Origin of the sequence: Streptomyces sp. NPDC051105 (assembly GCF_040682795.1) — a bacterium.
Taxonomy (GTDB): domain Bacteria; phylum Actinomycetota; class Actinomycetes; order Streptomycetales; family Streptomycetaceae; genus Streptomyces.
Map to the genome: position 1 here is coordinate 56,673 of NZ_JBFBBR010000019.1, position 56,756 is coordinate 113,428.

The window sequence follows — 56,756 nt, forward strand, 5'->3', positions numbered from 1 at the left end:
GACTGAGTCAGGGCACCGACTGAGTCAGGGCACCGGGTGGGTCGGGCACCGGCTGGGTCTGGGCACCGGTGGGTATGACCGCCGCCCCGCCCGGGCAGTGACCGGGCGGGGCGGCGGGGGGTACGAGGAGAGGGGCAGCGGGGACTTGGCCCTTCTCCTCGAGCTGGGGGCCTCGTGACGAGGGTCAGCCCATCTCCTCCAGGGACTTGCCCTTCGTCTCCTTGACGTACTTGAGGACGAACGGGATGGAGAGGGCCGCGAAGACCGTGTAGATCACGTAGGTCGCGGAGAGGTTCCAGTCGGCCAGCGACGGGAAGCTCGCGGTGATGGCCCAGTTGGCGATCCACTGCGCGGAGGCGGCCACGCCCAGCGCGGCGGCACGGATCTTGTTCGGGAACATCTCGCCGAGGAAGACCCAGACGACCACGCCCCAGGACAGGGCGAAGAAGAGGACGAAGATGTGCGCGGCGATCAGCGCGGTCCAGCCCTGCGCGGCGGGGAGCTTGCCGTCGACCAGGTGGTAGGAGAAGGCCCAGGCCTCCAGGGCGAGGCCGACGACCATGCCGACCGAGCCGATGAGGGCCAGCGGCTTGCGGCCGATCCGGTCCACGAAGATCATCGCGATCACGGTGCCGACGATGTTGATGATCGACGTCGTGAAGGAGTAGAAGAACGATTCCGTCGGGTCGACACCGACCGACTGCCACAGCGTCGAGGAGTAGTAGAACGCGACGTTGATGCCGACGAACTGCTGGAAGACCGAGAGACCGATACCGACCCAGACGATCGGCTTGAAGAAGAAGGAACCGCCGAGCAGGTCCTTGAACGTCGACTTGTGCTCGCTCTTCATCGCGTGCTCGATCTCGGCGACGCGGGCGTCCAGGTCGATCTTGTCGCCCTCGACCTCTTCGAGGATCTCGCGGGCACGGTCGTGCTTGCCGACCGAGATCAGGAAGCGCGGGGACTCGGGGATGGCGAAGGAGAGCAGGCCGTACAGGACGGCGGGGATCACCATGACGCCCAGCATGACCTGCCAGGCCTCCAGGCCCATCAGCTTGCCGCGCTGGTCGCCCCCGGCGGCGTTGAGCAGACCCCAGTTGACCAGCTGCGAGATGGCGATGCCGACGACGATCGCGGCCTGCTGGAAGGAACCGAGGCGGCCTCGGTAGGCGGGCGGGGCGACCTCGGCGATGTACGCGGGGCCGATCACGGAGGCCATACCGATGGCGAAACCACCGATGATGCGCCAGAAGGCGAGGTCCCACAGGGCGAAGGGCAGCGCCGAACCGACGGCACTGATGGTGAACAGCACGGCGGCGATCTGCATACAGCGGATACGGCCGATCCGGTCGGCTATCCGGCCGGCGGTCGCGGCGCCGATGGCGCAGCCGATCAGGGCGATGGCGATGACCTGGGCCAGGGCGGCGGACCCGATGTCATAGCGGCTTCGGATGGCCTCGACGGCGCCGTTGATGACGGAGCTGTCGTAGCCGAAGAGGAAACCGCCCATCGCGGCGGCCGCCGCGATGAAGATGACATGCCCGAGATGTTCGGGGTGAGCCGTCCCGGCTCCTGAATGGGGTGCCTGCGCAGTGCTGGTCACAAGAAACTCCTCGGGCCACCCGGCAGCGCTGCCGGGGGTGGGGGTGAGCCCTCCCAGGGACAAGTGGCGCACAACATGACGCCACTCACACCTGAAGGTAAAAGCAACGTTGCAGAGACTATGCCTTCAAGTTTCGAAGTCAATAGGGGGAGGGGTGTGAAGTTGCAGATACCACGCAAGGGAAATGCGTTCACTTCTTGAAGATGGCGGGGAGATGATCTACCGGGGGACGCGGGCTGCGTCGAGTGCGGTTCCGCCGCCGGGGGCGACCAGGCACGACGCATCCGCAGCGGAACGCCGGGCAGGACCCAGCCTCAGCGCAGCCGCTGGCTGATGACCTTCGACACACCGTCGCCCTGCATGGAGACGCCGTAGAGCGCGTCGGCGACCTCCATCGTGCGCTTCTGGTGCGTGATCACGATCAGCTGCGACGACTCCTGGAGCTCCTGCATGATGCGGATCAGCCGCTGGAGGTTGGTGTCGTCCAGGGCCGCCTCGACCTCGTCCATGACGTAGAACGGACTGGGCCGCGCCTTGAAGATCGACACCAGCATCGCCACGGCGGTCAGCGAGCGTTCGCCGCCCGACAGCAGGGAGAGCCGCTTCACCTTCTTGCCCGGCGGCCGGGCCTCGACGTCCACGCCCGTGGTGAGCATGTTGCCGGGGTCGGTGAGGATCAGCCGTCCCTCGCCGCCCGGGAACAGCCGGCTGAAGACGCCCTCGAACTCCCTCGCCGTGTCCCAGAACGCCTCCGTGAAGACCTGTTCGACGCGTTCGTCGACCTCCTTCACCACTTGAAGCAGGTCGGCGCGGGTCTTCTTCAGGTCCTCCAGTTGCTCGCTGAGGAACTTGTGCCGTTCCTCAAGGGCCGCGAACTCCTCCAGGGCGAGCGGGTTGACCTTGCCCAGCTGCTGGTAGGCCCGCTCGGCCGCCTTGAGCCGCCGTTCCTGTTCGGCCCGGTGGAAGTGCTTGGGCTGGTTGCGCGGATGCTCGGGGTCCTCCGGCAGCACCTCGCCCTCGGCGGGGGGCGAGGGCGGCACCAGCTGGTGCGGGCCGTACTCCTCGACGAGTCCTGCCGGTTCGACACCGAGCTCCTCCAGCGCCTTGGTCTCCAGCTGCTCGATCCGCAGCCGTTTCTCGGCGCCGAGTACCTCACCCCGGTGAACTGAATCCGTGAGTTTGTCGAGTTCCGCCTTGAGGTCACGGCCGGTGGTGCGGGCGGCGGTCAGCTCCTGCTCGCGCCGGGCCTTCGCGGCCTCGGCGGCGCCCCGCTCCCGGTCGGCCCGGCCGACCGAGACCTCGACATGCGCGAGCAGCTGCCGGGCGCCGGAGGCGACGGCCTCCGCGACCGCGGCCTCGTGGCGCAGCCGGGCCCGGCGCTGTTCCGCACGCGCGCGTGCCTCGCGTTCCGCGCGGGCGGCGCGGTCGAGGGAGTCGGCGCGGCCGGCGAGGCCCTTGACCCGCTCCTCGTGGGTACGGACCTGGAGGCGGGCCTCCATCTCGGTCTGGCGGGCGTTGGCACCGTCGGCGGCCAGCCGGTCCCGCACCGAGGTGTCCGGTTCCTCCTCGACCGGCATCTCCTCGGCCACGGCGAGCCGCTCGGCGAGAACCTCGACCTCTTCCAGGGCCTTGTCGAGGGACTCCTGGGCGCGGGCCGCGGCGGCCGTGGAACGTTCCGCCTCGCCGGCCGCGCCGCGCGCCTGTCCGGCGAGCCGGCCGAGCTGCTGGGCGACGGCCGACTTCTCCCGGTCGGCGGCGCGGCGGCGTTCCGCCAGCTCCTCGACCTGGGCGGTGCACGCCTTGCGGTGTTCCTGGGCCGTCTGCTGGGCCTCGGTCAGCGCCTCGCAGCGGACCGCCAGCTCTTCCAGTTCGGCGGCGGCCTCGTCGACGGAGGCCTGTACTTCGAGGAGGCTGGGGGCGCCCGCGGAGCCGCCGTGCGCGAAGTGCGCGCCGAGGAGGTCGCCTTCGGCGGTGACGGCGGTGAGGTGGGGGTGGCGGTAGACGAGTTCCTCGGCGGCTTCGAGGGTGTCGACCACGACGATGCCGTGCAGGAGGCGGCGGACGGCGGGCATCAGCTCGGAGGGGCCCCGGACCAGGTCGGCTGCGAGGTTCCCGGAGGGGGGTGCCGTGAAAGGTCGCCGGTCGGCCGCGGGTGCGCCATGGCTGGTCGCGCCGTTCCCCCCGCCCCTTCGGGGCGCTTCTGATGGGGGCGTCTCATCATCGGGGGTTCCCGCCAGCAGCAACGCGGCTCGGCCGCCGTCCTGCTTGCGCAGCAGCCGGATCGCGTCGGCCGCCGAAGCCGGGGTCGTCACCGCGATCGCGTCTGCCGCCGTACCGAAGGCCGCCGCCAAGGCCACCTCGTGGCCCGGGGTCACCGTCAGCAGTTCTGCCGCCGGGCCCAGGACTCCGGTGAGGCGGTCCCGGGCGCCGAGCAGTATGCCGGTGCCGTCCTTGCGGCGCAGGCCCAGCGCCAGCGCCTCGTGGCGGGCCTGGGTCGCGGCGCGGCTGCGTTCCGCCGCGGTGCTCGCCTCACGGGCCGCCGTCAGAGCCGCCTCCGCCTCGGCGAGCCGCAGCCTGGCCTGCTCGTGCTGTTCGGCCAGTTCCTCGTCACCGGCGTCGAGGCCGTCGACCTCCGCCTTCAGCGCCTCGTACTCCTCCTGCGCCGACACCGCCCGCTCCTGGGCCTCGTCACGGGCGGCGGCCAGGCGGTCGATCTCGGCCTGGGCCGAGCCGGCACGCGAACGGGCCGCGTTGACCTGGCCGTTCAGCCGGGCCAGGCTCTCCCGCCGGTCGGCGATGGAGCGGGCCACGTCCTTCAGGCGCCGTTCCTCCTGGGCCAGTTCCCGCTCCAGTTCGGCGCGGTGCGCGACGGTGTCGTCGAGGGCGTGCTGGGCCGCCTCCAGGGCCGCTTCCAGCTCGGCCTCCTGCTCACGGACGCGATGGGCCTCGCGCTCCATGTCCTCGGGGTCGCGGCCGCGCCGCTCCTCGGGCGGAGTGGAGGTGGCGCTCTTCACCCGGGCGTCGGCCAGCGAGATGGTGCCGCGCACCCGCTCGGCCAGCTGGGACAGCTCGTACCAGGTCTGCTGGGCGCGCTGGAGGCGCGGGGTGAGCCGGCGTACCTCGTCTTCCAGGAGCGCCTCGCGCTGGAGGGCCTTCTTCAGTTCCTGCTCGGCGGCTTCCTTGCGCTCCTTGAGGGCGGCCTCGTCGGCGATCTCGGTCTGCAGCGCCTGGCGCAGTCGTACGAGGTCGTCGGCGAGCAGGCGCAGCCGGGCGTCGCGCAGGTCCGCCTGGATGACGGCGGCCCTGCGAGCCACCGCCGCCTGGCGGCCGAGGGGCTTGAGCTGGCGGCGGAGTTCGTCGGTGAGGTCCTGCACGCGCGCGAGGTTGGCCTGCATCGCGTCCAGCTTGCGGAGGGCCTTCTCCTTGCGCTTGCGGTGCTTGAGGACGCCGGCCGCCTCTTCGATGAAGGCCCTGCGGCCCATCGGGTCGGCGTGCAGGACGGAGTCGAGCTGGCCCTGGCCGACGATGACATGCATCTCGCGGCCGATGCCGGAGTCGGAGAGCAGTTCCTGGATGTCGAGGAGGCGGCAGGTGTCGCCGTTGATCTGGTACTCGCTGCCGCCGTTGCGGAACATGATCCGCGTGATGGTGACCTCGGCGTACTCGATGGGCAGCGCGCCGTCGGAGTTGTCGATGGTCAGGGACACCTCGGCGCGGCCCAGCGGCGGGCGCCCCGTGGTGCCGGCGAAGATGACGTCCTCCATCTTGCCGCCGCGCAGCGACTTGGCGCTGTGCTCACCCATGACCCACGTGAGCGCGTCCACGACGTTGGACTTGCCCGAGCCGTTCGGACCGACGACACACGTGATCCCCGGCTCGAACCGGAGCGTGGTCGCCGAGGCGAACGACTTGAACCCGCGAAGGGTCAGGGCCTTGAGATGCACGCCGTCGGACTTTACCCGGCGGCGCTACCGCACTCCACGAAGCCTCGCAACCTTGCGGTTTCGCGCATGAACACGCAGGGCACACCAGACGTTAAGAGAGTGAAAGGATGCGCGGGGCTGGAAGGGCCGGGCGCATGGGTGCGGGGGGCGGGCCAGAGGACGGCAAAGAAAGAAAAGAAGGGACGCCGGGGCGTCCCTTGCAGATCTTGACTACTTAGCGGTTGAAAGGGCTGCCCGACCGCCGCATGTGCTGTTGTGGAGCGATGCAGCGATCAGGTGAGCGCAGGCTCCGCCTGGTTTGCGTCGATGCTCTCCATGATCCTGTCGGGAGAAGCGGCAGCCGTCAGCGCGTCGTTCTCGGCCTGAATCCGTACCAGCTCGGATTCGAGGTCCTGGACACGCTGCTGGAGCCGTCGCATCTCGGCGAGGAGTCGCGGGTCGGAGCCGCCGACGTAACCGAGAAGCGCCTTTGCCATGATGGATGGTCCTCCACACTGAGTGACCGACCGAAGCGGTGTGGGTCGTGAGGGATCGCACCCGCGGTGCTTGACACATTCGAGTGTTACTCGCTTGTTGCTCCATGCCAAACAGCTAAGGTGCGCGGGGCTTTCAGCGTCTCACCAAAAAGTTTGACGGTCAACACGATCACGCCCTGTATTGGCGGGCGAACCCGGGCGCGCGCGACTCAGGACCGGCGGCGCTGCGACTCCTGCGGGGCCCTCAGGACGTGGCGATCAGCTTTATCTGCGGAGCCTGCCACGACAAGCGATTCTTGGCAACCACCAGGTCATTTCTGTTCTGGGCACATGCCGGTGGCATTGCACTCCGCTTCCACCTGCGGGGCTTCACGGAGCGGGGTCAGCGGATGGCGAAGCCCTCGTAGCCGCCGCGGGGTGTGTCCCAGATCTCGGTGACACCCTCGACCCGCCCGGGCGTGTCATCGCCCTGGAGCCAGGCGAGCAGCTCTTCGCAGCCCCTCGGGGAACCTTCCGCTACCACCTGGACGCGACCGTCGCCCAAATTGAGAGCAAAACCACTCAGGCCGCCGATCTCCAGTGCCTTGGCCCGCGTGAACCAGCGGAATCCCACGCCCTGCACGCGTCCACGGACCCAGGCGACCAGTCGTACATCCTCGCTCATGGGTGCAACCTAACCGGCCAATGTCACTCGGAACACTTCCGCCTTCACCGCCATGCGGTACCGTCCCCACCCAATGAATCTCATCTGAAACTCACTCGATCGGGTGAGTCTGGTTGACCAGAAGGAGTCATTGGCCACACCGGCTCCTGGGTCGACCCGGACCGCGAGGACGAGGGAAGAAGGCAAGGACATGGGACGCCACCGACGCTCCGCCGCCGGCCGCGCCGCCACGGGCCGCGCCACGGGGGTCACGGAGAACGACGGCCCGTACACAGGCGGCCACGACCCGCAGGACTCGTACGCGGGCCTCCGCTTCGGGACCGGCACCGCGGCCTACCTGCACCAGGAGGAGTACGCCGACGCCAACGCGCGCAGCTCCGCCTATCTGTACGCCACCGGTAACGACTACGCCCGGGCCGACGACACGGCCGTCTTCTCCACCGAGGAGTTCGCCCCGGTCATCGGCGGCGCCCCGGCGGGCGGCAGCGGGCACCGGCGCAGGAAGAAGGCCGGGCGGCCCGTGCGCACGGGTCTGCTCGGAGTCTCGGCCGCCGTCGCCATCGGCACCGTCGCGGTGGCCACCGGCGTGGTGCCGGGCCTGGAGAACTACAAGCTCGGTGGGAACACCAGCACCACCGGCGGCGACCGGGTGCAGGCCGACGGGGCGCCCAGCAACACGGCCGCCGAGCAGGGCGGCACCTCCGGCAGCGCAGAGAGCCGGAACACCGGCTCCTCGACCAGCCGCGACACCCAGCGCTCCGGCTCGCCCACGGAGACGGCCTCCCCGTCCGCGTCCGCGTCCGCCTCCGCTTCCACGTCCCCCACACCCACGAAGACGACTTCCGAGAAGCCGACGCCCAGCGCCACGCCGTCCAAGAAGGCGACGCCCAAGCCGACCAGGACGGCCACCAAGGCGCCGGTGAAGACCGCCGCACCGATCACCTCCTCCGAGGAGGCCGTCGTCGAGGCCGAGGTGCTGAAGCTGGTGAACGAGGAGCGGGCCAAGGTCGGCTGCAGCGCGCTGTCCGCGAACTCCTCACTGACCACGCTGGCCGAAACGTTCAGTGAGGACATGGCCGCGCGGGACTTCTTCGACCACACCGACCCGGACGGCAAGACGCCGTGGGACCGTGCCGCGGCCGCCGGCATAGCCAACCTGGGCGGCGAGAACATAGCCCGGGGCCAGGCCACCGCCCAGGCCGTCATGGACGCCTGGATGAACAGCGAGGGCCACCGCGCCAACATACTGAACTGTGACTTCAAGACCCTCGGGGTCGGGGTGCACTTCGGTTCCGGCGGCCCCTGGTGGACGCAGGACTTCGGGTACTGAGCCGTACCGACCACTCCCGGATGCGCTAACCAACAGTTAGCGCACCCTGTTGGTTAGCGCTGTGCTCGCTTACGCTTGACACATGACCATCAGCACCCAGGACCGTCCCGGGGAGGCGCATCCCCCGTACGACGCCTTCGCCCGGGCCTGCCCCTCGCGCACCACGCTGGAACATGTCATGGGCCGCTGGGGCGGGCTGACCCTGAGCGCCCTGTACGAGGGGTCGTTCCGGTTCAACGAGCTGCGCCGTCGCGTGGACGGCGTCAGCGAGAAGATGCTCTCGCAGACCCTCCAGGCGTTGGAGCGCGACGGCCTGGTGCACCGCGAGGCCCAGCCGACCAACCCGCCGCGAGTCGACTACGAACTCACCCCGCTCGGCCGCGAGATCGCCGAACGCCTGCTGTCCGTCGTCCACTTCGTGGAGAGCCGGATGGACGAGGTACTGGCCGCCCGCGCACGTTACGACGAGACGCGCGGCGCCCGCTGACACTTCGGGCAGAAGTAGCTGGACCGGTTCATCCAGGGCCGCCTGCGCATCGGCGTACCGCACCGCCGGCAGGGCAGCCCCTCCCTGCCGTAGGCGTCCAGCGAGCGGTCGAAGTACCCCGACTCGCCGTTGACGTTGACGTAGAGGCTGTCGAAGCTGGTGCCGCCGACGGCCAGGGCCGCGTTCATCACATCCCGTACATGGCCGAGGAGTTCGGCGGTGCGCGGGCGGGTGAAGCCGGCGGTCGGTCGCTCGTAGTGGAGACGGGCCCGCCAAAGGGCCTCGTCGGCGTAGATGTTGCCGACTCCGCTGATCAACGACTGGTCGAGCAGCGCCCTTTTGATGGTGGATCGCTTCCGGCGCAGCGCCTGGTGGAAGGCCTCGTCGTCGAACAGCGGGTCGAGGGGGTCGCGGGCGATGTGCGCGATGACGTCCGGCAGCCCGTCGAGGGTGTTGTCGTGCAACGACAGTCCGCCGAAGGTGCGTTGGTCGACGAAGCGGAGTTCGGTGCCAAGGCCGTCGGCGAACCTCACGCGGATTCTGAGGTGCTTCTCGTCCGGTGTCTCGTGCGGCTGGACCAGCAGCTGACCGCTCATGCCGAGGTGGGCGAGGATCGACTGGTTGGTGTCCTCCAGCGGCAGCCACAGGTACTTGCCGCGCCGGCTCGGGGTGCCGACGCGATGGCCCTTGAGCCGGTGCGTGAAATCGTCGGCGCCGGCGAGGTGCCGTCGTACGGCACGCGGGTGCAGCACTTCGGTCTCGGCCACGACACGATGGGCGACCCACCGCTCCAGGCCGCGCCGTACGACCTCGACCTCGGGCAATTCGGGCATCACGTCTCCCGTGCAGGACCCTGGACGATGCGAGCGCCCGGCCCTGGGAAGGGACCGGGCGCTCGCGTCGTCGCGCTGTTCTTCAGGCGGAGGCGGCGGACGACGAGTCGTCGTCCTTTTCGGCCGCGGCGGCCTGCTCGGCTGCCGCGGCCGCCTTGGCTGCCTTGGCTGCCTTGGCCCGCTCGTCCGCCGCGGCGCGGATGGCGCGCCAGGCGGACTCGGCGGCCTGCTGTTCCGCCTCCTTCTTGCTGCGGCCGGTGCCGGTGCCGTACGAGACGCCTCCGACGCGGGCGGCAGCAGTGAAGGTCTTCTCGTGATCGGGGCCGGTCTCCGTGACCAGGTACTCGGGCACGCCGAGGCCCTCCGTCGCGGTGAGCTCCTGGAGACTGGTCTTCCAGTCCAGGCCGGCTCCGAGGTTCGAGGACTTCTCGATCAGCGGGTCGAAGAGCCGGTGCACCAGCTCGGACGCCGAGTCGAGGCCCTGGTCGAGATAGACCGCGCCGATCACCGCTTCCAGGGTGTCGGCGAGGATGGACGCCTTGTCCCGGCCGCCCGTGCCCTCTTCACCGCGGCCGAGCCGGATGAAGGAACCCAGGTCGAGTCCGCGGCCCACCTCCGCGAGCGCACGAGAATTCACCACCGCTGCCCGGAGCTTGGCCAGCTGGCCCTCGGGCAGGTCCGGATGGGTCTTGTACAGCGTGTCCGTGACGACGAGGCCGAGGACGGAGTCACCGAGGAACTCCAGCCGCTCGTTCGTCGGCAGGCCGCCGTTCTCGTACGCGTAGGAACGGTGGGTCAACGCACGCACCAGAAGGGCGGACTCGAGCTGGTAGCCGAGCCGCCCTTCCAGAAGCGTGTGGGACGAGGCCGTGTTGTCCGTTTTCTTCTTGGCGGTTGAATCCGCCTTGGCGTCATCCGCCTTCTTGGGACTGGACACAGTGCCTCTCACCTGGCCGCTCAGACTTCGAGGACCTGGCGCTTGTTGTAGGTGCCGCAAGACGGGCACGCGATGTGCTGCTGCTTGGGCTCGTGGCAGCGCTCGCACGCAACCAGGGTGGGGACCGCAGCCTTCCACTGCGACCGGCGGTGGCGCGTGTTGCTGCGCGACATCTTCCGCTTCGGAACAGCCACGGCTACTTCTCCTGCTTCTCGTCGACGCCCGCTTCCGCGTCAGCGCCGCTCATCTCGTCCTTCTCGCCGTCCTTCGTGGAACCGGCGAGTCCCTGCAAAGCCGCCCAACGGATGTCGACGGCGTCATGGTGGTGGTCCGGGTCGTCCGCGAGGCGGGCTCCGCACTCGGAGCACAGTCCTGCACAGTCGTCCTGGCACACCGGCTGCATCGGCAGTGCGAGCACCACCGCATCACGCAGCACGGGTTCGAGGTCGAACAAGCCGTCCTCGATGAAGTACCTGTCCTCGTCGTCCTCGGCGTCGTCGCCCGGTTCCGCGATCACGCGGCCCCGGTCGTCGGCGTCAGGGTACGAGAACAGTTCCTGGAAGTCCGCTTCGAGCTCCTGCTCGACCGGCTCCAGACACCTTACGCACTCCCCCTCGGCCTGTGCACGGGCGGTGCCTGTGACGAGCACCCCTTCCATGACCGACTCGAGCCGGAGGTCCAGCTCCACCGGGGCGCCTTCCGGCACTCCGATGACCCCCTTGATACCGAAGTCCTCGGGAGCGTCGATCGTGCGGGTCAGGCGCTGCAGCGCGCCAGGACGCCGCCCCAGCTCGTGCGTGTCGAACACGAACGGGTTGCGGTGGTCTAGGCGTGCGTGAGGAGCCATTCCTGCTTTCGATCTACGAGTTCAGAGGGACGCCGTCCGGAAGATTCCTCCGGGCAGCGTTGATCGCGTACGCAGACGCGACCGAAGAGCCAGGATACTGGACCTTTCGCTGTCGGCCCAATCCGCTGGCCTTCGGCCCGTTGGCTACAGGCCCCGGCCCTGCTCGTACGCCCTCAGCTGCTCCGGCGTGATCATGCCGGTGTCGAAGAGACTGGTCTCGTCGAGGTCGTACGACTGGTGCTGGACCGGCTGCTGCTGGGCCGGCTGCTGCTGGGGGTCGTAGACAGGCTGCTGACCGGTGTCGTAGCCCTGGTAGGCGTAGGGGTCGGCCTGCTGGTAGCCGTAGGGGTCCTGCTGGGCGTAGGCGGGCTGCTGCTGCGGGTAGCCGCCGTAGGGGTCCTGCTGCTGGGGGTAGCCGTACGGATCCTGCGCCACGGGCTGCTGCATCGGCTGCTGGTCGTAGTGCGGCTGCTGCGGGGTGGCGGCGGGCTGCTGCTCGGCCTGCGCCGCCTGGGCCGCCTGGGCGTCCTGGTCGGCGAGGGCCGCGAGGTCGGCGAGGTAGTCGGCGTCGCTGGAGTGCTGGAAGGTCGTGTTGTCGTCGGCCAGGGCGCCGAGGGCGTCGGAGGCGATCCGGCCGTGCAGCTTGGCTCGGCCCTTGCCGACGGCCTCCAGGGTCTTGGCGAGGACCGCCTCGAAGGCGCCGAGCTTGACGTCGACGTAGGCGTCGGCGTCCCGGCGCAGGGTCTCGGGGTCGTGGCTGCGCTCGGGGGCGTCCTCGTCCTCGTAGCCCTGCTCGTCCAGGCCCGGGCCGGTGCCGAGGAGCTTCTCGCGGCCGCGGCCGACCGAGCCGAGGGTCTTGGTGAGGACGACCTCGAAGTTGGCGAGCTTGGAGTCGACGTAGTCGTCGGCCTCGGCGCGGACCTCCTCGGCCTCCCTGCGGGCCTCGCCGAGGATCCGGTCGGCCTCCGCCTGGGAGCGGCGGGCCACCTCGGTGTCGGAGATCAGCGAGCCGCGCTCGGCGTGCGCGGTCTCGATGATCCGCTCGGCCTCCATACGCGCCTGCTCGACCAGCTGCTCGCGGTCGCCGATCAGCTCCTGGGCCTGGGCGAGGGAGCCGGGCAGCGCCTGGCGCAGGTCTTCGAGCAGCGCGAGCAGGTCGGCGCGGTTGACCACGCACGACGCCGACATGGGCATGGCCCGGGCACCGGAGACCATGGCCACGATCTCGTCGAGCTTCTTCTGTACGTCCACCCTGCGCTCGCCACTCTCTACAGCTGTGTTGGAGACGGACGGGACGACTGTAGCCCCATCAGTCCCTGTGAATACGCTTGTTGAGGGCCTCGAAAACGGCCTCCGGAACCAGGTGGGATACGTCCCCGCCCCACTGGGCGACCTCCTTGACCAGGGAGGACGAGAGGAAGCTGTAGGTGGGGTTGGTCGGCACGAAGAGTGTCTCCACGCCCGACAGGCCGATGTTCATCTGGGCCATCTGCAGCTCGTAGTCGAAGTCGCTGACGGCTCGCAGGCCCTTGACGATGGCGGGGATCTCGCGCTGCTTGCAGAAGTCGACGAGGAGGCCGTGGAACGCCTCGACGCGGACGTTCCCGTAGTCGGCGGTGACCTGGCGGATCAGGTCGATCCGCTCGTCGATCTCGAACAGGCCCTTCTTGGACTTGTTGATCATCACAGCGACGTAGACCTCGTCGTAGAGGCGGGACGCACGGGCAATGATGTCGAGGTGTCCGTTGGTGATCGGGTCGAACGACCCGGGACAGACGGCGCGGCGCACTTGTGATCCCTCGCTCTCCGGTCCGGTCATCGTGCGTCTTCGCACGTAGAGGCGGCGCGACCGTACCAAAACGTTCCCTCGCCGTAGCGACGGGACCGGAGGGCCTCGAAGCCGGTCGGCCAGTGGAAGTCGCCGCCTCTGGTGCTGCGCTCCACGGTGACGAGCGCCTCCGGCGCTAGCCAGCCCCTCGAGTGGAGTGTGAGGAGAATCTCCCGAAGATCGTCGTCCGAGACGGCGTACGGGGGGTCGAGGAAGACCAGGTCGTACGGCTGCGCGGGGGTCGGCGACTGGACGATCTGTTCCGCTTTGCCCGCCCTCACCTCGGCGCCGGGCAGGCCCAGGTTCCTGACGTTCTCCCGTACGACGCGGGCGGCTCTGGCGTCGGCTTCGACGAGGAGGGTGTGGGAGGCACCCCGGGAGAGGGCCTCCAGGCCTACGGCTCCTGAACCGGCGTAGAGGTCGAGGACTCGTTCGCCGTCCAGGGGGCCGCCGAGGAGGGACTGCCAGGTGGAGAACAGGCCCTCGCGTGCGCGGTCGGATGTGGGCCGGGTGCCTGTGCCGGGCGGCACCGTCAGCCGACGTCCGCCGGCTGCGCCGGCGATCACGCGGGTCATTCGAGGTCCTTCGTCGTGGACGGCTTTACGGTTCAGTCTGGCAGGCCTACTGGGGTGGGGCCTGGTCCGGGACAGCGGCTGCGGGTCCACCGTGGCTTGTCGCGCAGTTCCCCGCGCCCCTTGCGGGGCGCTGCAGCTTCAGCCCTTTTCCAGGAACTGCTCCCTCTCCTCGTCCAAGAGGGCGTCCAGGGCCGTTCGTAGCCCCGGGAGCTCGGCAAGCTCCGGGTCCTTCGCCACCAGGGCCGTCGCCTCCTCCCGCGCCTCCGCGATGATCTCCTCGTCCTCGATGACCGCCAGGACGCGGAGGCTGGAGCGGGCTCCGGACTGGGCCTGGCCCAGAACGTCGCCCTCTCTGCGCTGTTCGAGGTCGATGCGGGAGAGCTCGAAGCCGTCCAGGGTCGAGGCGACCGCCGTCAGGCGCTGGCGGGCCGGGCTCGCCTCGGGCATCTCCGTGACCAGGAGGCAGAGGCCGGCGGCGGAACCCCGGCCCACTCGGCCGCGCAGCTGGTGGAGCTGGGAGACGCCGAAGCGGTCGGCGTCCATGATCACCATGGCGGTGGCGTTGGGGACGTTCACGCCGACCTCGATCACCGTGGTGGCGACCAGGACGTCCGTGTCGCCGGCGGCGAAGCGGCGCATCACCGCGTCCTTGTCGTCGGGGTGCATACGGCCGTGCAGGACCTCCACGCGGAGTCCGTGCAGCGGGCCCTTCGCCAGGTGGTCGGCCACGTCCAGGACGGCGAGCGGGGGGCGCTTCTCCGCCTCGTCCTCGGCGGACTTCTTCGCCTTCTTGGGGTCGTCCTCCTCGTCGCCGATGCGGGGGCAGACGACGTAGGCCTGATGGCCGTTCCCGACTTCCTCTCTGACCCGTTCCCAGGCGCGGGCCAGGAAGTGGGGTTTGTCGGCGGCGGGGACGACATGTGTGGCGATCGGGGAGCGGCCGGCCGGGAGCTGGTCCAGGACCGAGGTCTCCAGGTCGCCGAAGACCGTCATCGCGACCGTACGCGGGATGGGGGTCGCGGTCATGACGAGGAGGTGGGGTGGTTGTCGGCCCTTGCCGCGCAGGGCGTCCCGCTGTTCCACGCCGAAGCGGTGCTGTTCGTCCACCACCACCAGGCCCAGATCGTGGAACTGGACCTTGTCCTCGATCAGGGCGTGGGTGCCGATCACCAGGCCGGCGTCCCCGGTGACGAGGTCGAGCATCGCCTGGCGGCGGGCGGCCGTGCCCATCGACCCGGTGAGCAGGACGACCTTGGTGGCGTGCTCGGCGCCGCCCAGCATGCCGCCTTCCGCCAACTCCCCCATCATCTCGGTGATCGAGCGGTGGTGCTGCTGGGCCAGCACCTCGGTGGGCGCGAGCATGGCCGCCTGGCCGCCGGCGTCGACCACCGCGAGCATGGCGCGCAGGGCGACCAGGGTCTTCCCGCTGCCGACCTCGCCCTGGAGGAGGCGGTGCATCGGATGCTCCGTCGCCAGGTCGTCGAAGATCTCCTTCGAGACCTTCTGCTGGCCGTCCGTGAGGGTGAACGGGAGACGGTCGTCGAAGGCCGTGAGGAGGCCGTCGGGGCTGGGCCGGCGGGCCACCGCCGGGAGCAGGGCGTCGGTGTGACGACGGCGGGCCAGGGCGACCTGGAGGACGAAGGCCTCGTCCCACTTGAGGCGGGCGCGGGCGTCCTCGACGTCCGTCTTGGTGTGCGGGCGGTGGATCTTGAGGAGGGCCTCGGGGAGGGAGACCAGACCACGGCCCTCACGGAGGGTCGGCGGAAGCGGGTCCAGGGCCTCCTGGACGCTCGGCAGGACCGTCTGGATCGCCTTGCCGATCTTCCAGGACTCCAGCTTGGCGGTGGCCGGGTAGAGCGGGATGAGGGTTCCGGCCCAGGTCTCCACGGATTCGGCCGGGTCGTCGCCACGGAGCAGTTCGTAGGCCGGGTGGGCCAGTTGGAGGCGGCGGTTGAAGACCGAGACCTTGCCGGCGAACATCGCGCGCGTGCCCGGCAGGAGTTCCTTGTGGGGCTTGTGCACGCCGTTGCCGAAGAAGACCAGTTGGAGCCGGCCGCTGCCGTCGGTGATCGTGACCTCCAGCCGCTGTCCCTTGCCGCGGGGTGCCTTGGCGGAGGCGAACGTGTGCAGCCGGGCGTCGGCCACCATGGCGACCACGGTGACGTGTTCGTCCATGGGCAGGTCGGCGAGGTGGGTGAGCTGGCCGCGCTCCTCGTATCTGCGGGGGTAGTGGTGCAGGAGATCGCCGACCGTGTGCAGGCCGAGATGCTCGGCCATCACCTTCGCGGTGGCTGGGCCGAGCACCTTCTTCAGTGGTTCTTCCAGTGCGGGCACGAGATCCATTGCACACCACGCCACTGACAATGCCGTATATGTCTCGGGAAACCCCTGGTCAGACGGCCGTTTTGAGTCATAGGATGGCGCGCTCCGGCCATCCTTCCGCGGTCACCACCCCACCCGGGACCGCCCGACCCCGCGCCGACCCACGTCTTCCCCCCTCCGGCGCAGCGACGATGGACTCCCAGACCTCACAGCCATCCCAGGCATCACAGTCACCTCATACGTTCCAGGTCGACCTGCGTGGTCTGGTGGACCTGCTCTCCCATCATCTGTACTCCAGCCCCAAGGTCTACCTGCGCGAGCTGTTGCAGAACGCGGTGGACGCCATCACCGCCAGACGGGCCGAACAGCCCGACGCCCCGGCGCGGGTGCGGCTGTACGCCGACGGCAGTGCTCTTCGGGTGGAGGACAGCGGCGTCGGGCTCACCGAGTCGGACGTGCACAGTCTGCTCGCGACCATCGGGCGCAGCTCCAAGCGGGCGGACGGGCTGCAAGAGGCCCGCTCCGACTTCCTGGGCCAGTTCGGCATCGGGCTGCTGGCCTGTTTCGTGGTCGCCGAGCGGATCCGGGTGATCAGCCGCAGCGCCCGCACGCCGGACGCGCCGCCCGTGGAGTGGACGGCCCGCGACGACGGGTCGTACACCGTCAGGACGTTGGCGCCCGAGGCCCGGCCCGAGCCCGGCACCACCGTGCATCTGGTGGCGCGGGCGGGGGCGGCGGAGTGGCTGGACGAGCGGCGGGTGCTCGCGCTGGCGCGGGACTTCGGTTCGCTGCTGCCCTACGACGTCCGGGTGGGCGACGAGGCGGTCACCGATCTGCCCGCGCCCTGGGACCGGCCGTACCCCTCCCCCAGCACCCGCCGGGTGGCGCTGGCCCGGCACTGTCAGGAGCTGTTCGGGTTCGCACCGCTGGACTCGATCGCGCTGGACGTGCCGCTGGCCGGGATCCGGGGGGTGGCGTACGTGCTGCCGTCGGCGGTCAGTCCCGCCCAGCGGGCCACCCATCGCGTGCACCTCAAGGGCATGCTGCTCACCGAGCGGGCCGAACAGCTGCTGCCGGACTGGGCCTTCTTCGTGCGCTGTGTCCTGGACACGGACAGTCTGCGGCCGACCGCCTCGCGCGAGTCGTTGTACGAGGACGAGACGCTGGCCGCCGTACGGGAGGCGCTCGGCGAAAGGATTCGGTCCTGGCTGACCGGCCTGGCCGCCGGCGATCCGGAACGGCTCTCGGCGTTCCTGTCCGTGCACCACCTGGGTGTGAAGTCGCTGGCCCGGCACGACCAGGAGATGCTGCGCACCATGCTGCCGTGGCTCCCCTTCGAGACCACGGACGGGCAGCTGTCCCTGGAGGAGTTCGCGCAGCGGCACCCGGTGGTGCACTTCACCCGGACGGTCGAGGAGTACCGGCAGGTCGCGCCGATCGCCTCCGCGCAGGGCGTCGGGGTGATCAACGGCGGTTACACGTACGACAGCGAGCTGGTCGAGGCACTGCCGTCGGTGCGGCCCGGGACGGTCGTCGCGGAGCTGGACGCCGACACCGTGACCGCGCATCTGGACACGGTGGATCCCGCGGAGGAGCTGGCGCTGGCGGGCTTCCTCGCGGCCGCGCGGGCGAAGCTGGACCCGCTGGGCTGTGATGTCGTCCTGCGCGCCTTCCACCCCCTCTCCGTGCCCGCGCTGCACCTGGACGACCGGGCGGCCCGGCACGAGCAGGCCCGCGCGGAGGCCGAGGAGCAGGCCGACGACCTGTGGGCGGGCATCCTGGGCTCGCTGCGCGGCAGCGCGCCCCGGGCGCGTCTGGTGCTCAACCATCTCAACCCGCTGATCCGGCGGATCAGTTCCCTGACGGATCCGGAGCTGATCGGCACCGCGAGCGAATCGCTCTACGGACAGGCGCTGCTGATGGCCCAGCGCCCGCTGCGGCCCGCCGACTCCGCGCTGATCAACCGCTCGTTCATCGGCCTCCTGGAGTGGGCCACTCATGGGGAGGGTGACCGCTGATGGCCGAAACCGGCGGGATCGCGGACTTCGACTCGCTGCGCCGCGCGCTGGCCGAGAACTCCGAGGAGCCGGAGGGGCCCGCCCGCAACGCGCGTGCGGAGCAGCTGCTGCTGGAGGCAGAGAAGCTGAACATCCCGCTCGCCGTGATCGAGGCGCTCGGGCATCAGCTGAAGGTCTACAACTACAGCTCCGAGAAGGACAAGATGTTCGTCCCCTTCGCGCGGCTGCTGCGGATGTGGGACGAGCGGCCCGGGGACTTCGACGAGTACGAGACGCATTCCCTGCACTGGGTCTTCAAGTGGATGTCGGCCGGCATGCTCGACCAGCCGCACATCCCGCTCGCCTCGATCGAGAAGTGGCTCGGCGAGATGGAGCACCGCTACCGGCTCGCCGGGCACTCCGAGCGGGCGGTGCGCAGCGCCGAGTTCAGCGTCGCCGGGCACATCGGTGACTTCACGCGCGCGGAGCGGGCGTACGCGGCCTGGCTGGCGGCGGACCGGGACCGGATGGCCGACTGCCACGCGTGCGAGCTGCACGGGCAGGGCAGCTGGCAGCTGCGGAACGGCCGGGACGCGGCGGCCCTGGAGCTGTGGCGGCCGGTGCTGGAGGGCGAGTACAGCTGCGCCCACGAGCCGCACACGGTCCTCGCCTCCTCCTTGGCGCCGCTGCTGCGCCTTGGCCGGGTCGACGAGGCCCGCGCCCACCACCTGCGCGGTTTCCGGCTGGTCCGCCCCATGGAGAGCATGCGGGGCGCGTACGCGGACCATGTGGAGTTCTGCGCGCTGACCGGCAACGAGGCGCGCGGCCTCGAGCTGCTCGCGGAACGTCCCGCCTACTTCACGGACGCCGGGCAGCCGCGCAGCCGGCTGGACTTCATGGCGGTGGTGACGCTGCTGATGGAGCGGCTGACCGAGCTGGGCCTCGCCGACCAGCGGGTGCCGGGGCCCGCCGGACGGGTGTGGAGCGCCGGGGAACTCGCCGTCCACGCGCGCACGGAGGCTCTGGAGCTGGCCGCGCGGTTCGACGCCCGCAACGGCACCTCGTACGTCGGCGACCAGGTGCGCGAGCGTATGGCCCAGCGGCCGCTGGTGGACCGGCTGCCGCTGGGCGTGCGCGCGGTACGGACGGCGCCCGCCGGACCGGTCGCGCCGGTGGTGCGGGTGCCCGCGCCGGAGCGACCGTCGCTGCCCGCGCTGCTCGCCGAGGCGCGTCGGCTGTCGGACACGCTCCAGCCGCACGCCCTGGACGCCTGGGCGGCGGTCGCGGAGGCCGCCGAGAGCGCCGAGGTGGACACCTATGTCCGCGCGGAGATCGCCGACCATACGGCGATGGGCCGCGGCCCGGAGGGCGTCGAGCTGTTCGAGCGGGCGGCGGAGCTGTACGCGGAGGCCGGCGACGAGGGCGAGGCGATCGCGGCACGCGCGCGTGCGGCCTACGTCCGCGCGCTGTCCGGGGAGCTGGACGAGGCCACGGCCGCGATCGGCGAGCCGTACGACCGGATCCTCGCGTTGTACGCCGACGACGCCACCGGCGTGCGGCAGACGGCGTCCGTGCTGATGAGCCGGGCGCGGATCCTGATGCGGTGGGTGCACGAGCGGTCCGAGGGCGCCACCGACGCCGAGCGGGCCGTGCGGGAACTGCTGGCGCTCGTCGGCGGGCGCGGTGGTTCCGACCTCCGGCTGGTGTCCCGGGCGGCCGAGGGGCGCGCGATGCTCGCCGAACTGGCCGAGCACGCCGGCGACGGGGAGCGGGCGGCCGAGTTGTTCCGGCAGGCGTCGGCCCAGTTCGTCGGCGCGGAGCTGCCGTGGTTCGCGGTGGAGTACGAGGTGCGGGTGGCCGCGCTCGCCCATGAGCAGGGCGACATGGCCGAGGCGGAGCGGGCGCTGCGCGCGGCCCTGGAGCACGGCGGGCCGCATGTGGAGCCGGTCGGGCGGGCCCAGCTGCATCTCCAGCTCGCCGAGGTCCTCGGCGGCCGGGGCGGGGCCGAGGAGGCCGCCGAGCACGCCCTGGAGGCCGCGCACTGGGCCGACGAGGCCGGGGAGAGCGGCACCCTGGGTGCCTGGGCACGGCACCAGCTGGGCGGCTTCCTGCTGCGGCAGGGGCGGTTCGCGGAGGCCGCCGAGGTGCTGGAGTCGGCGCTGGCCGACCTGAGCGCCGAGACACACGGCGACGGCGCGGTCGTCCAGACCCAGTGGTGGCTCGGGGACTGTCTGAGCGAGCTCGGCGAGCACCACGCGGCGGCCGAACGGCGGCTCCAGGCGGCCGAGATCGCCCGGCACTGGCCCGAGCAGCACGACCACGCCACCCTGGCACACCTGGCCGCCGAGTCGCTGGGCAACGCGGGACTGCCCGCCGAGGCGGATCAGGCGTACACGCGCGCGGGCGAGTTGTGGCGGGCCATGGGCAATGTGCACTTCCTGGTCCGCTCGCTGCGGGCGCGCGCCTGGCTGGCGCTGCGCACGGAGGCGGGCGCGGAGGGCGCGCGGCGGCTGATGGCGGCCGCGGTGGCGGAGTGCGAGACGGCCCTGGCGGCGCTTCCCACGCCCGCCGACCCGGCGGCCCGGGAGCGGCTCACCGGTGAACTCGGGCACACCCGCCGGCAGTTCGGTGATCTGCTGGCCCGGTCGGTGCCCGAGGAGGCGGAGGACTCGGCGATCCAGGACGCGTTCGAGGCGGCGCTGGCCGAGATGACGGCGGCGATCGCGGTCTTCGCCGAGCTGGGCGAGGACGGGCTGCACAGCCGTACCGGCGCCGAACTCGCGGCGGGCTGGCTGGAGGCCGACCTGAGCCGGCCGGCGGACGCGGCGGCACGCGCGCGTGCGGTGCTGGACGCCTACGACGGCGCCGACCCGGACGACGACACGGTCCGGGCCCGGCGGGCGGAGGCACGGCAGCTGCTGGAGCCCACGGAGGCGTGAAGGGGCGTGCGAGGGCGGCTCACTCGACGCCGATGAGGAGCGGGGCCCCCTGCCGGCCGCCGTTGTAGACCACCGTGTCGACGGCGAGGTACGCCTCACGCACGCGTGCCTCCAGGCGTTCGGCGACGCCCTCGGGCGCCTCGTCGCCGAGGACGAGGGTGACCAGCTCGCCGCCGGCCTGGAGCATGCGGTCGAGGACGGTCTCGGCGGTGGCCGTCACGTCCGAGCCGATCACCGCCACGTCACCGTCGACCAGGCCCAGCACGTCGCCGGCCTGGCAGATGCCGGCCGTGGTCCAGGACTGCCGTTCCGCGACCACGACCTCGGCGTAGCGGGTGGCGCCGGCCGCCGAGGTCATCTGGACGACGTCCTCGTCGAAGCGGCGGTCCGGCTGGTGCACCGCGAGCGCGGCGATGCCCTGGACCGCCGAGCGGGTCGGGATGAGGGCGACCCGGATGCCCTCCGCGCGGACCTGCTCGGCGGCCGCGGCCGCCGTGTGCCGCAGGTCGGCGTCGTTGGGCAGCAGCACCACCTCGCGCGCGTGGGCACGTCGGACGGCGGCCACCAGTTCCCCGCTGGCGGGCGGCTCCCCGGGGCGCGCGAGCACGGTGGTCGCGCCGGACTCGGTGTACAGCCCGACCAGCCCCTCCCCCGGCACCACGGCCACCACGGCGCGCTGTACCCGCTCGCGCGGCGGCTCCCCGCCGGTGTGCACGTCCCCCGCGCCGAAGTGCGTGATCCGGATCCGGTACGGCCGTCCCGCCTCGACTCCCGCCTCCACGGCGGCGCCGGCGTCGTCGACGTGCACATGGACGTTCCACAGGCCGTCGCCGCCGACCACGACCAGGGAGTCGCCCAGGGTGTCGAGCCGGGTGCGCAGCCGGTCCACGGCGGCGTCCTCGGCCTCCAGGAGGTAGATGACCTCGAAGGCGGGGCCCCCGGCCGACTCGGCGCAGGCGTCGGCCCGGGCGTCGGAAATGGTGTCCACGCGCGCGTGGACGACCGGTACCGCCCCGTACGCGTACGCGTCGAAAGGCGTCGGGCTCTCCCCCGTGAACGCCTCCACCAGCGCCCCGAGCACCGTGACCAGGCCCCGCCCGCCGGCGTCCACCACCCCGGCCCGCTCCAGGGCGGCCAGCTGTCCCGGGGTCTGCGCGAGCGCCTTGCACGCGCCCTCGTAGGCGACCCGCGCGATCGTCCCGCAGTCGCCCTCGGCCCCGTCGGCGCCCTCGGCCGCGTCGGCCGCAGCGGCGGCGACCGACAGCACCGTGCCCTCGACGGGGTGGGCCACGGCCTCGCGGGCGGCGTCGGCGGCGTGGCGCAGGGCGAGCCGCAGCCTCTCGCCGTCGATGTGAGCCGCTTCACCCTCGGTGAGGACATGGGCCATGCCGCGCAGCAGCTGCGCCAGGATCGTGCCGGAGTTGCCGCGCGCGCCTATCAGGGCCCCGTGTGCCATCGCGCGGATCGCGTCGGCCAGGGTGGGGACCTCTTCGCCCAGCTCGTAACCGGCGAAGACGGCCTCCACGGCCCCGGTGGCCGACTCGACCGTCAGATAGAGGTTCGTGCCCGTGTCGCCGTCGGCCACCGGGTACACGTTGATCGCGTCGATCTCCTCGCGCGCCCGGCCGATCGCCCCGAGCGCGAGAGCGCACCAGGTGCGTACCGCGAGAGCATCGAAGAATGTCTGCGGCACCTGCGCCACCTGCGCCTCCTTGAGCTGGCCCGACGTGGTCGCAGCGTAGACCCCGGGAGGGTGTCCACCGGAAGTGGGCGGGGAGCCGACCCCCGAGCTGCCATGCTAGTTTCGTCTAACCGACGCGGCCGTTGTATGCTGCTCCGGTTGCCCGATCCGATCGGGCCATTACCCCTGGCAATGCCACTCAAGATCTCAGATCCCTGGATCTCGATCCCGGCACGCCGGGATTCAACCGTAAGTGCATCTGAAGTCTTTGGAGTGACCCGTGGCTGCCAACTGCGACGTCTGCGGCAAGGGGCCGGGCTTCGGCAACAACATCTCGCACTCGCACCGCCGTACGTCCCGTCGCTGGAACCCGAACATCCAGCGTGTGCGTACCGTGGTCGGCGGGACGCCGAAGCGCGTGAACGCCTGCACCTCGTGCATCAAGGCCGGCAAGGTCTCGCGCTGACGCACTGCTGCTAGCGCGCGGCCACAGCCGGTTCGCCGCACTGAGCCGGTCCACCTGAGGGTGGACCGGCTTTTTGCCGTGCCCGAAGGCCGTCCCGATCAGCCCTGCCCGGAAATCGGAACCCTGGTAAACCGGGCCCTGCCAAGCTGGGCGCATGCGCTTCGGCATCCTCGGCCCCCTGGACATACGCACCGACGACGGCACCCCCGTCGACCCCGGCGGCCCCCGCCCCCGCGCGCTGCTCACCCTGCTGCTCCTGGACGCCGGCCGCGCGGTCTCCGCGCAGCGTCTCGCCGAGGGCCTGTACGGCACCGAGCCGCCCGCCGGAGCCGCCAACGCGCTCCAGTCCCAGATCTCCAGGCTGCGCCGGCGGCTGGCGCCGCACGCCGGGATCGAGGCCACCGCCACCGGTTACCGCGTCGCCGTCACCCCCGACACCGTTGACATACACCAGTTCGAAACCTGGTCCGCGGCCGGCCGCGCCGCCCTCGCCGCCGGCGACCACCGGAACGCGGCGGCCCGGCTCCGGGAGGCGCTCGCCCTGTGGCGCGGCCCCGCACTGCCCGACCTCCCGGACGCGCACGCCGAGGCCGCACGGCTCGAGGAGCTGCGGCTGGCCGCCGTACAGGACCGGATCGAGGCCGATCTGGCGCTCGGCGAGGGTTCCGGGCTGGTCGCGGAGGTGCGGGCGCTGGTGGCCGCCCATCCGCTGAGCGAGCGACTGTACGGGCAGCTGATGCGGGCCCTGCACGCGAGCGGGCGGCCCGCCGAGGCGCTCACGGTGTTCGAGGAGGCCCGTCGTGCCCTCGCCGACCAGCTGGGCGCCGATCCGTCGCCGGAGCTGTCCGCGCTGCACCTGGAGCTGCTCAGAGGCACGGAGCCCGAGCGGCCCGGGCTCCCGGGCCAGCTCACCCGGTTCGTGGGCCGCGAGCCCGAGCTGGCCCGGATCGCCGACCTCCTGGCCGGTTCCCGCCTGGTCACGCTCACCGGACCCGGCGGTGCGGGCAAGACCCGGCTGGCGGTCGAGGCGGCGAACAGGATGGAGGCCGCGCGCACGGGCGACGGCGTCTGTTTCGTCGAGCTGGCGCCACTGGCCGACGGCTCCCAGATCCCGTACGCCGTCCTCACCGGCCTCGGCGTCCGCGAGGGTCTGCGCAGCCCCGCCGCCGACACCACGGATCGGCTGCTGGCCGCCCTGGAGGAGCGCGAGCTGCTGCTCGTCCTCGACAACTGCGAGCACCTGGTCGAGGCCGCGGCAAGGATCGCCGCCCTGCTCCTCGCCTCCTGCCCGGGCGTGCGGGTCCTGGCCACCAGCCGGGAGTCCCTGAACATCACCGGCGAGGTCCTGGTCCCGGTGCCCCCGCTGCCGCCGGAACCGGCGGAGCGGCTCTTCCTGGACCGGGCCCGCGCGGTGCGCCCCGATTTCGGCGGCCACGCGCGCGTGCCGCACATCTGCGCCGCCCTCGACGGACTGCCGCTGGCCATCGAACTGGCGGCGGCCCGGCTGCGCACCCTGACCCCCGACGAACTCGCCGACCGCCTGGACGACCGCTTCCGGCTCCTCTCGCGCGGCGACCGCTCCAAGGCACCCCGGCACCGCACCCTGCGCGCGGTCGTCGAGTGGAGCTGGGATCTGCTGGACGAGGAGGAGCGGGACCTGGCGCGCCGGCTGACGGTGTTCTCCGGGGGCGCGACGCTGGCGGCCGTCGAGGCGGTGTGCGGGCTGCCGTATCCGGAGGACCTGCTGGCCTCGCTGGTGGAGAAGTCGTTTTTGGAGGTGTCCGAGGGCCGCTACCGGATGCTGGAGACGATCCGCGCGTTCGCCGCCGAGGACCTGCCCGACCCGGGTGGCCTGCGGGACGCCCACGCCGGGTACTTCCTGCGGCTGGCCGAGGAGGCCGAGCCGAAACTGCGTGGCGGCGGGCAGCTGCCCTGGCTGGAACGGCTGTCCGCCGAGCACGGCAACCTGGACGCGGCGCTGCGCCATCTCGTGCGCCACGGCCCGGAGGACGCCCTGCGCCTGATGGCCGTCCTGTCCTGTTTCTGGCGGCTGCGCGGGCTGCACGGTGAACAGGTGACGTCGGCACGCGAACTGCTGGCCGTGGTGGGGGACGCGCCGCCGCCGGGGCTGACGGAGGAGTACGTGCTGTGCGCCATCAACGTGCTCCTGGGCGACGGCGACCACGCGGCCGGCGGTGCGGCGGGCGGCGACGAAGGGCTCGTCGCGCGCGTGGACGCTCTGATGGCCGGGTGCGAAGGCCCCTTGCGGCTGCCGTACATCCTCATGCTGTGGTCGATCGCGGCCGGCCCCCGGCCGGCGACCGACGAGCGGGCCCTCGCCCTGGCCGGCGACGACCCCTGGGCGCGTGCGCTGCTCGATGTGGGTCTGGGTTTCCGGGACCTGCTCGCGGGCCGGCCACGGGAGGCGGAGGAGCGCTTCGTCCGCGGGCTGGACGGATTCCGGGCGACGGGTGACCGCTGGGGGATGGCCAACTGCCTCGACCCGCTCGGCATGTCCGCCCACGCGCGCGGGGAGTCGCGCCGCGCCCTGGAGCTGCTCGACGAGGGGCTGGCGTACATGCGCGAGCTGGCGGCGCCCGAGGAGACCGCCGACCTGCTGCGCGCCCGGGGCACCGTGCTGCTGCACCAGGGCGACACGGCGGGCGCCGAGGCCCACTTCGAGCAGGCGCTGACCCTCGCCCGTGGTGCCGGGCTCCCCGACAAGGTGGCGGGCGCCCGGCGCGGTCTCGGCGACGCCGCCCGGCTCTCCGGGGACACGGCACGCGCGCGCGTGCACTACGAGAACGCCCTCAGGGAGTGTGCCGCCAACTGGTTCAGCGTCGGCGAGACGGTCCGGATCCTCATCGGGCTCGGCCGCACGGCCGCTGCCGAGGGGGACACCGAGGCGGCCCACGACTGGTTCCGACAGGCCGCCGAACTCGCCGTCGACGGCCCGGGCACCCTCGAACTCGCCGACGCGGCGGAGGCGTTGGCGTCGGTCGCCGACTCGGCCGAGCGGGCCGCCGTACTGCTCGGCGCGGCGACGGCCCTGCGGGGCGCCCGCGCCGAGGCCGACCCGGACGTCGTACGCGTCGAGCGGGAGGTACGCGCGAAGCTGTCGGCCGAAGCCTACGACCAGGCCTTCGACCAGGGCCTACGGCAGCGGTCAGCCGCGGTCAGCGAACGGTAGGAGGACGGTCAGCGGCACCGCCGAAGCTCGTCGCATGACCCAGAACCGCACACCGAAGAACCCCACGCCGAAGAACCCCACGCCGAAGAACCCCACGCCGGAGAACCCCGCGCCGAAGAACCTCGGCCACCTCGACGTACTGATCTCCGGCGCCAGCGTCGCCGGCCCCGCCCTCGCCCTGAACCTCGTCCGGCTCGGCGCCCGCGTCACCGTCGTCGAGAAGGCCCCGGAACTGCGCGGCGGCGGCTTCGCGGTCGACTTCCGCGGCCATGTTCACCGCACCGTCCTGACCTCCATGGGCATCTGGGACGAGATCCACGCCCGTCAGACCCACATGGGCCGCCAGACCGTCGTGGCCGCCGACGGCAGCCCGCGCGTGGACCTGCCCGCCGAGCTGATGAGCGGGGACGTGGAGATCTTCCGCGGCGACCTCGCACAGCTGATGTTCGAGCGCACCGAGGCCGACGTCGAGTACGTCTTCGGCGACTCGATCGCCTCCCTCACCCAGGACGCCGACGGTGTCGACGTCACCTTCGAGCAGGGCGCTCCCCGCCGCTTCGACCTGGTCATCGGCGCGGACGGCCTGCACTCCCACACCCGCCGGCTCGTCTTCGGCGACGAGTCCCGCTACCTGCGGTTCTTCGACCACTACGTGGCCGGCTTCGACATCCCCAACCACCTCGGCCTGGACCGCACCGGCCGGGTCCACAGCGAGCCCGGCCGCGCGGCCGTCATCGGCAACTACGACGGCGACCCGCACCGCGCGGGTGCGCTGCTGGTCTTCCGGTCCGAGGAGCTGTCGTACGACCGCCGGGACGTCACGGCGCAGAAGCGGATCGTCGCGGAACGTTTCGCCGGCTTCGGCTGGGAGGGCCCGGCCCTGCTCAAGGCCCTCGAAGAGGCCGACGATCTGTATTTCGACGCGATCGCCCAGGTCCACGTCGACCGCCTGGTCAAGGGACGGGTGGCGCTGCTCGGGGACGCCGGGTACGGGGCGACCATGGGCGGGATGGGCACGGGTGTGGCGGTCGTCGGCGCCTATGTCCTCGCCGGTGAACTCGCCCTCGCGGGCGGTGACCACCGCACCGCGTTCGCCGAGTACGAGACCCGGATCCGGGATTTCGCCAAGGGCTGCCAGAAGATCTCCGGGAACGCGGGCCCGTTCCTCGCCCCGCCGACCGAGCGCCGCATCCGCAACCGGGACCGCATGTACCGGATCCTCGGCTCGCGCCCGCTGGCCCGCTTCTTCAAGAAGATGACGGAGAAGGCGGCCACCGGCATCGAACTGCGGGAGTACCCCTACTGAGGGCCCCTGCCCAGGGCCCAGCCGTGGTCCACCGGCCCGATCCCGGCGCCGAGTGCGAACCCGGCGGCGATCGCCCCGGTGACGTACTCCTTGGCCGCCGCCACCGCCTCCGGCACGGACCGCCCCTTCGCGAGCTGCGACGCGATCGCGGACGCGAGGGTGCAGCCCGTGCCGTGCGTGTGCCGGTTGTCGTGCCGGGGGGCGCGCAGCCGGAACTCGTCCGTGCCGTCCGTGAGCAGGTCGACGGCCTCGCCGGGCAGGTGCCCGCCCTTGATCAGCACCCACTTCGGCCCGTACGACAGCACGGCCGCCGCGGCCCGGCGCAGCTCCGTCTCCGACCCGACCCGCACGCCGGTGAGTTGGGCCACTTCGTCGAGGTTGGGGGTGGCCACGGTGGCCAGCGGGAGGAGCTTGGTGCGGACCGAGTCGAGAGCGGAGTCGGCGAGCAGGGAGTCGCCGTGCTTGGAGACGCCCACCGGGTCGACGACCACGGGCGCGTCGGTCCCGGCGATCAACTCCGCGACCGTCTCGACGAGTTCGGCCGAGGCGAGCATCCCGGTCTTCACCGCGTCCACACCGATGTCGTCGACCACGCTCCGGTACTGGGCCCGCACCGCCGCCACCGGCAGCTCCCAAGCGCCCTGCACGCCCACGGAGTTCTGCGCGGTCACCGCCGTGATCACGCTCATGCCGTGCACGCCCAGCGCCAGCATCGTCTTCAGGTCGGCCTGGATCCCGGCCCCGCCACCGGAGTCGGAGCCCGCGACCGTCAGCACCCGCGGGAGGCTCATGACTCGATGTCCCCGAAGTGGTCCCAGCCGCCCTTGCTGGTCCAGGGCGCCCCGTCGACGGTCACCTGCGGCAGCGCGGACGGGTTGAGGACCTCGCCGATGACCTTCCAGCGGGCGGGCAGCTTCACGTCCGGCGGGAAGGTCGCCACGATCGCGTGGTCCTCGCCACCGGTCAGCACCCACTGGATCGGGTCGACGCCGACGGCCTGCCCGATGTCGTTCATCTGGGAGGGGACGTCGATCGCGCCCGAACGGATGTCGATGCGGACCTTGCTGGCCTCGGCGATGTGCCCGAGATCGGCGATCAGCCCGTCGCTCACATCGCACATCGCGGTCGCGCCCAGGCCCGCGGCGGCCGGGCCCGCGTGGTACGGCGGCTCGGGGCGGCGGTGCGCCTCCACGAAGGCGCGCGGCGAGCGGAAGCCGCGGGAGAGCACCGCGTAGCCGGCCGCGGACCAGCCCAGCCAGCCGGTCACGGCGACCAGGTCGCCGGGCTGGGCGCCGGCCCGGGTGACCGGCTCCTGGTTGCGAAGATCGCCGAGCGCGGTGATGGAGACCATGATCGTGTCGCCGCGGACCACGTCGCCGCCGACCACCGAGGCGCCGGCCACCTGGCACTCGTCCCGGATGCCGTCCATCAGTTCGCTGGGCCAGGTCACCGGCAGTTCGGCGGGGACGACCAGGCCGAGCAGCAGCGCGGTCGGCACGGCGCCCATGGCGGCGATGTCCGCGAGGTTCTGCGCGGCCGCCTTGCGGCCCACGTCGTAGGCCGTGGACCAGTCGCGGCGGAAGTGCCGGCCCTCCAGCAGGATGTCGGTGCTGGCCACCACCCTGCGGTCGGGCGCGGCGACCACCGCGGCGTCGTCGCCGGGGCCGACCCGGACCGCCGGAGTGGTGGTGAGACGGGAGGTGAGCTCCCTGATGAGCCCGAACTCCCCGAGCTCACCAACAGTGCCCTTCATTGCCCTTACGCCCCTTCTCTGCCTTGCCGTGCCCGCTCGCGCGTCATCGTCGTCCTGGATACGGTCGAGGTGACCGTCAACTTCTGTCGTGGCTGCACCCTGGCGCGCAAGCCCCTGTCCGCGCAGGTCTCCCCGCGGTGAGCGGCGACGCGATACCGTGGCGTTCCTTTTCCCCACATGATCCTCGTGGCCGCCCTGGAGGTTCCGTGGTACAGGCGTACATCCTGATCCAGACGGAGGTCGGCAAAGCGTCGACCGTCGCCGAGATCATCAGCAAGATCCCTGGAGTCATCCAGGCCGAGGATGTGACAGGACCGTACGACGTCATCGTGCGCGCACAAGCGGAGACGGTCGACGATCTCGGTCGGCTCGTGGTCGCGAGAGTCCAGCAAGTGGAGGGCATCACGCGCACCCTGACCTGCCCGGTCGTCCATCTGTAGCCCCCGTCTACGCTTGGCCGGTGAACATTTTCCGTCACCGGCCATTCGGTCTGCCCGCGCTCGCCGTGCTGATGATCGCGGCGGCGGGCTGCTCCTCAGCAGACGACGCCCCGTCGGCGGCGGTTCCCACTCCGGGCACGGCGGTTGCCAAGCTGTGCCGGAACCTCGACGAGGGGTTGCCGAAGAAGGTGGACAAGCTCGCCCGGCGTGACCCCGAGCCTGCCTCCGCGCTGACGGCGGGCTGGGGGGACCCCGCGATCATACTGCGCTGTGGTATCGAGCGGCCTGCGAAGATGGCCGATCCGGAGGCCGACGGGGTCGAGGTCAACGGGGTCGGGTGGCTGCTGGAACAGGAGGCCGACAAATCGTTCCGGTTCACCACGACGTTGCGGAAGGCGTATGTCGAGGTGACGATCCCTGCGGGGCGGACCGGGGATGGCATGGCGCCGTTGGTGAGCTTGGCGCCTGCCATCAAGAAGGCGGTTCCGGAGGGGGTTGCCGACTAGGCGCCGTGCGTGGAGCCGTTGCGTGTCGAGTGCCGGCGCGTTGTGGCTGGTCGCGCCCGCGCGGCGGAGCCGCATGTCGGACACAGCCCCGCGCCCCTTTCGGGGCGCTTCGGTGCGGGGCGTTTCCTGGTGCTGCGACCGGAGAGGTTCACCGGCTCGCGACGCCCGGCACGGCACCTCGCCGCGTTGTCGCACCACCCGAGTACATCCAGTACGCGGGTGATGCTCCGCCTTGCGACGCACCGCACCGGACGCCGCGAGCTTCCCGGCAAACCTTCCCGGTCACAGCACTAGCGAAGCCCGGTTGAACGGTTCAGCGCTGCCTGGATCAGGCGGTCGATCAGGTCGGGGTAGCTGACGCCCGTCGCCTGCCACATCTGGGGGTACATCGAGATCGGGGTGAAGCCCGGCATCGTGTTGATCTCGTTGATGACGAAGTCGCCGTCCTCGGTGAGGAAGAAGTCCGCGCGGACCAGGCCCTCGCAGGACGCGGCCTCGAAGGCCTCCACCGCGAGCGCCTGGATCTCGGCGGTCTCCTCGGGGGCCAGCGGGGCCGGGACGATGCCGGGGGTGGAGTCGATGTACTTGGCCTCGAAGTCGTAGTACGCGTGCGTGTCGGCCGGCGGGATCTCGGCGGGGACCGAGGCGCGCGGGCCGTCCTCGAACTCCAGGACGCCGACCTCGATCTCACGGCCGCGCAGCGCCGCCTCGACCAGGATCTTCGGGTCGTGGATCTGGGCGGTGGCAATCGCCTCGTCCAGCCCGGAGAGGTCGTCGACCTTGGTGATGCCGATCGACGAGCCGGCCCGCGCGGGCTTCACGAACAGCGGCCAGCCGTGCTCGCCGGCGAATTCGACGATCCTCTTGCGGGCGGCGGACTCGTCCTGCTTCCACTCGCGGGGCCGGATCACCAGGTAGGGGCCGACCTTGAGCCCGAACGAGGTGAACACCCGCTTCATGTACTCCTTGTCCTGCCCGACGGCCGAGGCGAGCACGCCGGAGCCGACATAGGGGACGCCGGAGAGCTCCAGGAGGCCCTGGAGGGTGCCGTCCTCGCCGTAGGGGCCGTGCAGCATCGGGAAGACGACGTCGACCTCGCCGAGGGCCTTGGGCACGGAACCGGGTTCGCTGTAGACGACCTCGCGGTTGGCCGGGTCGACGGGGAGCAGCACGCCGCCGTCGGTGGACTCGGCGAGGTCCCCGACCTCCGGCGTACGGCGGTCGCTGATCGCCATGCGTTCCGGAGCGTCGGCGGTGAGCACCCAGCGGCCTTCCCTGGTGATGCCGATCGGCAGGACGTCGTACTTCGTCCGGTCGATGGCGCTCAGGACGGCTCCGGCGGTGACCATGGAGATCCCGTGCTCGGAGCTGCGACCGCCGAACACGACGGCCACGCGCGGCTTGCGAGCAGGCTGCTCAGGGCTCTGGGGGAGGTTCTCGGTGCTCATATCGCGTTGAGAGTACCCGGTGGTAGGGCCCCGATACAGCGTCCGCGGGGTGCGTTCGCTCAGCGTCGCTCGGGCTTCGCGCTGCGCGACATCAGCTCCTTGAGGGCGACCACCGGCGGCTTGCCCTCGTGCACGATGTCGACCACCGTCTCGGTGATCGGCATCTCCACGCCGTGCCGGCGGGCCAGATCCGCCACGGACTCACAGGACTTGACGCCCTCGGCGGTCTGCCGGGTGACCGCGATGGTCTCCTCCAGGGTCATGCCCTTGCCGAGGTTGGTGCCGAAGGTGTGGTTGCGGGACAGCGGCGAGGAGCAGGTCGCCACCAGGTCGCCGAGGCCGGCCAGGCCGGAGAAGGTCAGCGGGTCGGCGCCGAGCGCGACGCCGAGGCGGGTGGTCTCGGCGAGACCGCGGGTGATCAGCGAGCCCTTGGCGTTGTCGCCGAGCCCCATGCCGTCGGCGATGCCGACCGCGAGCCCGATGACGTTCTTGACCGCGCCGCCGAGTTCGCAGCCGATGACGTCGGTGTTGGTGTAGGGCCGGAAGTACGGCGTGTGGCAGGCGGCCTGGAGGCGCTGGGCGACGGTGTCGTCGGTGCAGGCGACCACGGCGGCGGCCGGCATCCGGGCCGCGATCTCCCGGGCCAGGTTGGGGCCGGTGACGACCGCGATACGGTCGTGGCTCACCTTGGCGACGTCCGCGATGACCTCGCTCATCCGCATGGTGGTGCCGAGTTCGATGCCCTTCATGAGGGACACCAGGGTGGTGCGGGGCGCGAGCAGCGGCGCCCATTCGGCGAGGCCGGTGCGCATGGTCTGGGACGGCACCGACAGGACGGTGAAGTCGGCGGCGGCCGCGGCCTCGGCGGGGTCGGTCGTGGCCCGCAGGTTCTCGGGGAGTTCCACGCCGGGCAGGTAGTCGGGGTTGGTACGGCCGGAGTTGATGGCCTCGGCCACCTCCGCCCGCCGCGCCCACAGGGTGACCTCGCACCCGGCGTCGGCGAGCACCATCCCGAAGGCCGTACCCCACGAACCCGCGCTGAAGACCGCCGCCTTGGCAGGCATGCTCACTTGCCGCTCTCCTCTTCCAGACCGCTCTGCGCACGCGTCCGGCGCCGCTGCTCGATCCGCACCTGGCGTGGATCGTAGGGGGTCTGGGGGGCCTTCTCGCCGCGGATCTCCTCCAGCTGGCGGGTGATGGCGGCCATGATGACCTCGGTCGCCTCCTTCAGGACGTCCTGGGTCATGTCCTTGTCGTAGAAGCGCGAGAGATCGACCGGCGGTCCGGCGAGGACGTGGTGGGTCTTGCGAGGCAGCAGCTTGGGCTTCTTCGCGTACGGCGGCAGCAGTTCGTTGGCGCCCCACTGGGCGACCGGGATCACCGGGCACTTGGTCTGCAGGGCGACCCGGGCGGCACCGGTCTTGGCGGTCATGGGCCACTGGTCCGGGTCGCGGGTGATCGTTCCCTCAGGGTAGAAAGCCACGCACTCGCCGCGTTCCACGGCGTCGATCGCGGCCCGGAAGGCGCTGAGGGCGTCGGTGGACTCGCGGTAGACGGGGATCTGGCCGGTGCCCCGCATGGCGGCGCCGACGAATCCCTTCTTGAAAAGCCCGCTCTTCGCCAGGAATCTCGGAACGCGCCCGGTGTTGTACTGATAGTGCGCGTAGGCGAAGGGGTCGATGTGGGAATTGTGGTTCACCGCGGTGATAAATCCGCCCTCGGCCGGAATGTTCTCCATTCCACGCCAGTCCCGCTTGATCAGGACCACCAGCGGCGGTTTGCAGAGCACCGCAGCGAAGCGGTACCAGAAGCCGATTCTCCGGCGGGGCACGCGCACACCTTCCTCTAGGACTTCTTCCCGGACCCCGGGACTTCTTCTCCTGGACCGGGGGCCGGGAGAAGTGTCGCCCCGGTCCGCCGGTCTGTCGAGGAACACCGTACGCCTCGCTGCCGCGCCTGCCTCGGGGCCCGGGTGACAATGAGGCAACAAGGGAGGGACGGTACGTCGGTGCAGTGGACCTTGGTGATACCCCTCAAGCCCCTGGCGCGAGCCAAGAGCAGGCTCGCGGACACCGCGACGGACGGTTTGCGTCCGGGACTGGCCCTCGCCTTCGCCCAGGACACGGTGGCCGCGGCGCTGGCCTGCCAGGCGGTGAAGGATGTGGCGGTCGTCACGGACGACACGCTGGCCGGGCGCGAACTCTCGGCGCTGGGCGCGCGGATCCTCCCGGACACGCCCGGAGGTGGCCTGAACGCCGCTCTGCGGCACGGCGCGGCGGTCGTACGCGCGTCGCGTCCGGAAAGCGCGGTGGCGGCCCTGAACGCCGATCTGCCGGCGTTGCGTCCGCTGGAATTGTCCCGGGTGCTCGACGCGGCCGCGGAATTCCCGCGCGCTTTTCTCCCGGACGCGGCGGATATCGGCACCACCCTGCTGGCCGCGACCCCCGGCAATGAATTGGCGCCCGCATTCGGGCCGGATTCCCGCGCCCGCCACACCGCCTCGGGCGCTGCGGAACTGCGACTGGCCGACGTGGAGTCGGTACGCCAGGACGTGGACACCGGCGCGGACCTGCGCACGGCCCTGGCCCTGGGCGTGGGCCCGCGCACGGCGGCGGTGGCAGCGCGGCTGCTGATCCCGGACCAGTAGGCTGCGTTCATGCAGGCGACCGCATACACGTACGACCCCGACAGCAGAAGCGGCCAGGTACTGCTGGACGACGGGACTCCGGTGCCTTTCGACGGGGCGGCTTTCGAGGCGGGCGGGCTACGCCTGCTCAGGCCGGGTCAACGGGTCCGGATCGAGACCGAGGGAAGCGGAGCCGACCTTCGCGTCACGCTGGTGACTCTTCAGACGTTCTGAGGGCAAGCGCCCCGTCAGGGGCGGGGCTGTATCGACGTGCGGTCACCGCCGCACGGGCGTGACCAGCCCTCACCGTGCGGCACCCGAAACCCTTGGCACGCCAGACACACCGCGGGCCGGACTCCCCCAGGAGTCCGGCCCGTCGCGTGAGTACCCCGAGGCCCCGCTGCCTAGCGCGCAGCCGTCTTCTTGGCGGTGGCCTTCCGCGCCGTCGACTTCTTGGCCGGCGCCTTCTTGGCGGTGACCTTCTTGGCCGGAGCCTTCTTCGCGGCCGTCTTCTTGGCCGTGGCCGTCTTCGCGGTCGTCTTCTTCGCCGTGGTCTTCTTGGCGGTGGCCGTCGTCTTCTTCGCGGTGGCCGTCGACTTCTTCGCGGTGGCCTTCTTCGCGGTCACCTTCTTGGCGGTGCTCTTCTTCGCCGCCGCCTTCTTGACCGTCGCCGAAGCGCCGCCGGTCAAGCTGCCCTTGGGCGCCTTCTTGACCGCGACCTCACCGCCACGCGGCAGCTTCTTCGAGCCGCTCACCAGGTCCTTGAAGCCCTGACCGGCACGGAAGCGCGGCACGGAGGTCTTCTTGACCCGAACCCGCTCGCCCGTCTGGGGGTTGCGGGCGTAACGGGCCGGACGGTCCACCTTCTCGAAGGACCCGAAGCCCGTGACCGAGACCCGGTCACCCGCGACGGTCGCACGGACGATGGCGTCCAGGACCGCGTCGACGGCCTCGGCCGCCTGCTGGCGGCCGCCCATCTTGTCGGCAATCGCTTCTACGAGCTGCGCCTTGTTCACGTCTTCCCCTTCGGAGACATCGCCAGAACGAAAGTGTTCAAGCTTTTTCGCACGTTAGGCAGATATATACCGCAAATCAAACACGAAACGGGCTTATCACCCTTGTGCCGCAACGGATTCGGTCGTCCAGGACGGTCCAGTCAGCGGTCCTCTTCGGGGAATCGACCCGCGTCGAGGTCCGTGTTGAACCGTTCCAGCCGCCTTGCCGCGTCGGCGAGGTCGTGCTTGGCCGCGGCCGTAATGACCAGCAGCTTCCGGGTCAGCGCCATCCGTACGCCCTCCGGGACTTGCAGTGCGCGCACTCTTGTGTGCGCTTCCTTCAGTTGGCCCGCGACCGCCGCATAGAGCTGGAGTTGGCCGTCGTGTTCCATGCACAGATTGTGCCATCTGGGGCGAGTTGTCGCCTGCGCAGGGGGCAACTGCCGCCTCAAATGGCCTTCCGGGCACTTGCGGAAGCCACCGACACAGCACTCACGTACCCCCACAACATCCTTCCTAACGTGGGAAGTTGGCAAGACCTGCGACAACGCGAGCGTCCGTTCGGGTGCAGACATGGCTGTACCCCCAATCGTGGCGATCGGGGGTACAGGCGGGGCATGGCGGTGGCTGAAACCAGCCGTATTCAGATGTGGGCGATCAGGCCGGAAGCAGGCTCCGGATCAGGCCTGGAGCGTCCGCGGCTTGTACGACGGCCGCTTGGCCTCGTACGCGGCGATGTCGGCCTCGTTCTGGAGGGTGATGGAGATGTCGTCCAGCCCGTTCAGCAGCCGCCAGCGGGAGTTCTCGTCCAGCTCGAAGGAGGCGGTGACGCCCTCTGCGCGCACCTCGCGGTTCTCCAGGTCGACGGTGATCTCGGCCTGCGGGTCGTTCTCGGTGAGCTCTTGGAGCGCTTCCACGATCTTCTGCTCCAGAACCACCGTGAGCAGGCCGTTCTTCAGCGAGTTGCCCCGGAAGATGTCGGCGAAGCGGGACGAGATGACGGCCTTGAAGCCGTAGTTCTGCAGCGCCCAGACGGCGTGCTCACGGGAGGAGCCGGTGCCGAAGTCGGGGCCGGCCACCAGGACGGTCGCCCCCTGCCGCTCGGGCCGGTTGAGCACGAACTCGGGATCTTTGCGCCAGGCCTCGAACAGCCCGTCCTCGAAGCCGTCCCGGGTGACCTTCTTGAGCCAGTGAGCAGGGATGATCTGGTCGGTGTCGACGTTGGAGCGGCGCAGCGGAACGGCCCGGCCGGTGTGCGTGGTGAATGCTTCCATGGCTGATCAGACTCCAGCGGGCGTACGAACGTCGGCGTCGGACAGGTCGGCGGGCGAGGCCAGGTGGCCCAGGACGGCCGTGGCGGCTGCGACCTGCGGCGACACCAGGTGGGTACGGCCGCCCTTGCCCTGCCGGCCCTCGAAGTTGCGGTTGGAGGTGGACGCGGAGCGCTCCCCCGGGGCCAGCTGGTCCGGGTTCATGCCGAGGCACATCGAGCAGCCCGCGTGCCGCCATTCGGCGCCGGCCTCCTTGAAGACGACGTCCAGGCCCTCGGAGACGGCCTGCAGACCGACCCGCGCGGACCCGGGGACGACCAGCATCCGTACGCCGTCGGCGACTTTGCGGCCCTCGACGATCGCGGCGGCGGCGCGCAGGTCCTCGATGCGGCCGTTGGTGCAGGAGCCTACGAAGACGGTGTCCACCTTGATGGAGCGCAGCGACTGTCCGGCGTCCAACCCCATGTACTCCAGGGCCTTTTCGGCGGCGAGGCGCTCCGAAGCGTCTTCGTACGAAGACGGGTCGGGGACGTCCGCCGAAAGCGGTGCGCCCTGGCCGGGGTTGGTGCCCCAGGTGACGAACGGCGAGAGGGCGGCGGCGTCGATGTGCACCTCGGCGTCGAAGACCGCGTCCTCGTCCGTCCTCAGGGTCTTCCAGTACTCGACCGCCGCGTCCCAGTCGGCGCCCTCGGGGGCGTGGGCGCGGCCCTTGATGTACGCGAAGGTGGTCTCGTCCGGGGCGATCATGCCCGCGCGGGCGCCGGCCTCGATCGACATGTTGCAGATGGTCATGCGGGCCTCCATCGAGAGCTTCTCGATGGCGGAGCCGCGGTATTCCAGGATGTAGCCCTGGCCGCCGCCGGTACCGATCTTGGCGATGATCGCCAGGATCAGGTCCTTGGCGGTGACGCCGTCGGGCAGCTCGCCGTCGACCGTGATGGCCATGGTCTTCGGGCGGGCCAGCGGCAGCGTCTGGGTGGCCAGCACATGCTCCACCTGGGAGGTGCCGATACCGAACGCGAGCGCGCCGAAGGCGCCGTGGGTGGAGGTGTGCGAGTCACCGCAGACGACGGTCGTGCCGGGCTGGGTCAGACCCAGCTGCGGACCTACGACGTGCACGACACCCTGCTCGACGTCGCCCAGCGGGTGCAGCCGGACGCCGAAGTCGGCGCAGTTCTTGCGCAGCGTCTCCAGCTGGACCCGGGAGACCGGGTCGGCGATGGGCTTGTCGATGTCGAGGGTGGGGGTGTTGTGATCCTCGGTCGCGATGGTGAGGTCGAGGCGGCGCACCTGGCGGCCGTTCTGGCGCAGCCCGTCGAAGGCCTGCGGGCTGGTCACCTCGTGCAGCAGGTGCAGATCGATGAAGAGGAGGTCGGGCTCGCCCTCGGCGCGCCGGACGACGTGGTCGTCCCAGACCTTCTCCGCGAGTGTCCTACCCATCGCTTTCCCTCCGGCCGGCAGACGTGCACCGGCCCAACTAGAGATCTTGAGGTAGCGGCTGCCCGTTCTCCGGGCCCCTGAAGTCGTGGTTCCGGGCGTCCGCCGCCGGGCCCGTTGGTCCGCGGGCCACTGTGTCTCTCCAGAGTGGCGCGTTCCACCGAAAATTGAACTTGCGTTTCACAGAGTGAGACGTGAGTATCGTTGCATGGACAACAGTAGCGGCGTCGGCGTTCTGGACAAGGCGGCCCTTGTCCTGAGCGCTCTGGAGTCCGGTCCGGCCACCCTCGCGGGTCTGGTCGGGGCCACCGGACTGGCACGACCCACGGCTCACCGGCTGGCCGTGGCTCTGGAACACCACCGCATGGTGGCACGCGACATGCAGGGCCGTTTCATTCTCGGTCCCCGACTCGCGGAACTGGCCGCGGCGGCCGGCGAGGACCGCCTGCTCGCGACGGCGGGCCCGGTGCTCACGCACCTCCGGGACATCACCGGCGAGAGCGCGCAGCTCTATCGCCGCCAGGGTGACATGCGGATCTGTGTGGCCGCGGCGGAACGTCTGTCCGGCCTTCGGGACACGGTCCCGGTCGGCTCGACGCTGACGATGAAGGCGGGTTCCTCCGCGCAGATCCTGATGGCGTGGGAGGAGCCGGAGCGCCTGCACCGTGGCCTCCAGGGCGCGCGTTTCACGGCGACGGCCCTGTCGGGTGTCCGCCGTCGCGGGTGGGCCCAGTCCATCGGCGAGCGCGAGCCGGGAGTCGCGTCGGTGTCGGCGCCGGTGCGAGGTCCTTCCAACCGGGTGGTGGCGGCGGTGTCCGTGTCCGGACCGATCGAGCGGCTGACCCGCCACCCGGGCCGCATGCACGCCCAGGCGGTCATCGACGCGGCGGGCCGCCTCTCCGAGGCGCTGCGCCGCACGGGCTGAGGAGCGATACGAACACTCCCGCCGAGGAGAGGCCGGCCTCAACGCCGCGGCAGGCTCCTCCCGACGGGACCGAGGCGACTCAGGGGCGCGGGGGCTGTATCCATGTACGGCTACCGCCGCGCGGGCGCGGCCAGCCACACACTGCCCACAGCCGCCCAGTGGCCGCAGCCCCCACGGCGGAGCATGTGCCACCCCCGGCCGCCGGCCGTCAGCGACGCCGTCGTGGCTGGTCGCGCAGTTCCCCGCGCCCCTTACGGGGCGCTCCTGTGAGCGAACCGGTCCTTCGCGTAGCGCCCCCGGCGCTCCAGCGGCACCACCCCGCTCGCCGCGCCCAGGCCGAACTCCGGCATGTCGAAGTAGATCGACTCGTACCCGCCCTCGGGCGCCACGTACGTCTCGTGCCACAGGCCCACATGGCCGCGGACCTTCCCCGCGCGCTCCTTGCGGTTGACGATGCTCCACATCCTGTGATGCAGCGTCTCCGGCGAGCTCGCGTACGCGTACAGCTTCTCCTTCGACTCCCAGTACTGGACGACGTAGTACGTCCGCGGTGAGGCCGTCAGCAGGACGCGCCCCAGCAGCCCCCGGCCGGAGTCCCGTTCGAGCTCCCGCAGCATGCGGAACATCGACAGCGCGACCGGCAGCCACTGGTGGACCGCCCAGAAGTGATTGACGCGCATGCCGATCAGCAGGACCACCGCGTCACCCTCACGAGCCGCGGTCGTACGGCCCGGAATCGGTTTGGCGAACATGACGACACCCCCGGATCCTCATAGGATAGCGGCACTATCCTTCTCTTCGATGCTTGGATAGTGGCACTTACCAAGGAAGGGCGCAAGACATGCGGCTTGCCCAGCTGAGCGAGCGCAGCGGTGTGTCCGCCGCGACGATCAAGTACTACCTGCGTGAAGGCCTGTTGCCGCCGGGCCGCCAGGTCAACGCCACCACCGCGGAGTACGACGAGGAGCATCTGCGCCGGCTCCGCCTGGTCCGCGCGATGATCCAGGTAGGCCGGATCCCCGTCGCGACGGTCCGCGAGGTGCTCGGGCATGTCGATGACGCCTCGCTGGGCCGCACGATCAGGGTGGGCGCCGCCCTGTGGGCGCTGCCGCAGGTTCCGGAGCCGGACGAGGAGGACGAGTTCGTGCGGAACGCGCACCGGGAGGTCGGCACGCTGCTGGACGTCCTCGGCTGGGAAAACGCCAAGCAGCTCACGACCATCTCCCCCGCGTACCGCCAGCTGGTGGTCGCGGTGGCCGCGTTCCGCCGGCTCGGTTACGACTGGGGCGCCGAACTCCTCGTGTCGCACGCGAAGTTGATGCACCAGGCGGCCATCACCGACCTGGATTTCCTGGAGACGCATCCGTCGGAGGAGGAGAAGGCAGAGGTCGCGGTGGCCAGCGCGGTCCTGGTGGAGCCGATGCTCCAGGCGCTGCACCGGCTGGCCCAGGAGGAGGAGACGGCCCGCCGCTACGGCTTCGAGTGAGCCGCACGACATGCGGCGGTACGACGAAGGCCCCTCACCGAAGTGAGGGGCCTCGCTCTTTTTCCCCTGTACCCCCGACCGGATTCGAACCGGCGCTACCGCCTTGAGAGGGCGGCGTGCTAGGCCGCTACACAACGGGGGCGTGGATCTTACGCGCGTTTAATGTACAACGCCGCAGATCCGAGCTGGTCTACCTGGACTCGAACCAAGACTAACTGAACCAGAATCAGTCGTGCTGCCAATTACACCATAGACCAATGATGGTTTAGACCAGTTCGTACCCCCGACCGGATTCGAACCGGCGCTACCGCCTTGAGAGGGCAGCGTGCTAGGCCGCTACACAACGGGGGCCCTAGCGATCCTTCGATCACCGTACCCCCGACCGGATTCGAACCGGCGCTACTGCCTTGAGAGGGCAGCGTGCTAGGCCGCTACACAACGGGGGCTTGCGGATGTGATCCGCGCGTGCAGATGAGCTCTGCGAGCTGGCCTACCTGGACTCGAACCAAGACTAACTGAACCAGAATCAGTCGTGCTGCCAATTACACCATAGGCCACTGGAACGCAAGCCCCTGAGGGGATCTTGTTCTAGTTTCGCGCCTCCGGTTCCGGCCTTTCGGCCCGCTCCCCGGCGGCGCAGGAAGAACATTACCTGAAGGTGGACGGGGCTCCAAAACGGGTATCGGCGCGGAGGATCGCGGGCAGTTCGGCGAGGGACGCGATCCGGTGCGGTCCGGCGGACGCGTCGCCCCTGGTCGACGCTCCGTGGCGGTCGATCCACACCGACAGCAGCCCGGCGTCGGCGGCGCCACGTCCGTCGATCTCCGGGTGGTCACCGACGTACGCGACCTCGTGCGGGGCGAGTTCCAGCGCGGCGCAGGCCGCCAGGAAGGCGCCGGCGGCGGGCTTGGAGACGCCCAGTTCGACGGCGCAGAGGATGGCCTCGAAGCGGTCGTGGACGCCGAGCGTGCGCAGCTTGTGGTCCTGGACGTGCAGGCTGGAGTTGGAGAGCACGGCGTGCCGGTAGCCCGCCGCGAGGGCGTCCAGGGCGGGCAGGACGTCCGGGAAGAGGGCCCAGACGGCCTCATAGTGTGTCCGGTACCGGCGGAACCAGTCGTCGGCCTCGGCGTCGGTCAGCTCCGCCTCCAGGAACATCCGGACCCGGTCGCGGCGCTGGTCCTCGAAGGAGAGCTCACCCGCCGAGACCCGCGCCCACTGCTGGTCGGTGATCTCCCGCCAACGCGTGAGGGCCTGCTCGCGAGTCTCGTCTCCGGCGAACAGGCCCTCGGCCGCCAGGTGGGCGCGCATGCCCTCGCGATCCGCACTCGTGTAGTCGAAGAGCGTGTCGTCAACGTCCCAGATCACGGCACGAATGGTCATGACCAGACGATAACGCGCGCCGGACGGGCACCTCGGCGGAACAGGTCAGGCGTGGACACCCCACCAGGTGAAGCGGCCGGGCTCGATGCCGTACTGGTCCACGACGCTGTACGGGCTGCTGTACACGGCATCGCCGTTGGAGGAAGTGCGGAGCATGTCGCTGTCGTAGTTCGTCAGCGCCTCCCCGTAGTCCCACCACTGCCCGGTACTGCCGCCGCAGGGGCTCGTCCGCACCGCATTCGTCGCGGTCTTCTGGTCGGTGGTGAGGCAGTCGCCGTTGGCCCTGCTGACCAGTCGGTGGAACGTCTCGCCGGCGATGTTGGTGAACGCCTCGCTCCCCCAGTACCAGTTGCGGCTGGACAGCAAGTCGTTACAGGTATCCGAGCAGAGAGGGGGCACCCGCCCGGTACGACGAAGGGGCGGCCCCGCGATGAACCGGGGCCGCCCCTCACGCGCGCGTGCCTACGCGCTCAGCTTCGCCAGCGCCGCGTCGATCCTGGCCAGGGTCTTCTCCTTGCCCAGGATCTCCAGGGACTCGAAGAGCGGCAGGCCGACCGTGCGGCCGGTGACGGCCACCCGGACCGGAGCCTGGGCCTTGCCGAGCTTGAGGCCGTGGGCCTCGCCCGCGGCCAGCACGGCCTCCTTCAGGGACTCCGGAGAGGTCCAGTCGGCCGACTCCAGCTTCTCCCGGGCCGTGGCCAGCAGGGCGTCGCTGCCCTCCTTCATCGCCTTCGTCCACGACGCCTCGTCGGAGACCGGCTCGGGCAGGAACAGGAAGTCGACGTTGTCGGTGATCTCCGACAGGACCTTCAGGCGGGTCTGGGCGTGCGGGGCGATCGCGTGCCACTTGGACTCGTCGAAGTCCGCCGGGTCCCAGGGGGCGAAGGGGGCCTTCAGCCAGGGGGCACAGCGCTCCGTGAAGTCCTTCACCTCCAGCAGGCGGATGTGGTCGGCGTTGATCGCCTCGCACTTCTTCAGGTCGAAGCGGGCCGGGTTGGGGTTCACGTCGGAGATCTCGAAGGCGGCCACCATCTCCTCGATCGAGAAGATGTCCTGGTCCGCGGAGAACGACCAGCCGAGCAGCGACAGGTAGTTCAGCAGGCCCTCGGGGAGGAAGCCGCGCTCGCGGTAGAGGTTGAGCGAGGACTCCGGGTCGCGCTTGGAGAGCTTCTTGTTGCCCTCTCCCATGACGTAGGGGAGGTGGCCGAAGGCCGGGATCTGCCGGGCGATGCCGAGCTCGGTCAGCGCCTTGTAGAGAGCGATCTGGCGCGGGGTGGAGGAGAGCAGGTCCTCGCCGCGCAGGACGTGGGTGATCTCCATCAGGGCGTCGTCGACCGGGTTGACGAGCGTGTACAGCGGGGCGCCGTTCGCGCGGACGATGCCGTAGTCCGGGACGTTCTCCGGGGTGAAGGTCAGCTCGCCGCGGACCAGGTCCGTGAAGGTGATCGTCTCGTCGGGCATCCGGAAGCGGACGATCGGGGCGCGGCCCTGGGCCTTGTACTCCTCGACCTGCTCCGCGGTGAGGTCGCGGCAGTGGCCGTCGTAGCCGGACGGACGGCCGGCCGCGCGGGCGGCCTCGCGGCGGGTGTCCAGCTCCTCCTGGGAGCAGTAGCAGTGGTAGGCGTGGCCCGCGTCGAGCAGCTTCTGGGCGACGTCCTTGTACAGGTCCATGCGCTGCGACTGGCGGTACGGCGCGTGCGGGCCGCCGATCTCGGGGCCCTCGTCCCAGTCGAAGCCCAGCCAGCGCATCGCATCGAGCAGCTGGTTGTACGACTCCTCGGAGTCGCGGGCCACGTCGGTGTCCTCGATGCGGAAGACCAGCGTGCCCTGGTGGTGCCGGGCGAACGCCCAGTTGAACAGGGCGGTGCGGACCAGGCCCACATGGGGGTTACCGGTGGGCGAGGGACAGAAACGGACGCGGACGGGGGAGCCGGGTGCGCTAGCCACGCTTGACAACCTTGTTGGTGAGAGTGCCGATGCCTTCGATGGTGACGGCGACCTCGTCGCCGACGTTGAGGGGGCCTACCCCTGCCGGGGTGCCGGTGAGGATCACGTCGCCGGGGAGCAGCGTCATGGCCTCGGTGATGTTGACGATCAGGTCCGCGATGGGATGGATCATCTCGCTGGTCCGGCCCAGCTGGCGCTGTTCGCCGTTGACCGTGAGCTGGATCGTCAGGTCGGACGCGGTGGCGAGGTCCAGGTCGGTCTCCACCCAGGGGCCGAGCGGGCAGGAGGTGTCGAAGCCCTTGGCCCGGGCCCACTGCTTCTCGCGCTTCTGGACGTCGCGGGCGGTGACGTCGTTGGCGCAGGTGTAGCCGAGGATGACGTCCTGGACGCGCTCGCGCGGGACCTCGCGGCACATGCGGCCGATGACCACGGCCAGTTCGGCCTCGTGGTGGAGGTCCTGGGAGAACGAGGGGTACTGGATCTCGTCGCCGGAGCCGATCACCGAGGTGGACGGCTTGAAGAAGGCGAAGGGGGCGTCCGGGACCTCGTTGCCCAGCTCCCTCGCGTGCTCCGCGTAGTTGCGGCCGTAGGCGACGACCTTGTTCGGGAGCACCGGCGGGAGCAGCCGTACCTTGTTCAGCGGGACCTTCGTGCCGGAGAGCTCGAAGTCCGTGAACGGAATGCCCTTGATGATGTCGAGGACGAGTTCGTCCTGCTTGTCGCCCTCGACGGCGCCGAAGGCGACGTTCCCGTCGATGGAGAACCTGGCGATGCGCACGGGATCCTTGCGCCCCTCACTGAGCCGGCTGGAGTCTGACGCTCCAGGCTAACGCGGTAAGGGGTGGCCGCCGTGAAAACGACCCGGTGACCGGGTGACCGAGTGAACGGCGGCCGTGACCCGTACTGACGGCTACGCGGCTGCTCGGCTACTCGCCGACCGAGGTCGTGGCCGGGATCTCCGTGAGGATGGTGCGCCGCGGGTTGGCGGTCTGGGCGGGGAGGTCGAGGGAGTGCTCGGGGAGTTCGGGGGTCTGCAGTTCCTCGGCGTCCTTGAGGTGGGCGAGGGTGGTGCGCCGGGGGTTGGCTATGTTGCGGAACATCATCGTCGTCTTCACGGTTGCAGTGGACCCCGTCGTGTGTGGGTTGGCAGAGACTTCCCTCTTGTAAAGCGTCAGGCTAAACATCGAATTCCCGGCGGAAGCCGCCAACTAGCGGTGATCCATGTGTGAGTTTGCTCACGAAGTCGAGGGCAAAACGGTCATTCCAGGCCTGCAAGTCACCACAATGAAACGGACATTGGCGAACTGAAGCTGTCATTCCGCTCCTGATCATGGCGACTGGGACACGCCCCGCGCGCCTATGCCTGGCAGGGATACGTCCGTTATGTACGCGATCGGCTTCGACATCTCGTAACGTGTCACTCACACGCTGTCACGGAGGTCACAGCTCGGCTCACGGCCCTTGTTGGAGATCCGGCACTGTGCTGGAATTCCACGGACCGCCGCGGGATCGAGCCGGCGCGCAGGGGCGCAACGCAGCGCCGGGTGGCGGCGAGACAGGGGGAACCAGCGCCGGTCACACTCACGACCAACAGGGGGCGCGCATTCAGGGCGCTCCCCCCTATCAACGCCGACACCGTGTCTCTCCGTTCAGCGGAGGGGCGCCTGGTCCAGAGGTTGCGACGCTAGTGCAGGGACGTTTCAAGAGGGATGGCAGCGCTTCGGCGGAGCCGGAGGCGCACGGCGGGACCGACCGCGGTTCCTCGCCCCAGCACGCCCAGAACCAGGGCCCGGCCCAGGTCGGTGGTGACGGCGGTGAGCGCTCCGGGCGCCCCGCCGTGTCGGCGTCTTCGGCGTCCTCGGGACCTTCGGGCCCCCAGCCGACCGCCGCGCCGGCACCCACGGTCAAGCCCGCCAAGGGCCCGTCCAACCCCGGCTCGCGCATAGCCCTGCGCAACTGGCGCATCTCCACGCGCCTGGTGTCGCTGCTCGCGCTCCCCGTGGTGGCGGCGACGACGCTGGGCGCGGTGCGTATCAACGACTCGCTCGACGACATCCAGCAGCTCGACAACATGAAGCTGCTGACGGAGATGACCAAGCAGGCGACCGAGCTGGCCGTCGCGCTCCAGGACGAGCGCGACGACACGGCCGGTCCGCTGGCGCACGGTCAGTCGACCAGCAGCCTCGCGATCAAGGACCAGGAGGCGCAGACCGACCGCGCCCGCGACAACTTCCTCAACGCCTCCGAGGACATCGACGCCGCGAGCAAGAACGGTCAGCTCCAAGGCGTCCGGGACAGCCTCGTCGGCCTGGCCGGCCAGCTGGACGACCTGGCGAAGATCCGCAAGGACGCCTATCAGCAGAAGGAGAACTCGACCCAGACGGTCGAGTCCTACCACCGCCTGATCACCCAGCTGATCGACCTCTCCCAGGACATGGCGCAGGCCTCCAGCAACCCGGAGATGATCCAGCGCACCCGCGCCCTGGCGGCGTTCTCCACCGCCAAGGAGTACGCGTCCGTGCAGCGCGCCGTCATCGCCGCGGCCCTGCCCGCCAACAACACCACCGCCGGCGACCTCTCCGAGAACGACCGCCTGTACGGCGAGTCCGCCCAGGAGAGCGAGACCTCCGAGCTGACGATCTTCCGGAAGATCTACGCCGGCAACGCCGCGACCCTGCTGGAGCCGATCGAGGGGAAGAACCCCACGATCGAGGCCGCCGACACCTACGCCAAGCGTGCGCTCGGCGCCCAGAACGGTCTCAACGAGCTGAGCAAGCGGTCGTACAAGGACTGGGTGGACGACAGCTCGACCAAGATCGAGCAGATGGAGAAGATCGAGCACTCGCTGCTCGAGGACATGGAGCAGAAGGCCCGCGAGCTGCGGTCCTCCTCCGAGCAGGAAGCCATCCTCTCCGGTGCGCTGATCCTGCTCGTCCTCGGTGTGTCGCTGGTCGGCGCCTTCATCGTGGCCCGCTCCATGATCCGTTCGCTGCGCCGCCTCCAGGAGACCGCCACCAAGGTCGCCCAGGACCGGCTGCCCGAGCTGGTCAAGCAGCTGTCCGAATCCGACCCGCAGGACGTCGACACGTCCGTGGAGTCGGTCGGTGTGCACTCCCGGGATGAGATCGGCCAGGTGGCCGCGGCCTTCGACGACGTGCACCGCGAGGCGGTCCGCCTCGCCGCCGAGCAGGCCCTGCTGCGGGGCAACGTCAACGCGATGTTCACCAACCTCTCGCGCCGTTCCCAGGGCCTCATCCAGCGCCAGCTCTCGCTCATCTCCGAACTGGAGTCCCGCGAGGCCGATCCGGACCAGCTCTCCTCCCTCTTCAAGCTCGACCACCTCGCGACGCGTATGCGCCGTAACGGTGAGAACCTCCTCGTCCTCGCCGGTGAAGAGCCCGGTCGCCGCTGGACCCGCCCGGTCCCGCTGGTCGACGTGCTCCGCGCCGCCGCGTCCGAGGTGGAGCAGTACGAGCGCATCGAACTGGCCGCCGTGCCGACCACCGAAGTGGCCGGCCGCGTGGTCAACGACCTCGTGCACCTGCTCGCCGAGCTGCTCGAGAACGCCACCTCGTTCTCCTCGCCGCAGACCAAGGTCAAGGTCACCGGTCACGCGCTGCCCGACGGCCGCGTCCTGATCGAGATCCACGACACCGGTATCGGCCTCTCTCCCGAGGACCTCGCGGCGATCAACGAGCGGCTCGCCTCGCCGCCCACCGTGGACGTCTCCGTCTCCCGCCGCATGGGCCTCTTCGTGGTCGGTCGTCTGTCGCAGCGGCACGGCATCCGCATCCAGCTGCGCCCGTCCGACTCCGGTGGTACGACCGCGCTGGTCATGCTTCCCGTCGACGTCGCCCAGGGCGGCAAGAAGCCCGCTCCCGGCAAGCCCGGCGCCCCGGCGTCCTCCGGCGGCCCGGCCGCCGCACAGGCAGCGGCCGGTGCGGCCGCGGCCCGGCGCGGTGGCCAGGGCGGCGCCGGCGGCTCGCTCGGCGCGGGTGCCCCCGCCGCGGCCCTCGGCGGCGGTGCCCGCGGTGGCGCCGGTGGTGCCGGCGGCCCCTCCGGCGGCGGACTGCTCGGCGCCGGTGCGGCTCCGCGCGGCCAGGTCGGCGCGGGCCAGGGTCCCCGGGCCGCACTGCCCGGCGCGGGCCCCAACGGCGGCCGTCCCGGTGCCCCGGGCGGCGCGCGCGGCCAGCAGGGTCCGGCGGCTCCCCCGCAGGGCCGGCCCAACGGCGGCGGCGGTGCCTTCGGCGACCAGGACGCGTTCGGCAACCGGCAGGAATCCTTCGGCGGTCAGGACGCCTTCGGCAACCGGCCCCCGGTCCCGCCGCAGCGCTCCGCCTCCCCCTCCGACCAGGGCCGTCAGCCCCAGCTGCCGCCGCGCGGTGGCCCGCGGGCCGAGCTGCCCGGCGGCAACCCGCAGCAGGGCAGGCCCAGCTGGAGCGACGACAACGCCCAGCCGCCGCTCTCCCGTGCCTCGCTGGACACCCCGCGCGGCCACGACGAGCAGGACCCGGCCCACACCGCGCCGATGCCCCGCATCGACGGCCGGCAGGACCTGGGCGCCACCTCGCAGATGCCGGCGATCCCGCAGGGGCCGTCGTCCACCGGCGAGTTCCCGCGCCCGGACTTCAACCTGCCGAACGGCTCGCAGAACACCGGTTCCTTCCCCCGCCCCGGCGCGAACGGACCGCAGGACACGGGTTCCTTCCCCCGCCCCGGCGCGAACGGACCGCAGGACACGGGCTCCTTCCCCCGCCCCGGCGCGAACGGACCGCAGGACACGGGCTCCTTCCCCCGCCCCAACGTCAACGGCCAGCAGGACCCGGGGCAGTTCGTCCGCTCCGATGTCTTCGGCGCGTCGACCGGGCCGCAGGGCGGCTCCCAGAACACCGGGCAGTTCGCCACCCCGCAGGGCTACGACAACGGCTCCACCGGCCAGTTCGCCGCACCGTCCTACGACGGCGGCTCCACCGGCCAGCACTCCCTGCCCGGCCGCCAGAACGGCTTCGCGGCCAACGGCCAGTACGGCAACGGCCAGCACGGCACGGGCCAGTTCGAGCGGCCGGGGACCAACGGCCGCGGCATGGACTTCGGCGCGCCACAGCGTCCGCCGGTGCCGCCCGCGCCGCCGGCCCGCCAGGAGCCCGAGGCGCTGCCGCCGGCCAGCGGTCCCGGTGACGGTCGTACCCCGCTGTACGACACGCTGGAGACCAACTGGTTCCACGGCGGCCAGCAGGAGCAGCAGCACCCGCAGAGCAACGGCCACGGAAACGGCTCGGCGCCGGTCCCGCCCGTTCCTGCCCAGCCGCCGGCCCCGGCCGCCGCGGCCCCCCAGCGTCCCGCCCAGGCAGCCTGGCGCACCTCCCCGAACGACGACCTCGTCCGGCAGGCGGAGCGTGTACGGCAGCCGGCGGCGGGCGGTGTCACCACCTCCGGTCTGCCGCGCCGGGTGCCCAGGGCGAACCTCGTCCCGGGCACGGCTCAGCAGCAACAGCACCACACCGGTCCGCAGGTCTCGCGTGCGCCTGATGACGTCCGCGGCCGGCTGACCAATCTCCGTCGGGGTATCGCGCAGGGACGGCAGGCCGGAACCGGCCCGCAGACCGGCAGCTTCCCGAGCCCCACTCACCAGCAGGAGCGTTAGTTGAGTCCGATGAGCCAGGCGGCACAGAACCTCAACTGGTTGATCACCAACTTCGTGGACAACACCCCCGGTGTGTCCCACACCGTCGTCGTATCCGCCGACGGTCTCCTTCTGGCGATGTCCGAAGGCTTCCCTCGTGACCGTGCCGACCAACTGGCGGCCGTCGCGTCCGGACTCACCTCGCTGACGGCCGGGGCCTCCCGGATCTTCGAGGGCGGCGACGTCGCACAGACGGTCGTCGAGATGGAGCGCGGCTTTCTTTTCCTGATGTCCGTCTCGGACGGGTCGTCCCTCGCGGTCCTGGCCCACCCCGAGTGCGACATCGGCCTCGTCGGCTACGAGATGGCGCTCCTGGTCGACCGCGCGGGCGCGGTGCTCACGCCCGACCTGCGCGCCGAACTGCAAGGCAGTCTGCTCCACTGACAGCCCGGATCCAACCCACCTCACCAAATCACCGTCCGGCCGCCACAATCCCCCCACCGGCCACGTCCGACGGCACGACTGACCGACTTGCTGTCCCGCCCGGAGGAACGATGACCCCGCCCACCGCCTCTCATGATCCGTACGCGGAGCCGTACGGGGACGAGGGCGACCAGCCGCTGGTACGTCCTTACGCGATGACCGGCGGCCGGACACGGCCGCGCTATCAGCTCGCCATCGAGGCGCTGATCAGCACGACGGCCGACCCGGCAGCGCTCATGGGGCTGCTCCCGGAGCACCAGCGCATCTGCCACCTGTGCCGTGAGGTGAAGTCGGTGGCCGAGGTCTCGGCGCTGCTCGCCATGCCGCTCGGTGTGGCCCGGATCCTGGTGGCCGACCTCGCCGAGGCCGGCCTGGTCGCCATCCACCAGCCGGGCGGCGACGAGAACAACGGTGGCGCACCTGACGTGACGCTGCTCGAAAGGGTGCTCAGTGGACTTCGCAAGCTCTGACGGAGGTCGGGCCACCACCTCCGCGAAGATCGTGGTGGCGGGCGGCTTCGGCGTCGGCAAGACCACGTTCGTGGGAGCGGTCTCCGAGATCAACCCGCTGCGCACGGAGGCCGTGATGACGTCCGCCTCGGCGGGCATCGACGACCTGACCCACACCGGGGACAAGACCACCACCACGGTGGCCATGGACTTCGGACGTATCACGCTCGACCAGGACCTGATCCTGTACCTGTTCGGCACACCGGGCCAGGACCGCTTCTGGTTCATGTGGGACGACCTGGTCAGGGGCGCCATCGGCGCCGTCGTCCTGGTGGACACCCGCCGGCTCGCCGACTGCTTTCCGGCGGTGGACTATTTCGAGAACAGCGGTCTGCCGTTCGTCATAGCGCTCAACGGCTTCGACGGACACCAGCCCTACACGCCCGAAGAGGTGCGCGAGGCGCTGCAGATCGGCCCGGACGCGCCGATCATCACCACGGACGCCCGGCACCGCGCCGATGCCAAGAGTGCGCTGATCACGCTGGTGGAGCACGCTCTCATGGCACGGTTGCGGTAGCACCCAAGTCGTTCATCGTGTACGGCAGTTGTCGTACGGAAACCGGAGCCGACTGTGGCCTTTGACACGGTCGGCTCCGGTGTTCATAACGTTTCGGCAGAGGAATCCGGTGGTATCGCCACGCGTCGCGGTCGCGCGGTACCGCTGCGCTCACAACAGCCCCGCCTTTTGGCGGGGCTCGCTCTTTATGACCGTTTTATCTGGGCCTTACAAGACCGCACTCCACCGCTTTCCGCTGTTTGGAAGTGCGCAGGCCCCCGTGCTGGAATGCCTGAACTGCCCAATAGTCAAAGACGTACTGAGTAGTGGTCTGAGACACACCGGGCTCTGAGAGACTGCGGCACGACGATAGGTGCCCGCCGCCGAGAGGTTGTTGGTCGAGTGAGGCGAAGCAAGAACGGTCCCGAGCCGTCGGCACGGGGCAACTTCACCCCGCCGCCGCGCGCTGCGGCGCCCACCCCTGTGCCAGCCGCGGAACCACCGGCCGCGCCCGCGAAGAGCGGCGGCCGTTTCTCCCCGCGCAACTGGCGAGTGCCGACCAGGCTGAACGCGATTCTGCTCATACCCGTGGTCGTCGGTCTCGTCATGGGCGGCTTCCAGGTGAAGAGCTCCATCGACACCTGGAACGAGGCCCGGGACGCGGAGAACACCGCGCGCCTGGTCCGCGCCTCCCTCAGCTACGCCGACGCCCTGTACAACGAGCGTGACACCACCGCGGCGCCCCTGCTCAAGGGCTCGCTGCAGAACGCGGCCGACAAGAAGACCGTCAAGGACGCGCGCGCCGAGACCGACAAGGCCGCCGACGCCTTCGACGCGGCCGCGCAGAACATGCCGCAGAAGGCCGGCCTGGAGCGCCGCCTGAAGCTGTTCCGCGAGGCGGAGCCCTCCCTCACGGACCTGCGCGCCGCCGCGTACACCACCAGGCTCACCGGTGTGAAGACGGAAGAGGGCTACACCCAGGTCGCCCACCCGCTGATGGAGTTCGCCAACGAGCTCGGTCTGGGCACCGGAAACATCACCTCCTACGGTCGTACGGTCTACGCCATCTCGCTCACCAAGGCGGCCCTGTCGCTGGAGCGCTCGATCGGCATGCACCTGCTGATCAAGCCCGGCCCGGACGCCGGCAACCTGGCCTCCCAGCGGGTCGCCCTCTCGTCGTACGCCTACCTCGAAGGCATCGCCGTCGAGGAGTACATCGGCGGTGGCACCGAGGCGGACGCGCAGAAGCTGGCCGGTCTCCAGCAGAAGATCAAGGCCGACGGCGCGGCGATGGTCCAGCAGGCGAAGGCCAAGGACCCGAACTACGTGGCCCCGCCGTCCAAGGACAACGCGATGGTCTCGGCGCTGGCGACGCTGCAGGACACCGACCCGAGCACCCGCCAGACGCTGGCGGCCGGGGGCATCACCGCCGAAAACTGGTGGGCGGTGAACACGCTCAAGTACAACGCCTACCGCACGATCGAGTCGGACATGGCCGACAAGGCGGTGAGCGAGGCCTCCAGCATCGCCGACGACGCCAAGACCTCCGCGTTCATCACCGGTGCCGCGGTCGTGGTCGCCCTGCTCGCGGCGTTCATCCTGGCCGGCATGGTGGCCCGCCAGATGTCCCGCTCGATGCGCCAGCTGCGCAACGCCGCCTTCGGCATCGCCGAGCAGCGCCTGCCGATGCTGGTCGACCAGCTCTCCCGCACCGACCCCGGCCGGGTCGACACCCGGGTGGCGCCGATCCCGATCACCACCACCGACGAGATCGGCGAAGTCGCCCGCGCCTTCGACCAGGTCCACCGCGAGGCCGTCCGGCTCGCCGCCGAACAGGCGCTGCTGCGGGGCAACATCAACGCGATCTTCACCAACCTGTCGCGCCGCAACCAGTCGCTGATCGAGGGCCAGCTGACCCTGATCACCGACCTGGAGAACAACGAGGCCGACCCGGACCAGCTGGAGAACCTCTTCCGCCTGGACCACCTCGCGACCCGTATGCGCCGCAACGGCGAGAACCTCCTGGTCCTCGCCGGCGAGGAGCCCGGCCGCCGCTGGGACCAGCCGGTCCCGCTGGTGGACGTGCTGCGCGCCGCCTCCTCCGAGGTGGAGCAGTACGAGCGCATCGAGCTGTCCGGCGTCCCGGAGGCCGAGATCCACGGCCGCGCGGTCACCGACCTCGTGCACCTGCTCGCCGAGCTCCTGGAGAACGCCACCACGTTCTCCTCCCCGCAGACCAAGGTCCGCGTGACGGCCACCCGTCTCCCCGACGGGCGCGTCATGATCGAGATCCACGACAAGGGAATCGGCCTCACCGCCGAGGACTTCGCGGACATCAACCACAAGCTGGCCAACCCGCCGACCGTGGACGCCGCGATCTCCCAGCGCATGGGCCTCTTCGTGGTCGGCCGGCTCTCCGACCGGCACGGCATCCGGGTCCAGCTGCGCCCCTCCGGGGAGCAGGCCGGCACCACCTCGCTGGTCATGCTGCCGGACGCCATCACCCACGGTGGTGGCGGCGAACAGCCGCTGGACCGCGAGGAGTTCACCGTCTCGCAGATCATCCCGGAGCAGCAGTTCCAGGTTGAGAACTTCAGCCAGCAGCAGCCGCTCCAGCCGATGCGCACGGCGGCCGAGCTCGGCTTCGACGACAGCCGTTACACGGAGGTCCCCGACGACATCCGTGAGCTGGACCCCGTCGGCCGCTCCCTGATGCGCGAGGAGCGCCGTGCGGCCCTGGAGGCCCAGGCGCAGCCCGGGCAGGCCGCACAGCTCCCGCAGAGCCCTCAGGAGACCTCGGAGATCCCGGCGTACGCCGACGAGTTCGACCGGGGCCAGCAGGGCTACGACACCAGCGGTACGGGCTTCCAGGAACAGCCCACGGGCTTCGACGCCGGGCAGCAGTACCAGGAGCGGTCGCAGAGCGCGTACGACGAGCAGTACTACGCGCCGAACGGCGGCCTGCCGCGGAACGACACGTTCTCGCCGGACGCCTTCGCCACCAACGGCGGCGGCTACCCGGAGCCCACGTATCCGGAACCGGCCCAGGAAGAGCCCGCGGCCGCCCAGGGCGCCGCTTCCGAGTCGTTCCCGGCGTTCGGCGAGCAGCAGCCCTACCAGGACGACTGGCCGCAGCAGGGTCAGCAGCAGGACAGCTACCAGAACGGTTACCCGGCCCAGTACGCTCCGGAAGCGGAGTCGGCGCAGGCCGGTGACGTGGACGAGCGGAACCGCGTAGGCTTCGACCGTCCGGGAGCGGCTCCCTCGGCCGGCCACCAGCTGACCGACGCCGGGCTGCCCCGCCGGGGATCCGGCGGTCCCAGCGGCCCGAACGGCGCGGCTCCCGCGCAGCAGGCTCCGGCCGCGGCTTCGGCTCCGGCGGCCTCGGCTCCGGAGTCCAACGGCGACAGCAGCTGGCGTTCGGCGAACGACGAGCGCTGGCAGCAGGCCTCGCAGCTGCGCAGGCCCAAGGCGGGCGGGGTCACCTCCTCCGGTCTGCCGAGGCGGGTGCCCAAGGCCAACCTGGTCGAGGGAGCCGCCGAGAACACCCCTCAGGGCGGCCCACAGGTCTCCCGCGCCCCGGAGGACGTCCGGGGCAGGCTGAGCAACCTGCGCAGGGGCGTCCAGCGCGGACGCAACGCAGGCAGTGAAACGAACGGCCAGGCCACTAGGAATCAGCACAGTGGTCCTGACAGCACCTACAACCAGGAGCGTTAGTGTGAGCCCGATGAGCCAGGCGGCACAGAACCTGAACTGGTTGATCACCAACTTCGTGGACAACACCCCGGGGGTGTCCCACACGGTGGTGGTCTCCGCCGACGGACTCCTTCTGGCGATGTCCGAAGGCTTCCCCCGCGACCGCGCCGACCAGCTCGCGGCCGTCGCCTCCGGTCTGACGTCTCTGACGGCAGGCGCCTCCCGGATTTTCGAGGGCGGCAGCGTGAATCAGACGGTTGTGGAGATGGAGCGGGGGTTCCTGTTCATCATGTCCATTTCCGATGGGTCGTCCTTGGCCGTCCTGGCCCACCCGGAGGCCGACATTGGCCTGGTTGGGTACGAGATGGCCCTTTTGGTGGACCGAGCGGGCACGGTTCTTACCCCGGATCTGCGTGCGGAACTCCAGGGAAGCCTTCTCAACTAACAAGCAGACGGTGCGTTTTCGCGTCCCGGGGCCGTAAGGTTTCGGGACGCGGCTCCACAGGGATGGGTGCCCGGCACGGTCGGAGGAGGAGAGAAAGTGGCAACACCCCCAGGCGGTTCGAATAACGGCAACTGGTCGTACGGTCCTGCGCAGGGCCAGGGCGACGGTTCCGCGAACCGGTACAACTTCCCCTCCACGCCGAGCCACCGGCAGCCGTACGCGCCGCAGGGCCCCGGCCCGTCGCCGTACGACCAGCCGCCGGCGCCGCGCATCCAGCCGGTACAGCCGCAGCGCCGTCCCGAGCCGGCGCCGGCCTCGGGGTCGCACAACCCCTTGGTGCGTCCGTACGCCATGACCGGTGGCCGGACCCGCCCGCGGTACCAGCTCGCCATCGAGGCGCTGGTGCACACCACCGCGCAGCCGCACCAGATGCAGGGCCAGCTGCCCGAGCATCAGCGGATCTGCAACCTCTGCCGGGAGATCAAATCGGTGGCCGAAGTCTCGGCCCTCCTGTCGATCCCTCTCGGCGTGGCCAGGATCCTCGTCGCCGACTTGGCGGAGGCGGGCCTGGTCGCCATCCATCAGCCCGGCGGCGACGAGAACGCCGGTGGCCAGCCAGACGTGACACTGCTCGAAAGGGTGCTCAGTGGACTTCGCAAGCTCTAGCGGCGGTCCTTCCCGCTCCACCACCTCCGCGAAGATCGTGGTGGCGGGCGGCTTCGGCGTGGGCAAGACCACGTTCGTCGGTGCCGTCTCGGAGATCAACCCGCTGCGCACAGAGGCCGTGATGACGTCCGCGTCTGCCGGCATCGACGACCTCACCCACACCGGGGACAAGACGACCACCACGGTCGCCATGGACTTCGGCCGCATCACCCTGGACCAGGACCTGATCCTGTACCTGTTCGGCACGCCGGGCCAGGACCGCTTCTGGTTCATGTGGGACGACCTGGTGCGCGGCGCGATCGGCGCCATCGTCCTGGTGGACACGCGCCGTCTCGCCGACTGCTTCCCCGCGGTCGACTACTTCGAGAACTCGGGTCTCCCCTTCGTCATCGCCCTCAACGGCTTCGACGGCAACCAGCCGTACAACCCGGAAGAGGTCCGCGAGGCGCTTCAGATCGGCCCCGACACCCCGATCATCACGACGGACGCCCGCCACCGCGCGGACGCCAAGTCGGCCCTGATCACCTTGGTCGAGCACGCGCTCATGGCCCGCCTGCGCTAGCGGTCGTCTCTCCGAGGGGCCCCTTCCACCCGGAACGGGCCCCTTTGTCGTACCCCGTCGTACCCCCGTCGTGTGGCGGTTCGTCAGACCCCGCTGTTCGGGACCCTCTTCCTCGTGGTGCGCCCGTCGCACCCCGGCGCGCGCCGGGCGCTCGGCGCTGCAGGCGCGCGCCCCGGGCCCGCGCCCACAGCGCCGTAAGGGCGGCTCCTGCGGCCCGGCAGAGCCTCCGGGAGGGGAAGCCGGGCCCGGCGGCCGCAGGCCGCCCACAGGTCACCCAGCGGCGTGCCGGTCCCTTGGCGGGTCCGGCAACAGGTCACCCAGCGGCGCGCCGGTCCCTTGGCGGGTCCGGCAACAGGTCACCCAGCGGCGCGCCGGTCCCTTGGCGGGTCCGGCACCGGAGTCCGTGACGCCACGGAGCACGACCACGGCCCCGCCCTCCCGAAGGAGGAGCGGGGCCGTGGTCGACGCTGCGGCGAGAGCTCAGTGCCAGCTGTGCGGGGCGCGGAAGCCGTTTTCGCGTTCCAGGCGGCGCCAGCCCGCCTTCGCGCGGCCTCGGTGGGTCTGCTCGGTGTCGGCGGTCGGCCGGGCGGCCGCGCGGGCCAGGAGGACCGCCGTTATGGCGGCGACTTCCTCCGGG

General features: G+C 70.7%; 50 protein-coding genes and 5 tRNA genes (1 of these 55 only partly in view). 21 read left to right on the forward strand and 34 right to left on the reverse strand.

Annotation, left to right across the window (positions count from 1 at the left end; genetic code table 11):
* Positions 1-184: 184 nt before the first annotated feature.
* The 4 genes from AB0N16_RS35325 to AB0N16_RS35340 all read right to left on the reverse strand — a co-directional run bounded on the left by AB0N16_RS35325 (position 185) and on the right by AB0N16_RS35340 (position 6,687).
* A complete protein-coding gene (locus tag AB0N16_RS35325) occupies positions 185-1,603 on the reverse strand; it encodes a sugar porter family MFS transporter (RefSeq protein WP_365804014.1) in 1,419 nt (472 codons plus the stop codon).
* A gap of 314 nt (positions 1,604-1,917) precedes the next feature.
* A complete protein-coding gene (gene smc / locus AB0N16_RS35330; protein WP_365804016.1) occupies positions 1,918-5,547 on the reverse strand; it encodes a chromosome segregation protein SMC in 3,630 nt (1,209 codons plus the stop codon).
* A 272-nt stretch (positions 5,548-5,819) separates the two neighbouring features.
* Positions 5,820-6,023 (reverse strand): hypothetical protein, encoded by a 204-nt coding sequence (locus tag AB0N16_RS35335; protein ID WP_093498859.1) that lies wholly within the window; start codon positions 6,021-6,023, stop codon positions 5,820-5,822.
* A 382-nt stretch (positions 6,024-6,405) separates the two neighbouring features.
* Positions 6,406-6,687 carry an acylphosphatase gene (locus AB0N16_RS35340; RefSeq protein WP_365804019.1) on the reverse strand — a complete coding sequence of 94 codons (282 nt, stop codon included), beginning with the start codon at positions 6,685-6,687 and terminating at the stop codon, positions 6,406-6,408.
* A 190-nt stretch (positions 6,688-6,877) separates the two neighbouring features.
* Here AB0N16_RS35340 and AB0N16_RS35345 point away from each other — a divergent pair, with 190 nt between their 5' ends.
* Positions 6,878-8,017 (forward strand): CAP domain-containing protein, encoded by a 1,140-nt coding sequence (locus AB0N16_RS35345; protein ID WP_365804021.1) that lies wholly within the window; start codon positions 6,878-6,880, stop codon positions 8,015-8,017.
* Positions 8,018-8,099: 82 nt separating this feature from the next.
* On the forward strand, positions 8,100-8,504 hold the full coding sequence (locus AB0N16_RS35350) for a helix-turn-helix domain-containing protein (RefSeq protein WP_365804023.1): 405 nt from the start codon (positions 8,100-8,102) through the stop codon (positions 8,502-8,504).
* Here the strand turns inward: AB0N16_RS35350 and mutM are convergent.
* From mutM to recG, 8 genes are all read right to left on the reverse strand, one after another.
* Entirely contained in the window at positions 8,477-9,337 is an 861-nt protein-coding gene (gene mutM / locus AB0N16_RS35355) for a bifunctional DNA-formamidopyrimidine glycosylase/DNA-(apurinic or apyrimidinic site) lyase (protein WP_365804025.1), read from the reverse strand. The two genes, AB0N16_RS35350 and mutM, sit on opposite strands and share 28 nt — an antisense overlap.
* Before the next feature lie 82 nt (positions 9,338-9,419).
* Positions 9,420-10,286: a ribonuclease III gene (gene rnc / locus AB0N16_RS35360; protein ID WP_365804027.1), complete on the reverse strand. Its 867-nt coding sequence runs from the start codon at positions 10,284-10,286 to the stop codon at positions 9,420-9,422.
* 8 nt (positions 10,287-10,294) lie between these two features.
* Positions 10,295-10,468 (reverse strand): 50S ribosomal protein L32, encoded by a 174-nt coding sequence (rpmF, locus tag AB0N16_RS35365; protein ID WP_003951102.1) that lies wholly within the window; start codon positions 10,466-10,468, stop codon positions 10,295-10,297.
* A gap of 2 nt (positions 10,469-10,470) precedes the next feature.
* Positions 10,471-11,121, reverse strand: a complete 651-nt coding sequence (locus AB0N16_RS35370; protein ID WP_365804029.1) for a DUF177 domain-containing protein — start codon at positions 11,119-11,121, stop codon at positions 10,471-10,473.
* A gap of 144 nt (positions 11,122-11,265) precedes the next feature.
* On the reverse strand, positions 11,266-12,372 hold the full coding sequence (locus tag AB0N16_RS35375; protein ID WP_365804031.1) for an ATP synthase F0 subunit B: 1,107 nt from the start codon (positions 12,370-12,372) through the stop codon (positions 11,266-11,268).
* Between the two features lie 58 nt (positions 12,373-12,430).
* Complete coding sequence (gene coaD / locus AB0N16_RS35380; protein ID WP_351739386.1) at positions 12,431-12,910, reverse strand: pantetheine-phosphate adenylyltransferase; 480 nt, start codon at positions 12,908-12,910, stop codon at positions 12,431-12,433.
* Positions 12,911-12,936: 26 nt separating this feature from the next.
* Entirely contained in the window at positions 12,937-13,524 is a 588-nt protein-coding gene (rsmD, locus tag AB0N16_RS35385; RefSeq protein ID WP_365804033.1) for a 16S rRNA (guanine(966)-N(2))-methyltransferase RsmD, read from the reverse strand.
* A 138-nt stretch (positions 13,525-13,662) separates the two neighbouring features.
* On the reverse strand, positions 13,663-15,867 hold the full coding sequence (gene recG, locus AB0N16_RS35390; protein ID WP_365804035.1) for an ATP-dependent DNA helicase RecG: 2,205 nt from the start codon (positions 15,865-15,867) through the stop codon (positions 13,663-13,665).
* Positions 15,868-16,037: 170 nt separating this feature from the next.
* On the opposite strand from recG, the gene AB0N16_RS35395 reads away from it, so the two are divergent.
* Both AB0N16_RS35395 and AB0N16_RS35400 read left to right on the forward strand, forming a co-directional pair.
* Positions 16,038-17,864: an HSP90 family protein gene (locus tag AB0N16_RS35395; RefSeq protein ID WP_365804037.1), complete on the forward strand. Its 1,827-nt coding sequence runs from the start codon at positions 16,038-16,040 to the stop codon at positions 17,862-17,864.
* A complete protein-coding gene (locus AB0N16_RS35400; RefSeq protein ID WP_365804039.1) occupies positions 17,864-20,782 on the forward strand; it encodes a tetratricopeptide repeat protein in 2,919 nt (972 codons plus the stop codon). Before AB0N16_RS35395 ends, AB0N16_RS35400 begins: the two co-directional genes overlap by 1 nt.
* A 19-nt stretch (positions 20,783-20,801) precedes the next feature.
* On the opposite strand, the gene AB0N16_RS35405 is transcribed toward AB0N16_RS35400, so the two are convergent.
* Positions 20,802-22,484: a DAK2 domain-containing protein gene (locus AB0N16_RS35405; protein ID WP_365804041.1), complete on the reverse strand. Its 1,683-nt coding sequence runs from the start codon at positions 22,482-22,484 to the stop codon at positions 20,802-20,804.
* Between the two features lie 259 nt (positions 22,485-22,743).
* Here AB0N16_RS35405 and rpmB point away from each other — a divergent pair, with 259 nt between their 5' ends.
* From rpmB to AB0N16_RS35420, 3 genes are all read left to right on the forward strand, one after another.
* Positions 22,744-22,929, forward strand: coding sequence for a 50S ribosomal protein L28 (gene rpmB / locus AB0N16_RS35410; RefSeq protein WP_003993230.1), 186 nt, complete (start codon positions 22,744-22,746; stop codon positions 22,927-22,929).
* A 154-nt stretch (positions 22,930-23,083) separates the two neighbouring features.
* Positions 23,084-26,119: a BTAD domain-containing putative transcriptional regulator gene (locus AB0N16_RS35415; protein WP_365804043.1), complete on the forward strand. Its 3,036-nt coding sequence runs from the start codon at positions 23,084-23,086 to the stop codon at positions 26,117-26,119.
* A gap of 34 nt (positions 26,120-26,153) precedes the next feature.
* Positions 26,154-27,425, forward strand: coding sequence for an FAD-dependent monooxygenase (locus AB0N16_RS35420; RefSeq protein WP_365804045.1), 1,272 nt, complete (start codon positions 26,154-26,156; stop codon positions 27,423-27,425).
* Here the strand turns inward: AB0N16_RS35420 and thiD are convergent.
* On the reverse strand, positions 27,419-28,216 hold the full coding sequence (thiD, locus tag AB0N16_RS35425) for a bifunctional hydroxymethylpyrimidine kinase/phosphomethylpyrimidine kinase (protein ID WP_365804047.1): 798 nt from the start codon (positions 28,214-28,216) through the stop codon (positions 27,419-27,421). The two genes, AB0N16_RS35420 and thiD, sit on opposite strands and share 7 nt — an antisense overlap.
* The gene (locus AB0N16_RS35430) at positions 28,213-29,178 is read right to left on the reverse strand and encodes a thiamine-phosphate kinase (protein WP_351705346.1); all 966 of its coding nucleotides are present in this window, start codon (positions 29,176-29,178) and stop codon (positions 28,213-28,215) included. Before AB0N16_RS35430 ends, thiD begins: the two co-directional genes overlap by 4 nt.
* Before the next feature lie 206 nt (positions 29,179-29,384).
* Here AB0N16_RS35430 and AB0N16_RS35435 point away from each other — a divergent pair, with 206 nt between their 5' ends.
* Positions 29,385-29,618 (forward strand): Lrp/AsnC ligand binding domain-containing protein, encoded by a 234-nt coding sequence (locus AB0N16_RS35435; RefSeq protein WP_365804049.1) that lies wholly within the window; start codon positions 29,385-29,387, stop codon positions 29,616-29,618.
* A 20-nt stretch (positions 29,619-29,638) separates the two neighbouring features.
* Positions 29,639-30,124 (forward strand): DUF3515 domain-containing protein, encoded by a 486-nt coding sequence (locus tag AB0N16_RS35440; protein ID WP_365804051.1) that lies wholly within the window; start codon positions 29,639-29,641, stop codon positions 30,122-30,124.
* A gap of 290 nt (positions 30,125-30,414) precedes the next feature.
* Here AB0N16_RS35440 and AB0N16_RS35445 read toward each other — a convergent pair whose 3' ends face one another.
* From AB0N16_RS35445 to AB0N16_RS35455, 3 genes are read right to left on the reverse strand one after another with little or no spacing between them, the layout of a single operon-like run.
* Positions 30,415-31,572, reverse strand: coding sequence for a D-alanine--D-alanine ligase family protein (locus AB0N16_RS35445; RefSeq protein WP_365804053.1), 1,158 nt, complete (start codon positions 31,570-31,572; stop codon positions 30,415-30,417).
* Between the two features lie 59 nt (positions 31,573-31,631).
* Positions 31,632-32,642: an NAD(P)H-dependent glycerol-3-phosphate dehydrogenase gene (locus AB0N16_RS35450; RefSeq protein WP_365804055.1), complete on the reverse strand. Its 1,011-nt coding sequence runs from the start codon at positions 32,640-32,642 to the stop codon at positions 31,632-31,634.
* Complete coding sequence (locus AB0N16_RS35455) at positions 32,639-33,403, reverse strand: 1-acyl-sn-glycerol-3-phosphate acyltransferase (protein ID WP_365804057.1); 765 nt, start codon at positions 33,401-33,403, stop codon at positions 32,639-32,641. The genes AB0N16_RS35450 and AB0N16_RS35455 overlap by 4 nt, the downstream gene beginning before the upstream one ends.
* 177 nt (positions 33,404-33,580) lie before the next feature.
* Here AB0N16_RS35455 and cofC point away from each other — a divergent pair, with 177 nt between their 5' ends.
* Entirely contained in the window at positions 33,581-34,219 is a 639-nt protein-coding gene (gene cofC, locus AB0N16_RS35460) for a 2-phospho-L-lactate guanylyltransferase (protein WP_365804059.1), read from the forward strand.
* Positions 34,220-34,228: 9 nt separating this feature from the next.
* Positions 34,229-34,432 (forward strand): hypothetical protein, encoded by a 204-nt coding sequence (locus AB0N16_RS35465; protein WP_365804061.1) that lies wholly within the window; start codon positions 34,229-34,231, stop codon positions 34,430-34,432.
* A 170-nt stretch (positions 34,433-34,602) separates the two neighbouring features.
* Here AB0N16_RS35465 and AB0N16_RS35470 read toward each other — a convergent pair whose 3' ends face one another.
* The 4 genes from AB0N16_RS35470 to leuC form a co-directional block, all read right to left on the reverse strand.
* Positions 34,603-35,214 carry an HU family DNA-binding protein gene (locus tag AB0N16_RS35470; RefSeq protein ID WP_365804063.1) on the reverse strand — a complete coding sequence of 204 codons (612 nt, stop codon included), beginning with the start codon at positions 35,212-35,214 and terminating at the stop codon, positions 34,603-34,605.
* 140 nt (positions 35,215-35,354) lie between these two features.
* Positions 35,355-35,585: a hypothetical protein gene (locus AB0N16_RS35475; protein ID WP_362572053.1), complete on the reverse strand. Its 231-nt coding sequence runs from the start codon at positions 35,583-35,585 to the stop codon at positions 35,355-35,357.
* A gap of 288 nt (positions 35,586-35,873) precedes the next feature.
* A complete protein-coding gene (leuD, locus tag AB0N16_RS35480; RefSeq protein ID WP_365804065.1) occupies positions 35,874-36,467 on the reverse strand; it encodes a 3-isopropylmalate dehydratase small subunit in 594 nt (197 codons plus the stop codon).
* A gap of 6 nt (positions 36,468-36,473) precedes the next feature.
* Positions 36,474-37,904 carry a 3-isopropylmalate dehydratase large subunit gene (gene leuC, locus AB0N16_RS35485; protein WP_365804067.1) on the reverse strand — a complete coding sequence of 477 codons (1,431 nt, stop codon included), beginning with the start codon at positions 37,902-37,904 and terminating at the stop codon, positions 36,474-36,476.
* A gap of 205 nt (positions 37,905-38,109) precedes the next feature.
* Between leuC and ndgR the strand changes: the two genes are divergently transcribed.
* Entirely contained in the window at positions 38,110-38,826 is a 717-nt protein-coding gene (gene ndgR / locus AB0N16_RS35490; RefSeq protein WP_003993203.1) for an IclR family transcriptional regulator NdgR, read from the forward strand.
* A gap of 251 nt (positions 38,827-39,077) precedes the next feature.
* Here ndgR and AB0N16_RS35495 read toward each other — a convergent pair whose 3' ends face one another.
* Complete coding sequence (locus tag AB0N16_RS35495) at positions 39,078-39,578, reverse strand: DUF4188 domain-containing protein (protein ID WP_365804070.1); 501 nt, start codon at positions 39,576-39,578, stop codon at positions 39,078-39,080.
* A gap of 89 nt (positions 39,579-39,667) precedes the next feature.
* Between AB0N16_RS35495 and AB0N16_RS35500 the strand changes: the two genes are divergently transcribed.
* A complete protein-coding gene (locus AB0N16_RS35500) occupies positions 39,668-40,312 on the forward strand; it encodes a MerR family transcriptional regulator (protein WP_365804072.1) in 645 nt (214 codons plus the stop codon).
* Positions 40,313-40,381: 69 nt separating this feature from the next.
* On the opposite strand, the gene AB0N16_RS35505 is transcribed toward AB0N16_RS35500, so the two are convergent.
* From AB0N16_RS35505 to AB0N16_RS35550, 10 genes are all read right to left on the reverse strand, one after another.
* Positions 40,382-40,454: transfer RNA gene (locus AB0N16_RS35505), tRNA-Glu, on the reverse strand.
* A gap of 43 nt (positions 40,455-40,497) precedes the next feature.
* Positions 40,498-40,569, reverse strand: a tRNA-Gln gene (locus AB0N16_RS35510).
* A 21-nt stretch (positions 40,570-40,590) separates the two neighbouring features.
* Positions 40,591-40,663: transfer RNA gene (locus tag AB0N16_RS35515), tRNA-Glu, on the reverse strand.
* Between the two features lie 22 nt (positions 40,664-40,685).
* A tRNA-Glu gene (locus tag AB0N16_RS35520) sits at positions 40,686-40,758 on the reverse strand.
* Between the two features lie 39 nt (positions 40,759-40,797).
* A tRNA-Gln gene (locus AB0N16_RS35525) sits at positions 40,798-40,869 on the reverse strand.
* Positions 40,870-40,960: 91 nt separating this feature from the next.
* Positions 40,961-41,692, reverse strand: coding sequence for an HAD family hydrolase (locus tag AB0N16_RS35530; protein WP_365804074.1), 732 nt, complete (start codon positions 41,690-41,692; stop codon positions 40,961-40,963).
* 45 nt (positions 41,693-41,737) lie between these two features.
* Entirely contained in the window at positions 41,738-42,058 is a 321-nt protein-coding gene (locus AB0N16_RS35535) for a hypothetical protein (RefSeq protein WP_365804076.1), read from the reverse strand.
* 96 nt (positions 42,059-42,154) lie between these two features.
* Positions 42,155-43,639 (reverse strand): glutamate--tRNA ligase, encoded by a 1,485-nt coding sequence (gene gltX, locus AB0N16_RS35540; protein WP_365804078.1) that lies wholly within the window; start codon positions 43,637-43,639, stop codon positions 42,155-42,157.
* Positions 43,632-44,417, reverse strand: a complete 786-nt coding sequence (locus AB0N16_RS35545; RefSeq protein WP_365804080.1) for a fumarylacetoacetate hydrolase family protein — start codon at positions 44,415-44,417, stop codon at positions 43,632-43,634. Before AB0N16_RS35545 ends, gltX begins: the two co-directional genes overlap by 8 nt.
* Before the next feature lie 148 nt (positions 44,418-44,565).
* The gene (locus AB0N16_RS35550; protein WP_365804082.1) at positions 44,566-44,754 is read right to left on the reverse strand and encodes a hypothetical protein; all 189 of its coding nucleotides are present in this window, start codon (positions 44,752-44,754) and stop codon (positions 44,566-44,568) included.
* Between the two features lie 572 nt (positions 44,755-45,326).
* Between AB0N16_RS35550 and AB0N16_RS35555 the strand changes: the two genes are divergently transcribed.
* The 8 genes from AB0N16_RS35555 (at position 45,327) to AB0N16_RS35590 (ending at position 56,119) form a co-directional block, all read left to right on the forward strand.
* Positions 45,327-49,283, forward strand: coding sequence for a nitrate- and nitrite sensing domain-containing protein (locus AB0N16_RS35555; protein WP_365804084.1), 3,957 nt, complete (start codon positions 45,327-45,329; stop codon positions 49,281-49,283).
* Positions 49,284-49,292: 9 nt separating this feature from the next.
* Complete coding sequence (locus AB0N16_RS35560) at positions 49,293-49,706, forward strand: roadblock/LC7 domain-containing protein (RefSeq protein WP_005479910.1); 414 nt, start codon at positions 49,293-49,295, stop codon at positions 49,704-49,706.
* Positions 49,598-50,215 (forward strand): DUF742 domain-containing protein, encoded by a 618-nt coding sequence (locus AB0N16_RS35565; RefSeq protein ID WP_351705286.1) that lies wholly within the window; start codon positions 49,598-49,600, stop codon positions 50,213-50,215. Before AB0N16_RS35560 ends, AB0N16_RS35565 begins: the two co-directional genes overlap by 109 nt.
* Positions 50,196-50,771, forward strand: a complete 576-nt coding sequence (locus tag AB0N16_RS35570) for an ATP/GTP-binding protein (protein ID WP_046729249.1) — start codon at positions 50,196-50,198, stop codon at positions 50,769-50,771. Before AB0N16_RS35565 ends, AB0N16_RS35570 begins: the two co-directional genes overlap by 20 nt.
* A gap of 381 nt (positions 50,772-51,152) precedes the next feature.
* Positions 51,153-54,467, forward strand: a complete 3,315-nt coding sequence (locus tag AB0N16_RS35575; protein WP_365804087.1) for a nitrate- and nitrite sensing domain-containing protein — start codon at positions 51,153-51,155, stop codon at positions 54,465-54,467.
* 10 nt (positions 54,468-54,477) lie between these two features.
* The gene (locus tag AB0N16_RS35580) at positions 54,478-54,891 is read left to right on the forward strand and encodes a roadblock/LC7 domain-containing protein (RefSeq protein ID WP_033321188.1); all 414 of its coding nucleotides are present in this window, start codon (positions 54,478-54,480) and stop codon (positions 54,889-54,891) included.
* 96 nt (positions 54,892-54,987) lie between these two features.
* Positions 54,988-55,557, forward strand: coding sequence for a DUF742 domain-containing protein (locus AB0N16_RS35585; protein WP_362574904.1), 570 nt, complete (start codon positions 54,988-54,990; stop codon positions 55,555-55,557).
* Positions 55,538-56,119 carry an ATP/GTP-binding protein gene (locus tag AB0N16_RS35590; protein WP_046729246.1) on the forward strand — a complete coding sequence of 194 codons (582 nt, stop codon included), beginning with the start codon at positions 55,538-55,540 and terminating at the stop codon, positions 56,117-56,119. The genes AB0N16_RS35585 and AB0N16_RS35590 overlap by 20 nt, the downstream gene beginning before the upstream one ends.
* 480 nt (positions 56,120-56,599) lie before the next feature.
* Here the strand turns inward: AB0N16_RS35590 and AB0N16_RS35595 are convergent, their stop codons facing one another.
* Positions 56,600-56,756 carry the 3' portion of an acyl-CoA carboxylase subunit epsilon gene (locus AB0N16_RS35595; protein WP_089098553.1) on the reverse strand. 41 nt of this gene lie beyond the right edge of the window, so 157 of the gene's 198 nt are visible here — the last part of the coding sequence; its start codon lies off the right edge, out of view; the stop codon is at positions 56,600-56,602.

What these genes read in the sequence shown, in the direction of transcription:
- AB0N16_RS35335 (WP_093498859.1), bottom strand. Translation starts at nt 6,023, where the DNA reads ATGGCAAAGGCGCTTCTCGGTTACGTCGGCGGCTCCGACCCGCGACTC.
- AB0N16_RS35340 (WP_365804019.1), bottom strand. Translation starts at nt 6,687, where the DNA reads ATGAGCGAGGATGTACGACTGGTCGCCTGGGTCCGTGGACGCGTGCAG.
- AB0N16_RS35345 (WP_365804021.1), top strand. Translation starts at nt 6,878, where the DNA reads ATGGGACGCCACCGACGCTCCGCCGCCGGCCGCGCCGCCACGGGCCGC.
- AB0N16_RS35350 (WP_365804023.1), top strand. Translation starts at nt 8,100, where the DNA reads ATGACCATCAGCACCCAGGACCGTCCCGGGGAGGCGCATCCCCCGTAC.
- mutM (WP_365804025.1), bottom strand. Translation starts at nt 9,337, where the DNA reads ATGCCCGAATTGCCCGAGGTCGAGGTCGTACGGCGCGGCCTGGAGCGG.
- AB0N16_RS35370 (WP_365804029.1), bottom strand. Translation starts at nt 11,121, where the DNA reads ATGGCTCCTCACGCACGCCTAGACCACCGCAACCCGTTCGTGTTCGAC.
- rsmD (WP_365804033.1), bottom strand. Translation starts at nt 13,524, where the DNA reads ATGACCCGCGTGATCGCCGGCGCAGCCGGCGGACGTCGGCTGACGGTG.
- recG (WP_365804035.1), bottom strand. Translation starts at nt 15,867, where the DNA reads ATGGATCTCGTGCCCGCACTGGAAGAACCACTGAAGAAGGTGCTCGGC.
- AB0N16_RS35395 (WP_365804037.1), top strand. Translation starts at nt 16,038, where the DNA reads ATGGACTCCCAGACCTCACAGCCATCCCAGGCATCACAGTCACCTCAT.
- AB0N16_RS35400 (WP_365804039.1), top strand. Translation starts at nt 17,864, where the DNA reads ATGGCCGAAACCGGCGGGATCGCGGACTTCGACTCGCTGCGCCGCGCG.
- AB0N16_RS35415 (WP_365804043.1), top strand. Translation starts at nt 23,084, where the DNA reads ATGCGCTTCGGCATCCTCGGCCCCCTGGACATACGCACCGACGACGGC.
- AB0N16_RS35420 (WP_365804045.1), top strand. Translation starts at nt 26,154, where the DNA reads ATGACCCAGAACCGCACACCGAAGAACCCCACGCCGAAGAACCCCACG.
- thiD (WP_365804047.1), bottom strand. Translation starts at nt 28,216, where the DNA reads ATGAGCCTCCCGCGGGTGCTGACGGTCGCGGGCTCCGACTCCGGTGGC.
- AB0N16_RS35430 (WP_351705346.1), bottom strand. Translation starts at nt 29,178, where the DNA reads ATGAAGGGCACTGTTGGTGAGCTCGGGGAGTTCGGGCTCATCAGGGAG.
- AB0N16_RS35445 (WP_365804053.1), bottom strand. Translation starts at nt 31,572, where the DNA reads ATGAGCACCGAGAACCTCCCCCAGAGCCCTGAGCAGCCTGCTCGCAAG.
- AB0N16_RS35465 (WP_365804061.1), top strand. Translation starts at nt 34,229, where the DNA reads ATGCAGGCGACCGCATACACGTACGACCCCGACAGCAGAAGCGGCCAG.
- AB0N16_RS35475 (WP_362572053.1), bottom strand. Translation starts at nt 35,585, where the DNA reads ATGGAACACGACGGCCAACTCCAGCTCTATGCGGCGGTCGCGGGCCAA.
- leuD (WP_365804065.1), bottom strand. Translation starts at nt 36,467, where the DNA reads ATGGAAGCATTCACCACGCACACCGGCCGGGCCGTTCCGCTGCGCCGC.
- leuC (WP_365804067.1), bottom strand. Translation starts at nt 37,904, where the DNA reads ATGGGTAGGACACTCGCGGAGAAGGTCTGGGACGACCACGTCGTCCGG.
- ndgR (WP_003993203.1), top strand. Translation starts at nt 38,110, where the DNA reads ATGGACAACAGTAGCGGCGTCGGCGTTCTGGACAAGGCGGCCCTTGTC.
- AB0N16_RS35495 (WP_365804070.1), bottom strand. Translation starts at nt 39,578, where the DNA reads ATGTTCGCCAAACCGATTCCGGGCCGTACGACCGCGGCTCGTGAGGGT.
- AB0N16_RS35500 (WP_365804072.1), top strand. Translation starts at nt 39,668, where the DNA reads ATGCGGCTTGCCCAGCTGAGCGAGCGCAGCGGTGTGTCCGCCGCGACG.
- AB0N16_RS35530 (WP_365804074.1), bottom strand. Translation starts at nt 41,692, where the DNA reads ATGACCATTCGTGCCGTGATCTGGGACGTTGACGACACGCTCTTCGAC.
- AB0N16_RS35560 (WP_005479910.1), top strand. Translation starts at nt 49,293, where the DNA reads ATGAGCCAGGCGGCACAGAACCTCAACTGGTTGATCACCAACTTCGTG.
- AB0N16_RS35580 (WP_033321188.1), top strand. Translation starts at nt 54,478, where the DNA reads ATGAGCCAGGCGGCACAGAACCTGAACTGGTTGATCACCAACTTCGTG.